This is a genomic window from Arthrobacter sp. zg-Y750 (assembly GCF_020907365.1).
Lineage (GTDB): Bacteria > Actinomycetota > Actinomycetes > Actinomycetales > Micrococcaceae > Arthrobacter_B.
Genome location: NZ_JAJJOC010000002.1, coordinates 1 through 57,671 on the forward strand (window position 1 = coordinate 1; position 57,671 = coordinate 57,671).

The window sequence follows — 57,671 nt, forward strand, 5'->3', positions numbered from 1 at the left end:
GGGCCATTTACGTTGCGAGCCATTCGCCGGCCCCCCCCCAGGGTTGGTTTGGGGGGCGGGGGCGCCGGGGTGGAACAAACAGGGGCGGACGGATCAGGCCAGGCCCTTTTCCTCCAGCCAGTCCTTCGCGGCTTCGCTCGGATCCAGCTTCTGGTCGCCGCTGACGGCCTGGTTCAGGGCGATCAGGTCCTCAGTGGTCAGCTGGGCCGACACCTTGTCCAACACCTCGCGGGCCTGGTCATTGACCTGGTCATCGGCAACGAGCGGAATGACCTGCTGGGCCGGCCAGTTCTGCTTCGGGTCCTCCAGCACCACCAGGCTGTTTTCCTCGATGGCCGGGGTGGTGGTGAAGATGTCCGCCACCTGGATGTCGCCCTTGAGCAGTGCATCGACGGTCAGCGGCCCGCCGGCGTCACCGATGGCGGTGAACTCCTTGAACTCGCAGCCGTACTTGTCCTTCAGGCCGGGCAGGCCCTGCGTGCGCTCGGCGAACTCAGCGGGGGCCCCGAGGGTGAGTTCCCCGCAGACCTTGGCCAGGTCCTCGATGCTCTCCAGCTGGTATTTTTCCGCGGTGGCGGCAGTGACCACCATGGCGTCCTTGTCTTCGGCGTCGGAGGGCTCAAGGACCACCAGGTTCTCCGGCAGCTTCTCCCCCAGCGCGTCCACGATCTCGCCGGGATCCACCAGATCCGTTTCCGGGTCCACGTTCACCAGCAGTGCCCCGGTGTACTCGGGGATGAGGTCAATCGAGCCGTCTTTCAGGGCCGGAATGTAGACCTCGCGCGAGCCGATGTTCAACTTGGTTTCGGCAGGGATGCCTGCGGCGTTCAGGGCACCGGCGTAAATTTCGGCGATGGTGCTGCTCTCGGGGAAGTCGGCGGAACCGACTATCAGCGTTTCGGCGGAAGCGCTGCCGGAGGCGGCTGCCGTGCTTTCCTCCTGCAACGGGTCCCCTCCCCCGCTGCAGCCGGCCAGGGCCAGGGCCAGTCCGCCGGCCAGGACAGTCAGGGCCTTACGCCGGGATGCCCGGGTCGCGTGCTGCTTCATGGTTTTCCTCCTTGTGCGCCGGCAGCGGGTCCTCCGCTGCCGGTCGATGTGCCGGCCGCCTGGCGGCGGCCGAGTCCAGTGGGGATCAGAAAGCGTGATCCCAAGGCAATCACGGCATCAACGGCGAGCGCCAGCAGGGCGATGACCACAGCACCGCCGAACACCCTTCCGTAATCAGCCAGGGCCAGTCCGTCGATCAGGTAGCGGCCCAGCCCGCCCAGGTTGATGGTGGCGACGACGGCGGCGGTGGCGACCACCTGCAGGGCCGCGCCGCGCAGTCCGCCGAGGATCACCCGCATGCCGTTGGGAACCTCCACCCGGAACAGGACCTGCGCTTCGGTCATGCCCAGGCTGCGGGCGGCGTCGACGACGCTGCGGTCCACGGAGGCGACGCCGGCGTAGGCCCCGGCCAGCAGCGGCGGGACAGCCAGCAGCACCAGGGCCCAGATGGGCGGCATCAGCCCCAGCCCGGCCAGCAGCACGAACAGGGTGAGCATGCCCAGGGTGGGCAGGGCACGCAGCAGCCCGGAAACGGCCACCACCCCTACCTGTCCCCTGCCGGTGTGCCCGATGACCAGGCCAACAGGCACGGCAATGACGGCGGCGATCAGCAGCGCCAGGCCGGTGTACTGAAGGTGCTCCAGGACCCGTACCGGGATGCCGGCTGCCCCGCTCCAGTTGGCCGGGTCGGTCAGCCACTCCCAGCCCTGTCCCAGCGCATTGGTGCTGGTGTAATCGGTGTGCGGAACAGCCACGGTCATGCTCCCTTCAAAGCGGCTTCAGGAGCCGCCGCCAGGGGTGCCGGGCGCGGTGCCTGCCCCGGTCCGCTGCGGCCGTGCGGGCCGCCGGAAGAGCGGGAACCCTTTCCCTTGCCGGCACGCAGCCACGGGGTCAGCGAACGCTGCAGCAGGACAAACACCATGTCCATCACGAGGGCCAGGACCAAGGTGGCGAGGATGCCCACCACGATCTCCGTCACGAAGTAGCGGCGCAGCCCGTCGCTGAAGAAGAAACCGAGGTTTTCGACGCCGATCAGCGCGCCCACGCTGACGATGGAAATGTTGCTCACCGAGACCACCCGCAGCCCGGCGATCAGCACCGGAACGGACAGCGGCAGGTCAACGGTCAGGAATCGGCGCAGCGGCCGGTACCCCATGGCCACGGCGGCCTGCCGGACGCCGTCATCCACCGAATCGAAAGCATCAATACCTACCCGCAGCATCAGTGCCACGGCATAAATGGTCAGGGCGATGATGATGTTGGCCATGTCGAGGATCCGGGTCCCCAGGATGGCCGGCAGCGTGACGAACAGTGCAAGCGAGGGAATCGTGTAGAGCAGGGAACCTGCCGAGAGGACAAAGCCGCGGATTTTCGGCCGCCCCCGGACCAGCTGGGCCACCGGCAGGGCGATCAGCACCCCGATCAGCAGGGGCAGCACGGCCTGGTACAGGTGCAGGGCACTGAGCCGCAGCACGTCGTCGAGATGGGCCTGGAACCACTCCATGTCAGCTGCCGCTCCGCGCGAGCCTGGCCGCTTCGATCAGGGCCAGGACTTCGGCCGCCTTCACCACGCCAACGGCCCGGCCGGCACCGTCAACTGCCACGCCCAGGCCCGAGGGCGAGGACAGGGCAGCGTCCAGCGCGCGGCGCAGGCTTTCACCTTCGGGATAGAGCGAACCCCCGGGCACCAGATCCCCGGCACCGGTGACGGCGGTGCGCCCGGCTGCCGGCACCCAGCCCAACGGTGCGCCGCCGGCATCTACGCACAGTGCCCAGCCGTCCTGGACCTGGAAGGCGGGGTCCTGCAGCTGAGCTACGTCGACCAGCTGCACCGGGTGCACGGGCACCGCGTCCCCGTTCTGGAAGGACAGGTGCCGGAAGCCGCGGTCGCGGCCCACAAAACCGGCCACGAAATCGTCCACCGGCGCCCGGAGGATCTCCTCGGGAGCGGCGTACTGGGCCAGCCTGCCGCCGATGCCGAAAACGGCCACCTTGTCCCCCAGGATGGTGGCCTCGTCAATGTCGTGCGTGACGAACACGATGGTCTTGGACAGGTCCTGCTGCAGGCGCAGCAGTTCCTCCTGCAGTTCGGCGCGCACCACCGGATCCACCGCGCTGAAGGGCTCGTCCATCAGCAGCACGGGCGGATCCGCGGCAAGGGCACGGGCCACGCCCACGCGCTGCTGCTGGCCGCCGGACAGCTGCCCCGGATACCGGTCCCCCAGGGTACGGGCCAGTCCGACGACGTCGAGGAGTTCCGCGGCCCGGCGGCGGGCCGCTGTGCGTGAGGTCCCGTTCAACCGCGGCACGGTGGCCACGTTGTCCAGCACGGTGCGGTGCGGCAGCAGCCCCGAGGACTGCATCACGTAGCCCATGGAGCGGCGCAGCTGCGCGGCCGGCACATCCGATACGTCCCGGCCGTCCACCTCAACGGTGCCCGAAGTGGGTTCCACCATCCGATTGATCATGCGCAGCGACGTGGTTTTGCCGCAGCCCGATGGGCCGACAAAAACGGTGATCGAGCCCCGCTCGATGTCCAGGTCCAGGTTGTTGACGGCGGGCGCGGCGTCCCCGTAGGTCTTGGTCACCGCGCGGAAGCGGATCATGGGGGTTCCGGCAGGGCTGCCCGATGCATGCTGGCCGGTAACAGCGGGGTCTGGCGGCGGGGTCATGGTGCGTGCCTTCCGTGGGGTGCCATGGCATGGGAATGCCGGATTCAGGAATGCCGGGTTCAGGGATGCCGGGCCAAGGTATACCAGGCCCAGGGATGCCGGTGCGTTGGCAGCTCGCGGCGTGCCGTGAAGCATCACGGTATTTCACAGGTGCGGCGTGCGTCCAGCAGGGCGGGCATCCGGTGTGATGGGCGGAGTGAGGGGCGGTGCGGCGGAGAGCAGGCGCAATCCGGCATCCACCAGCCCGGTTCGCTCCAGCGTACTGATGCCCTCCAGCGGAAACCATGCGGCTTGGTCAGTGCTTCCGCCCGTTTCATTGCGCAGTTCTCCGCCTTCGGGGCTGGCCCGGTAAATGATCCGCAGTGCGTGCAGCAGCCTGCCGCTTTCGCGGTGCAGGCGTTTCTCCGGGGGGATGAAGATGCTGTCCACTCCCAGGAGGCCCTCGAGCCGGGCGTCATAGCCGGTTTCCTCGCGGACCTCCCGCACTGCGGCTGTGGGGGCGTCCTCCCCCAGTTCCAGCCCGCCGCCGGGCAGTGTCCAGCGCGAGTTGCCGTGCTCGTTCCAATGCGCCAGCAGCAGCTGGCCGCCGCGGATGATCACGGCGTACGCGCCCACCCGGACGTCGAATTCGGCGGCGGCCATTTCAGCTCTCCGCGCCGGTACTGCGGGCCTGGTTCGCCAGCAGATACGCCACACCGAACACAGGGTCCCCGGAAAGGAAGCGGATATCGGTCAACCCGGCTGCGGACAACCGGTCCCGCAGCAGGTCCTGCAGCAGCGGCTGGTGCGTCCCGAGCCCGCCGCCGATCACCACAGGCCCGGCGGTCTTCAGGAGGCGGGCGACGTCAAGGATGGTTCCGGCGAGGTATTCGGCGGCAGCGTGCACAATGTCGGCTGCGGCCGGATCTCCCGCCCGCGCCGCCTCGAAGACCAGCCCCGCTTTGCCCGCCCAGTAGCGGCGGTCAGTGGAGCCGTGGAACTTTCCGATGAGTTCGGCCGGCTCGGCCACTCCGCAGGCCGGCAGCAGCGCGTTGGTCAGCGCATCCGGTGTCCGTTCGAGGTCGCTGTGCCGCAGCACGTGGCGGACAGCTTCGCGCCCCACCCAGTAGCCGCTTCCTTCATCCCCCAGGAGGTAACCCCAGCCGCCGGAACGGGCCTGACGGCCCGATGCGTTTATCCCCCAGGCTACGGAGCCGGTGCCGGCGATGACGGCAATCCCTTCAGCGGCTTCCCCCGCAGCGAGGATCAGGCGGGTGTCGTGGATAACCCGGACGACGGCGTCGGGCACGTGTTCGGCGATCAGCGCCCGCAGCGCGGCCTCGTCTCCGGGAGTGTCCACTCCGCCGGAACCGGCCACTACCGTTTCCACGCCGTCGGTGCCGAGCTGCGCGAAGATTTCCGCGAGGGCCGCCCGGGCCGCGTCCACGGAAACGTTCTGCACGTTGGCGCTTCCCGTCCGGGCCTCGGCCGTGACGGTGCCGTCCTGCAGCCGGATGCCGTGTGTTTTGGTGCCGCCGATGTCGAGGCCGATGGCAATGCCGTCGGCGGGGTTGGTGCTGGGGAGAACATGCATTCGTCCAGCCTACTTTCCCGCCGGGATCCGGCGAACCGGCGCAGGTGTCAGCGGGCGTGCGTGCGCCGTGCCCGCCGCAGGCTCAGGACGGCCAGCGTGAGGCAGGCGGCGGTGATGATGCCGGAGAACCAGGCCACGGACGGCTCCAGTCCCCAGATGCCGCCGGCCGCTCCGAGGCCGAGCACCGGCAAAGCGCTGCCCAGGTAGGTGATGACGTAGACGGTGCTGATGATGCGGGCATGTTCGGCAGCTTCCACGGCGGCGGCGACTTCATTGAAGACCACGCGGAAGGCCATGCCCTGGCCGAATCCGGCGGCCAGGCAGGCAACGGTCAGGAGGACCAGGCTGCCGGTGGCCCCGGCCACCGGAATCAGCGCAATGCCCAGCCCCATCATGGTGAGGCCCACCGGTGCGGTAAACCTTCCGCGGATGCCGGTGAGCTGGCTGACGGCCGACGCGCCCAGGGCCAGCGCAGCCAGCAGGCCGATGGCCGGGCGCCAGGTGGTGCCGGCAATCGAGGAGAAATAGGTGGGGGCCAGCGAAAGGCAGAACCCGAAGGCGGCGAAGCTGAGGAACCCCGTGATGGAGGCAATCCAGAACTGTGTCCGCGCCCGGTGCGACACGGCGGGCTTGCGCGGCCGCAGCATGGCCAGCGGCCGGCCCTCGCTCAGCGAAATGGCGGGGCGGGCCTTGAGCAGGCACAGCGGAACCAGCAGGGCGGCGAGGACGGCGGAGTGGATCAGGAACGGCGTCATGGTGGGTGCCGGCAGCAGCGACAGCACGCCGCCGATCACCGGGCCCGCCGCCACCCCGCCAGCCGACACCAGCAGCGTAAAGCGGGTGGCCCATTCGGGCTTATGCGGCAGCAGTTCCCGCAGCGCGGCGGAGCTGGCTCCGGTGGCCAAGGCCACGGAAGCACCCTGCAGGGCGCGGCCCGCCATCAGGGCGCCGACGCCGGTGGCAGTGCCGAAGACCAGTCCCCCGGCGAGGGAAACGACGCCGGCCACCACCAGCGCGGCGCGGCGGCCAATGTAATCGGACCAGTGGCCCACCAGCAGCAGACCGGCCACCAGGACCAGCACGTAGGAGGCAAAGGCGAGCGTAACGCCGAAGTAGGACAGCCCAAGGGAGTCCCCCAGCAGCGGATACAGCGGGGTGGCCAGGTTGGCGCCGATCAGCAGGGTGCTCATCACCGCCAGCGTCAGGATAAGCCGGGGACGTATGGCGGCGTCCCACTCCTTCCGGGTGGTCCGGGCGGCGGGCTGCATGCGCAGCTCACTGAGCACTGTCACTGGGTACTTCCGTCCTATTTGTAGCTAATGCTCCCACAGGATGAAGTGTCAGCGACCAGTCAGTAGAGACTAGAGTGAACATTTGATTGATCTGCTCAATATGACCGCCCCACACTGACCGGAGATGCGCTAAATGGCCAATCTGGACGCACTGGACCGCCGCCTGCTGCTGGAACTGGTAAGGGACCCCCGGGTCCAGATCAGCGACCTGAGCGAAAAACTCGGCGTAGCCCGCAACACTGCGCAGAGCCATGTGCGGCACCTGATGCGGGCCGGCGTCATCCGCCCGGCCGGGCGCGACGTGGACCTGTCCCAGCTCGGCTACGACGTCCAGGCCTTCGTGACCATTGAGGTCACCCACCGCGAACTGGACGGCGTCATTGCCGGGCTGCGGACCCTGCCGCAGGTGTTGGAGGTACACGAAATATCCGGCCGCGGAGACGTGTGGTGCCGGCTCACCGCCACCGACACCCAGCAGCTGCAGCAGGCCCTGCGGTCGGTGCTGCGGATCAAGGGGGTCATCCGGACCGAAACCGTGCTGGCCCTGCATGAGCACATTCCCTACCGCACCGAGCCGCTGCTGGAAAAGCTGGTTCCGCCCCGCGAATGATCCCTTCCCGGCCCGGCGGCGCGCGTTGCCTCCGGTCAGCCTTGCGCCGTCCGCAGCAGCTGCCGGGCGGTCTCCAGCCTGAGCCGGGCCTGCTGGACGCGGCTCGTTCCGCGCACCGGGCGGGAGCCGGCCACCAGGGTCAGCACCACTCCGGCGGTCCGGGCTGCCAGGGATGCCGGATCAACCGCTTCTTCGAAGACCAGCCGGTAGCGCAGCAATGTTTCGCCCAGGTGCGGCAGGTGCGGATGGGCAGCCGCAAGGACGGACAGGTGCCCCATGATGCAGGCCAGGTCATCGGCGCGTTTGCCCGGCCCCAGCCCGTCCACGTCCAGCAAACCCGTCACCTCGGAACCGGTGACCAGCAGGTTTCCTTCGTGGAAATCCCCGTGGACGGGCACGGTTGGACCGGCCGGGGCGGACACCAGGACCTCCTGGATGCCAGCTGCCAGTTCCCGGATCCGGCCTTCCTCGGCGGGCAGCACCGCGGCCGCGGTGCAGGCATAGTCACCCGCCCGCTCCGCCCAGGCATGCCGGTGCGGAAGCTCCAGCGCGGCAGCGGGAAGCTCATCCAACAACTGCAGAAGGGTCTCCGGTGCCGGGATAGCGGTCCCCGCCGGAAGCGCAGCACCTGAGGCCAGAAGGCGGAAGAGCGAGATGCCGGCCAGTCCGCCCAGGGCCACCGCATCACCGGTGTGCACAGGGGGCACCGCAAGGAGCGGCGGCACGGGAAGGCCCGCCGCAGCGAGCAGCTGGTGCCGCTGCCTCAGTCCCGGCAGCAGCGGCTTCGGCAGGAGCTTCAGGTAGGCCGTACTGCCGGCATGCTCAGCCCGCACCACGGCCCGGCGCAACGGCCGGTAAGCCACCAGGGACAACCGGGCCGGGCTGCCGGTTCCGAAGACGTCCTGACCCACGGCCCCGGCGTCCACAGCCCAAGGCAGTGACGCCAGCACCGGGTCATGCGGATGCAGCCACATGCGCAGGTCCAGTCCGGCGATCCGTGCCCGGGTAAGGCCAGGGGCGGTATCCATGGCTGTGACAGCGGCAGTGGTAACCCCAATATGGAGGGTCAAGTCATCCGGCCCGGTTTTGCTGCCGGGGTTCCCGGTGCCGCACCGGACGCGGTAGAGGGCCGAAACTGCTCCTCCGGGACGGTGGTGGCTGCGCAGGTGGGCCCATTCCCGCAGCCGCAGTCCGCGGTCTGCCAGCATCTGCTGAAGAGGCCCGCGCATGGCCGCACCGGCAAAAACTGCCACGGCGTCGGACGCCCGGCCGGGACCGGAACTCCCGGATGCCATCGCTGGGCCGCGTGCGGCGCTAGGCCCGCCGGCGCTGCAGAACGTCGTCGAGGTTGATTTTGCCGGTTTCCGGCCGTTCCTGGGCGGCCGGAGCCGGGACAGCGCCCGGGCGCAGCGGAGTCTTCGTGAGGGGACGAGGGGGCTCGGGCAGGGCAATGGGTTCGGGCGCGCGGCGTTCAGCCTTGGGCGCGTCCACGTAGATCGGCTTGGGAACCTCCACCGGCTGCCACGGGGTGGTGCCGGGCTTGACCGGCTGAGCCGCAGCGGCCACCTTCAGGGCCTCCGCGCGCAGTTCCTCCGCAGTGAACGGGGCAGGAGCTGTCGGTGCTGCGGCGGCGGGAGCTGCTTCGGCGCCCGGGGCGGTGTCCATTTCGGTCGAAACGCCCGTTTCCGTGGAAGCACCGGTGTGAGGGGAAGCGGCGGATTCACGGTCGAAGAGGACGGTTTCTTTCTGTGGTTCGGCTGGTACTGCCCGGGCGGCGGTACCAGCTGCTGCACCGTCGGCGCTGCTGTCCTGAACGGCTGCACGGTTCTGCGGCAACGGACCCATGGCGGCACGGAAGGCGTTCTCCATCCGGCGGCGGCGGTCCCGCAGCGCGAGCGAACGCAGGGCGGACACCACCACTGCCGTTACGGCAAGGCCGGCCACCGGCAGCAGCCAGGAAACCGAGGTGACGGCTGCGAGGACCGCACCCAACGGAATGGCCAGCAGCGCAATGAACCCGACAACCGCCAGGACGGTCCTGCCGGTCCGGATCCGCAGGGGCGCCGCCGACGTCGGACGCGCCGTCGTTCCCGGCTCCCGGCCGTGTGGGAACCCGCCCCCGCTGGGTGTGTGGCTGCTGGTATTCATGATGTTCCCCTGGAACCCTGTGCCCGGCGAGGCGGGCGGTCGGACGGTGGTGACGGCGGCGGCGGAGAATCCAGCCGCCAGCGATTCGCCGGCTGGTCGCCGGAAGAAATAGGGACCCACCCAGAACAGCCACAGCGCCACGGCAAGTGCCAGCGCCAAAGAGCTGTTCAGGGAGCTGTTAAGAGGGAAGTCCACATCTACGACGGTAGAAGCTCCCGGGCACCGGCCCCCGCATTCAGTGCGGTGTGTCGGCGTGTCCGGTGTGAAAAAAGTTGCCTAACCGTGCCGGCGGGCATTCCACCGGTTCAAGAGCCCCTCCGGCACTTCCTCCGCGGTCAGGGCAAAACTGCGGTGGTCGGTCCATTCTCCGTCGATGTGCAGGTAGCGCAGGCGCATTCCCTCATCACGGAAACCGAGTTTTTCCACCACCCGCAGGCTGGGCCGGTTCTCCGGCCGGATATTGATTTCCATCCGGTGCAGGCCCAGTGCGGAGAAGCAGTAATCAGTGGCCAGGGCGACGGCGGTGGGGACAATGCCGCGGCCGGCACGCGCCTGGTCCACCCAGTAGCCCAGCGTAGCCATCCGCGCGGATCCCCACACAATGCTGGAGACCGTCAACTGCCCCACGATAGCCGGAGCGCGGGCAGGATCCTGCCGCTCGGTAATCACGAACGGCAGCGCGGAGTCCTGCCGCGCCTGCCTATTGAGGCTGCGCACCATCTCCCCATAGGTGGGCGGTTCGCCGCCCGGTACGGGATTGGTCGCTTCCCAGGGACCGACCCACGCTGAATTGCGTGCACGGACGTCAGTCCATTCACGCCGGTCGCGGTGCCGGATCGGCCGGAGCACAACGTCGTCGCTCTCCAGCCTCACCGGCCACGCAGGACCCTGCATCGCGGGTTCTAGGCTTCGAACGTACCGGTGAAGTCCTTGAGCCACTCGCGGAGTCCGGGCCCCAGGTCCTCACGCTCGGAGGCCAGGGTCACCACGGCCTTGAGGTAGCTCATCTTGTCGCCGGTGTCGTAGCGGCGTCCACGGAAGACCACACCGTATACACCCGCGCCTTCTCCCTCGGCGGAGGCAAGGGTCTGCAGTGCGTCGGTCAACTGGATCTCCCCGCCGCGGCCCGGGCCGGTCTGCTCCAGGACCTCGAAGACGGAGGGGTGCAGCACATACCGGCCGATCACGGCCAGGTTGGACGGGGCGTCAGCGGCGTCTGGCTTTTCGACAAGCTCGTTGACGCGGACGTAGTCCTCGCCTTCCACTACGGTGATGTCGGCGCAGCCGTAGGCACTGATCTGCTCGGGGTCGACCTCGATCAGGGCAATCACCGACCCGCCGGTCTTGGCCTGGACGGCCACCATCTGTTCGAGCAGCTCGTCCCGGGCGTCAATGAGGTCATCGCCCAGCAGGACCGCGAAGGGCTCGTCGCCCACGTGCAGCTTTGCGCGCAGCACGGCGTGGCCCAGTCCCTTCGGGTCGCCCTGGCGGAGGTAGTGGATCTCGCCGAGCTCCGACGCTGCACGCACCATTGCGAGCCTGTCGAAGTCGCCCTTGTCTTCCAGGGTCTTCTCGATGAACGGCACGCGGTCGAAATGGTCCTCGAGCGAACGCTTGTTCCGTCCGGTGATCATCAGGATGTCCGACATGCCCGCGTTAACGGCTTCTTCAACCACGTACTGGATGGCGGGCTTGTCCACCACCGGGAGCATTTCCTTCGGCATTGCCTTGGTGGCGGGCAGGAAGCGGGTACCGAGACCAGCGGCGGGGATTACGGCTTTGGTTATGGTGGGGCGCGACGTCGTCATAGTCGTAAGACTACCTAAGTGTGCTCAGGTTGCACCAAATAAGCGTGCTATTGGGACAATAGGCCTTATGCGCCAACTGACAAAGGACCAGGCACGGCAGGAATTCCTGCAGAACCGCCGTGGGCTGACGGATGCCGAGCGGACCGCAGCGGCCCGTGGCCTCGCCGTCCGGGGCTTGGACGGCGTCTGCGAGCTGCTGCCCGCCGGCGCTACGGTCGCCTGCTACCTCTCCGTTGGCACCGAACCGGGAACCGGCCTGCTGCTGCCGTCCCTGCACGGGGCCGGCTTCCACGTGGTGGCGCCGGTCTGCGAACCCGGCCACCAGTTGTCGTGGTGCTCTTGGACACCCGGTATCGACATGGTGCCCGGGATCTATCCGAACCTGATGGAACCGGCCGGACCGCGCTACGCGGCCGCCGATCTGCCCGGCCTCGACCTGGTGTTTGTTCCCGCACTTGCCGCCGATGACGCCGGGGGCCGGATGGGAAAGGGCGGCGGCTATTACGACCGGTTCCTGGCGCAGCTGCGGGCCGACGGCAACGCAGCACCCGCGGTGGCCGTGGTCTTCGAGCAGGAATTCGTCCCTGCCGGCACCTTTGAAACAACCCCCCTCGATGCGGCCGTGGACGCTGTGCTGACCCCTGCTGCTTGGCGGAAAGTACCGGTTTAACGCATGTATACTTAGCACTCAAGGCCATAGAGTGCCAAGGAGGATTACAGAGTGCCCACGTACGCCTACGCCTGCAAGGACTGCTCCCATTCGTTCGATATCCAGCAGTCCTTCAGCGAAGATTCCCTGACGGTCTGCCCCGAATGCGGCGGCCGTCTTCGCAAGAAATTCAACAGCGTTGGAGTTGTTTTTAAGGGATCCGGTTTCTACCGCACCGATTCCCGCGACGCAGCTTCCTCCGTCCCGGCTGCACCTGCCAAGGCCGACGCCGGCCCGGCGCCGGCCGCCAAGGCCGAAAGCGGCACTTCTTCCGCCGCGGCAACCTCCTCCCCCGCCTAGGCCGACCCCGCCTCCACAGCAGGCCTTCCCTCCGCGGGCGGGCATCGCCGCCAGCCCGCCGCTCCCCCGGCGCTTTGGAGGGCCGCACCGCGCCTAGCGTGGCGGCATGCCTTTTCGACGCCGGATTGTTCCCGGCCCCCCAGGTTCCGCCCCGTCTCCTTTCACCGGCGACCGCGCCTTGGGCGTGCATCCACACAGCCGACGACGACGCCTGCGCCGCTTTGTCGCGCGCCGCCGCAGGCTGTTGGCTGCCCTGGCCTGCTGCGTTGCTGCCGGCGTCGCGGTCCAGGCACTGATTCCGCCGGACGCGGAGCGGACCGTGGTGGTCCGTGCCGCCCGGGACCTGCCGGCCGGCACCGTGCTGGAGGCCGGATCACTGGCAACTGCCAGCATCCCCTCCGAAGCTGTTCCGCCCGGCGCCCATGACACTCTCGAACCGCTGGTGGGGCGGCGCCTGGCCACGCCGCTGTTACGGGGCAGTCCCGTTACTGAAATCTCGCTCGCCGGTTCGGGACTGCTGGCAGGGGCACCACCCGGCACGGTTGCCGTCCCCCTTCGCCCGGCTGATCCTTCGGTGCTCGGCCTGCTGGGGCCGGGTCAACTGGTCACCGTGGTGGCGGCGTCCGGCGAGGCGGACTACAGCGCGGGCGCGGCAGCGCAGGACAGTACTGCGCAGGACGGCGCTGTGGTTCTTGCTACGGCGGTTCCGGTGCTGTGGGTCTCCGGCGCCTCCCCCGGGGCAGGTTTCCCCGGTGCCGGCTCCGCGTCCGGCGACTGGACGGCAAGCGCCGGCGAAGGCCTGGTGGTGGTAGCCGCCGACCGTGAGGACGCGGCCCGGCTTACTGCGGCGTCCGGAACCGGCGGGATATACCTGGTCCTCACGGGAGGGTAGCCCCCCGCGGGCGGAAGGGAGTCAGCCCCAGTGCGGCGGCCGCTGCTCCAGCAGCCAGGAGTCACGGTCCTCCGGACCATCGCCCCACACCCTGGGATCGTCCTCCTTGGCCTTGACGGGAACCAGCCCTGATGGCCCGATCGATCCTGCACGGCGGTTGCCCCGCCGGCGCGGTGCCGCATGCTCCGGCGACGGCTGCTCGTTGCCGTCACCGGAACCCTGCGGCTCCTGCTGCTTCATCACTGCTTCATTCTCCTTGCGTGCTCTCCGGAATGGATCCGGCCCTCCGATCGCGCATCCGGCTGCTGCCGTGCGGGGTCACCGTGACGGTGGCGCTGCCGCCCGGCTGCGTGCCGGTGCTGCCGGCCGCCGCTCCGCGGTTCACCGGCTGCGGTGCCGCATTGTCCGTTTCGGGCAGGCCCAGGTAGCGGCCGACCAAGTCGGCGCAGGCCGACGGATCGCTGAAGACCTCAATGGTCCACAACGGCATGTACCGCCAACCGCGGCGCTCCAGCAGCTGCGGACGCAGGCGGCTGCGTTCCCGGACGGACATGGCCCGGTACCGGTCCGTGCCGTCGGACTCAATAGCCAGCGGAACCGACATGCTGGCCGAGTCTCCGGTCAGGGGCGCGGCCGCGACAATGTCGATGGCGCCGTCGTAGTGGTCCCACACCTTGGCGCCCCGTCCGCGCAGGCGCTCGACCAGGTCCGCGACCAGCGGGTCCTCTTCCATGATGCCACCGGTTGCCGGTCCTTCCACGGCCTTGGCCGTTTCCGGCTCCAGTTCGCGTTTGATCAGTTCGTAGAAGTCCAGCGCTCCGTATCCCAGCCGGGTCCGGTCCAGGTCCGCCGGCTGGAAGCAGGTGAGTACATGCTGCTTGTAGCGGGCGCGGGTCATGGCCGTGACGAATTTCTTGCGTCCGTCCGGTGCCGAGAGGGGGCCGAAGTTGTGCAGCGCGCGGCCGTGCGGGGTGCGGCCGAAGCCCAGGGAGAAGATCACGCAGTCGCGCACCATTCCCACGGCCCGGTCCACCGGAACCACCCGGAAGGACTCGGTTTTGGCGGTGAAGAAGTCAGCTGCCCAGGGGAAGTTGGCCATTTGTACACGGATGGCCTCGGCAACCCGGACGGCATGGCGCGGGCTGGCCGTGATAACACCCAGGGAGTGGTGCGGGCGGCGGCGGATGTGTTCAAAGACCAGGTCGACCACGCGGTTGACCTCGGCCGCCACGCTCTCCACACCCTCATGGTCGGCACTGGGCATGCCGGTGCCGTCGGCCAGGTATTCCACGGACAGGGAACGGTGGCCGCTGGTGACCTCTTCAGCGCTCGGCACCATGGAGAGCCGGCCGTCATAGAAGGAGTCGCTGAGCTGGCGCAGCAGCGCCTTGTCAGTCCCCCGGTACACAGTGGACAGGGTTCGGGTGGGCAGCACACGCTCCAGTGCGTCAAACGCACTGAGCAGTTCAACGTGCTGCAGCGGCGCCCCGGCCGGTTCCACACCAATGGTGAACGGCCGCGGTCCGCCCAGCCAGCTGTCGCCGAAGGCAATGACCTGGGAGGCGCGGGCCAGGGCGGGCACCGCGGACTGCAGGCTGGTGGACTCGGCATCCAGCAGGACCACCGTGTCGAAGCGCCGGTCCTCGGGCAGGACCATCGGCAGCACCAGGGGGCTGGCAGCCCACACGGGCAGCAGGGCCGAGACGAGTTCCTCGGACTGCTCGCAGAGGCTGTCCAGGGACAGCTCGCCGTCCTTGATCAGCTCGCGCAGCTGGTTGGCAGCTCCCGCGGAGCGGTCGACGCCGGAACGCCAGCGTGAGGCCAGGCTCCAGCGCAGGCGGGCACTGCCGGAGGCGATGTGGGCGTTGTCCGCGAGCCGGTATTCCGCTTCCAGGCGGCGCAGGCTGTTGCCGTCGGACATGGCCAGGTAATCATCACCGCTGATCATGGCTTCCAGCGCGGACTGCCACCAGGCCAGTTCCAGTTCATAACCCACGTGCTTGGGCTGGACCTGCCGTTCGGCCAGGTCATCCAGCAGTTCGCCCAGGCCCTGGGCCCGCATTTCATCCAGAAGCAGGGTGCGCTCGGGCAGCGTTTCCAGTGTTTGGCGGTCCCCTGCCAGCTCGCTGAGCTGTTTCTCCAGCTCATCCAGCTGCAGGGAAGCCAGGTCAGGGTGCAGCGGCGTCTCGGCCAGGATCCCGGTCAGGGTGTCCAGCTGGTTCTTGACCAACACGTAGGACCGGTTGATCTCCGCCAGGCCGGTGGGTACCGAGGGGTGGCGCTGGGTGGTGGCGTACCGGGTCCAGGTGGCCCGCTGCTGCTGCACTTCGGTCAGGGACGCGTGCAGGTCCGAGATGTGGACGCCGGGACGCACATATTCCTTGGCCACCCGGCGCAGGCGGGAACGGGTCATCGAGCTCATGTCGATTCCGCGCTCGCGCCGCCAGGAAGAAGAGGCGGTGGCGGAAATCAGGTCGGTGACCGGGCGGTCGAAAATATCCGGCGTGAACTTGTCCAGGCTTTCGCGCACGGCGACCAGCAGTTCCAGCTGTTCGCCCCACTGTGCGAAGGTTTCGCCCAAACGGATTTCGGAGTGCTCGGCTACGTCTTGGACCTTCGCGCGCAGGGCGGGCAGATCCGTGGCAAGGGTTTGGGTCAGCGCGTAGGCTTCTTCGGTTTCCTTGCGGTTGAGCAGCTTGGCACCGTACCAGGGGCTGGTGGTGGCCGCGCGGCTGAAACTGCCCAGTTCGGCGGCCCGGCGCAGGCGTCCGGTCAGCTCAGTGCGGTCCGTGATGCTGTCCAGCACGCTCCGCTTGAGCCGGACGGTGGTGGCCGGCGCGGGGCTCATGCTGGTCAGCTCCGCCAGGGACTGCATGGCCTGGTACGGCGAGCAGCCCCAGCGGCGGCGCACGTTGTGCAGGGACTTGACGTGGTCCCGCAGTTGGTGCCGGTTTTCGAGCAGGACCTTGTGCAGGCCCGCTACTTCCGGGGCCTGGGCTTTCTCGTTGCGCACGATGGCCCGGATCAGCTGGTCCTTGAGCTGCTGCTGGGTGAGGCCTGCGTTGACCTGCAGGACCAGGGAGCCCAGCTGCAGGGCATCGAGTTCGGACACGAACTGGTTCAGGGTGCCGCGGCGTTCGGCGACCACGAGCACTGACTTGCCCGCGTTGGCCAGGGCCGCGACGGCGTTCAGGGCCGTTTGGGTCTGCCCGGTGCCGGCCGGAGCCGAGACCACCAGGGACTGCCCGGCATTGACCAGGTCCAGGACTTCCTGCTGCTGCCGGTCCGCGTCGAGGATCAGCAGTTCGTCTGCGGGGTCGCGGTCGTCCAGCGGCGGCAGGTCCAGCGGCCGGGCGGAGGCCGGCGCGGCAGAACCGTCGCGGGCGGCGTCGATCAGCGCGCGGAGGATCGGGTGCGCGGGGTCCAGCGCCGGGTCCTCGGCGAGGTCCGCGAGGTCGGCGAAGGTGGATACCAGCAGCCGGTGCTCGATGTTGATGCCGCGGACGCTGCCGGTGACGGCCCGGAGCCGTTCCAGCACCGGGTGCGGATCGAAGCGGGCGGTGCCGTAGGCCAGGCGGGTCAGGGCGTCGACGTCGATGTCCAGGCCCTGTTCCTGCTGCAGGTGGCGTACCAGCGCGGGGTTCAGTGCTGCCTTTTCGGTCAGCTGGAGTTCGTAGTCATCCTGGGAGGCATGGATGGTCAGGGCCACGGGGGTCAGCAGCACCGGCGCGGTGAGCGACTCGGGGCGCAGTGCCTCGTCCGAGGCGTACCGCCAGGAGGCGGTACCGGCGGCCATGTACCCAACGTCGATGCCGCGGTCGGTGCCCAGCTCGTAAATCTTGGCGCGAAGCAGGCGCCCGGCCTTCATGGCGGCACCATACTGATCCGGGTCCCGCAGCAGCGTGGACAGGCGGGTGCGGCGGCCGGCCAGCAGCTGGGCCAGGCCGGAGGGATGCGCGTGCGTCAGGTCGATGCTGTTCGCGGCTGAGGGGGTGAAATGCAGCAAAGTGTCCGTTCCGGCGTGCTGTCCCAATTGTCCCAGCCACGGCAGCAGGAAGTCCGAGGGATTCTCCCCGGTATTCTGCTCAGACACTAGTGCCCTCTTTTCTGCACTTCCGCGCGTTTTCGACCAAATTGGCATACGTTCAAAACTATCGCGTCGGGCACGGTTTCCCGAACATAGCAACGCGGGGGACAAACAGAGGGGCCAACACCGGGGACGGTACCGGGCAGCACCGGATACGAAGCTGGGGACGGCCAAAATGGCCGTCCCCAGCTTTTTACGCTATTCCCACTCGATTGTTCCCGGTGGCTTGGACGTGACATCCAGCACTACGCGGTTGATTCCGTCCACCTCGTTGGTGATGCGGTTGGAAATACGTGCCAGCAGGTCGTACGGCAGGCGTGACCAGTCGGCTGTCATTGCGTCTTCGCTCGAGACCGGGCGCAGGACGATGGGGTGGCCGTAGGTCCGGCCGTCGCCCTGCACGCCCACGCTGCGCACGTCGGCGAGCAGGACCACCGGCATCTGCCACACCTCGTTGTCCAGGCCGGCAGCGGTCAGCTCGGCGCGGGCAATGGCGTCGGCACGGCGGAGCAGGTCCAGGCGTTCCTTGGTGACCTCGCCGACAATGCGGATACCCAGGCCGGGGCCGGGGAACGGCTGGCGTCCCACGATTTCGGCGGGCAGGCCGAGCTCGGCACCCACGGCGCGGACTTCGTCCTTGAACAGCGCCCGCAGGGGCTCTACGAGTTCGAACTTCATGTCCTCGGGCAGCCCGCCCACGTTGTGGTGGCTCTTGATGTTGGCTGCGCCTTCACCGCCGCCGGACTCGACGACGTCGGGGTACAGGGTGCCCTGGACCAGGAAGCGGATGGGCTCGCCCTCGGCTTCGGCCTTGGCCATGATGGCCCGCTCGGCTTCTTCGAAGGCCCGGATGAACTCGCGGCCGATGATCTTGCGCTTCGTCTCCGGATCCGACACCCCGGCAAGTGCGCTCAGGAAGCGCTCCTGCTCGTTGGCCACATACAGGTTGACGCCGGTGGCGGCCACGAAATCGCGTTCCACCTGCTCGGCTTCGCCTTCACGCAGCAGCCCGTGGTCCACGAAGACACAGGTCAGCTGGTCGCCGACGGCGCGCTGGACCAGGGCGGCGGCTACAGCGGAGTCGACGCCGCCGGAGAGTCCGCAGATAACCCGGGAAGTGCCGACCTGGGCGCGGATGCGGGCAACCTGCTCTTCCACGATGTTGCCCGTGGTCCAGCTGCGGTCCAGCTTGGCACCCTTGAAGAGGAAGTTCTCCAGCACGGTCTGGCCGTGGGCGGAGTGCTTGACCTCGGGGTGCCACTGCACGCCGTAGAGGCCCTTTTCCTCATTCGCGAAGGCCGCCACCGGTGCTCCGGCAGTGCTGGCGAGCACGTCGAAGCCTTCCGGGGCTTCCTGGACGCTGTCGCCGTGGCTCATCCACGTGTTCTGCTCCTCGGGGGTGCCCTCGAGGATGGACCGGGCACCGCCGACGGCGCGGGCATCGGTGGAGCCGTACTCGCGCAGGCCCGTCTTGGCCACCTTGCCGCCCAGGGCGGCAGCCATGGCCTGGAAGCCGTAGCAGATGCCGAATACGGGCACGCCGGCTTCGAACAGGTCGGTGTGCACGGTCGGGGCGCCTTCGGCGTAAACGCTGGAGGGGCCGCCGGAAAGGATGATGGCAGCCGGGTTCTTCGCCAGCAGCTGCTCGGTGGTGTAGGTGTGGGGAACCACCTCGGAGTAGACGTCGGCTTCGCGCACCCGGCGGGCAATCAACTGGGCGTACTGTGCTCCGTAGTCCACAACAAGGACGGGCCGCTCTTCAATGGGGTCAGTCGCGGGATTAGTCACGTTTCAAGGATAGTCGGCCCGCCGCCGGGCATGCACACCGGCCGGCGGACGCTTTGCTGCATCCGCCGGCCGGCAGGTCCGCTTAGTACCGCTTGGCCGCTTCAGGATGGGCGTCGAGCTCGGCCAGGACCTGCTTGTGGACGCGTCCCTCGACAATAAAGGAGAGGAACGGCACAACGCCGCCGAGGGCGATGAGGATGAACTTGGAGAACGGCCAGCGCATCAGCTGCCACAGCCGGAAGTCCGAAAGCAGGTAAACCACGTACATCCAGCCGTGCAGGATCAGCACGCCGATGGACAGGTTGACCCCGCCCACAATGATTTCGGTATTGAAGCCGTACTTGGCGACCATCTCCACCACCAGGGCCAGCAGCAGCACGCCGGTGACGTAGGCAAAGACCTTGTAGAACCCCAGGGCGGAGCGGATCTGGGCGTGCGTACCCCCGAACCGGCGCTTCTTTTTCTTCGGGGTTGCTTTGGCGGTGCCTGCGGATTCGCTCACTTGGTTACCTCACTGCTGGGGTGGTCGGCTTCGGGTTCTGCATCGTCGTCGTCATACTCGTCTTCGTATTCGTCGTCCTCAAGGCTGCGCCGGTAGTCGTCGGCCACCAGCCGCCACCACAGGAACACGGAGAAACCGGCGAAAACAATCCATTCCAGGGCGTAGAAAATGTTCAGCCAGTTGACCGGGGTTTCCTCCGGCTGGGCTTGAACCTGCACGGGCTGCATGCTGCCCGTCTCCGGTGCCACGCCGTCGACCGTGAGCTCATGCGCGGTCACGAACGCCGAATACGACGGGGTGTCCCACAGGTTGATCAGCTCGGCGGTGGACAGCGATGGAACACGGCTCTCTGCGGGGGTCTTGGCCACCGGGGCCTCAGTGGGCAGCAGGCGGCCGACGACGGCGGCGTCACCGGCCGGGGCCGGCTCGGCGTCGTCGGGGTCCTGGACCCAGCCGCGGACCACGGGGATCACTTCGCCGGCCGGAGCACCGTCGACCTTGAAGGCGGTGACCACCCAGTAGCCCTCCTGTCCGTCCTGGAGCCGCTGCTCCACGAGGACGGATTTTTCCGGTTCAAAATGCCCGGTGAAGGAGACCATCTGGTCGGCTTCGGATTCGAAGATCGGTTTGCCGGGGGTGAAGGCTTCGGTCAGCGGGCGGACGTCTTCGGTGGCCCGGGGGCCGGTGGACTCCTCCGGTTCGGCGCTGGAGAACTGCCATTGGCTCAACAGCACAAAGACCGTCGAGATTGCTAGGGCAAAGAGCAGGCCGGCTATCCAGCGCGGCTGCAGGGCAGTTTTGAGCACGCGTTAACGGTACTTCGTCCGGCTGTAGAAAACCCAATGGCGTTTGGTTGGTGCCTAGTGGTCGAAGAACACCAGGGAGGAATTGATCAGTTCCGCAATAACCTCGGCATCGTTGGCCCGGCGCAGGGAATCCCTGAAGGCGGGCCGGAACAGGGACCGCGCAATGGTGGCCAGCACTTCCAGGTGCTGGGAGAAGGACGCAGAAGGTGTGGCGATGAGCAAGATCACAGTTGCCGGGCCGTCGGCGGCACCGAAATCCACGCTGTGCCCGTACCGGGCTATGCCCACGGCGATGGATGTCTCGCGGACGTACTCGCTGCGGGCGTGGGGCAGCCCGATCCCGCCGGGCAGCCCGGTGGCCATCTGGTGTTCCCGGGCACGCACCTGCTCCAGGAAGCCCTCCAAGTTACTGATCCGCCCGGTGGCATAGAGCCGCGCCGCCAGCTGCGCCGCGGCGTCGTACCGGTCCGCTGCCTCCATTTCCAGGATCACCAGCGCAGGTTCGGTGAGCACCGCCCCCGCTTCGTTCAGTGAAAGTTCTTCAGCCAAGGTTTCCGATTCCGCCTAGATCCTGGGGGCAATGTCTTCAGCGGCCAGGCGGGCGGCGTCGGCACTCTTGTCGTCGGGCTGTTCCTGGCTGAGCCGTTCAGCCTCCACCCGGGCCGCGTAATGCGCCACTTCGCTTTCGGTCCGGGCCACGTCCCAGCCCAGCAGCGGAGCCATCAACTCGGCGGCCACCGGCGCAGCGGACACCCCGCGGTCCCAGGTCTCAATGGAGATGCGTGTCCGGCGGGCCAGGACGTCCTCCACATGCCGGGCGCCCTCATGCGTGGTGGCGTAGACGACCTCGGCGCGCAGGTAGTCGTCGGCGCCGGGCAGCGGTTCGGCCAGGGCCGGATCCTCGCGGATCAGGTCCAGCACGTCGTAGGCCATGGAGCCGTACCGGTTGAGCAGGTGTTCAACCCGGGCTACGTGCACCCCGTACTCGTCGGCGGTGCGGTGCCGCCGGTTCCAGGCCGCCGCGTAGCCCACCGCTCCCAGCAGCGGGATGGTCTGGGTGCAGCTTTCGGGCACCTTTTCGTCCAGCGCCCGGGCGGCCTCGTCAACGGCGTCCTTGGCCATCACTCGGTAGGTGGTCCATTTTCCGCCGGCCACCACCACCAGGCCGGGCACGGGGTGGGCCACCACGTGCTCGCGGGACAGCTTGGCCGTGGAGTCATTCTCGCCGGCCAGCAGCGGCCGGAGCCCGGCGTAGACCCCCTCCACATCCGCGCGCCCCAGCGGCGTCTTCAGCACCAGGTTCACATGCTCAAGGATGTAGTCGATGTCCGCCGAGGTAGCCGCGGGATGGGCCTTGTCCAGGTTCCAGTCAGTGTCGGTGGTGCCGATGATCCAGTGCCGTCCCCACGGGATGACGAACAGCACCGACTTCTCGGTCCGCAGGATCATGCCCACGGTGGACTGGATGCGGTCCTTGGGGACCACCAGGTGCACCCCCTTGGAGGCCCGGACCTTCAGCTGGCCGCGGTCGGTGACCAGGGCCTGGGTTTCGTCCGTCCATACACCGGTGGCGTTGACCACCTGGCTGGCGGCAATATCGAACTCGGCACCAGTCTCCTGGTCGCGGACGCGGGCGCCAACCACCCGCTCCCCCTCGCGCAGGAACTCGACCACGGCCAGGCGGTTGACCACGGCTGCCCCGTAATGCGCCGCGGTCCGGACCATGTTGGCCACGTACCGGGCATCGTCCACCTGCCCGTCGTAGTAGCGGATGGCACCCACCATCGCGTCATCCTTCAGGCTCGGGGCCATGCGCAGGGTCTGCTTGCGGGTCAGGTGCTTCTGCATGGGCACGCCCCGGGAATTGCCAGAGGTCATGCCCATGGTGTCGTAGAGGAAGATGCCTGCACCCACGTAGGGCCGCTCGATGACCCGCTTGGTGAGCGGATACAGGAACGCCACGGGCTTCACCAGGTGCGGGGCGATCCGCTGGAGCAGCAGGCCGCGCTCCTTCAGTGCCTCCTGCACGAGGGCGAAGTCCAGCATTTCCAGGTAGCGCAGGCCGCCGTGGATGAGTTTGGAGGACCGTGACGATGTTCCCGACGCCCAGTCACGGGCCTCCACCATGCCCACCTTCAAGCCCCGCGTTACGGCGTCCAGGGCTGCTCCGGCGCCCACGACGCCGCCACCCACAATCAGGATGTCCAGTTCATTTCCGGGTTGCGCGGTGGACCGCAGCCGGTCCATCGCATCAATCCGGTACTCGGGGCTCAGGGCGTCTGCAGACATGGTCAAGGTTCCTCTCTAGGGTCCTGCCGTAGCTGCGTCCACTCTAGGCAATGAGCGGCGGTTATTACAGGTTGTACTGGTACGGCGAAACCAACACCTCAATACGCTGGAACGCCTTGAGGTCCGAATACCCGGTGGTCGCCATGGCCCGGCGCAGCGCGCCCATCAGGTTCGAGGTGCCGTTGGTGTGGTGGGAGGGGCCCCACAGGACTTCCCGAAGCGGTCCCACGGTGTCCAGCCGGACCCTGTCGCCGCGCGGCAGCTCGCTGTGGTGGGCTTCCTGGCCCCAGTGCCAGCCCTGCCCCGGCGCCTCTTCGGCGCGGGCCAGCGCGGAACCGAGCATTACCGCGTCGGCGCCCATGGCGAAGGCCTTGATGATGTCGCCGCTGGTGCCCATGCCGCCGTCGGCAATGACGTGCACGTACCGGCCGCCGGACTCATCCATGTAGTCCCGGCGCGCTTCGGCAATGTCGGAGATGGCCGTAGCCATGGGGGCGTGGATGCCCAGGGCGCGGCGGGTGGTGGTGGTGGCTCCGCCGCCGAAGCCGACCAGCACGCCGGCGGCGCCGGTGCGCATCAGGTGCAGGGCCGGGGTGTAGCCGGCAGCGCCGCCGACAATTACGGGGACATCGAGTTCGTAGATGAACTGCTTCAGGTTCAGCGGTTCCACGTTCTTGGACACGTGCTCGGCCGAAACGGTGGTGCCGCGGATGACGAAAACGTCGACGCCGGCAGCCAGGACCGTCTTGTAGAACTCCTGGGTGCGCTGCGGGGTGAGCGAACCGGCAACCGTCACGCCGGCGTCGCGCATCTCGGCCAGCCGGGAACTGATCAGCTCGGCGCGGATGGGAGCGTCGTAGATTTCCTGCAGGCGGGCGGTGGCGGCGGGATTGAAGTTGTCGCGGCTGAGCTCGGCAATTTCGTCCAGCAGCGGCTGCGGATCTTCGTACCGGGTCCACAGGCCTTCGAGGTTCAGCACACCCAGGCCGCCCAGCTTGCCCAGCGCAATGGCGGAGGCCGGGGACATGACCGAGTCCATGGGCGCGCCGATGACCGGCATCTCGAACTGGTAGGCGTCTATCTGCCAGTTGATCGAGACGTCCTGCGGATCACGGGTACGCCGCGAGGGCACAATTGCCACGTCATCCAGGGAGTAGGCTCTGCGCCCTTGCTTGCCACGGCCAATTTCAATCTCGTTACTCACACTCCCTAGGTTATCCCAGTGTGTGACGGGAGGCTTAAACACCAAGGGCAGCCGCCGCGCAGTGCGCAGGAGCTGCCCTTGGCCGGAAACCGGTTAGCGGCGTGAACCGTAGTTCGGTGCCTCGACAGTCATCATGATGTCGTGCGGGTGGGATTCCTTCAGGCCGGCCGGGGTGATCCGGACGAACTTGCCCTTGGCCTTCAGTTCGGGGATGGTGCGTGCGCCGGTGTAGAACATGGTCTGGCGCAGGCCGCCCACCAACTGGTGGGCCACGGCCGAGAGCGGCCCGCGGTAGGGCACCTGGCCCTCGATGCCTTCCGGGATCAGCTTTTCGTCGCTGGGGACGTCGGCCTGGAAGTAGCGGTCCTTGGAGTAGGAGGTGTTCTTGCCCCGGGACTGCATGGCACCCAGGGAGCCCATGCCGCGGTAGGACTTGAACTGCTTGCCGTTGACGAACACCAGGTCACCCGGGCTTTCGGCAGAACCGGCGAGCAGGCCGCCGAGCATAACGGTGTCGGCGCCGGCCACAATGGCCTTGCCGATGTCGCCGGAGTACTGCAGGCCGCCGTCGGCGATCAGCGGCACGCCGGCGGGAATGGCCGCCTTGGACGCTTCGTAGATGGCGGTGATCTGGGGTACCCCGACGCCGGCCACCACGCGGGTGGTGCAGATGGAGCCGGGGCCCACACCCACCTTGATGGCGTCGGCACCGGCGTCAATCAGTGCCTGGGCGCCTTCGCGGGTGGCCGCCTGGCCGCCGATGATGTCCACGTGTGCCGCGGCCGGATCCTTCTTCAGGCGGGCGATCATTTCCAGCACACCGGCGCTGTGGCCGTTGGCGGTGTCCACCACGAGGATGTCGACGCCGGCCTCCACCATGGACATGGCACGCTCGTACCCGTCGCCGAAGAACCCGATGGCGGCGCCCACGCGCAGCCGTCCTTCATCGTCCTTGGTGGCCAGCGGGTACTGCTCCGCCTTGTCGAAGTCCTTGACGGTGATCAGGCCCTGCAGCTTGCCGTCGTCGTCCACCAGCGGCAGCTTCTCGATGCGGTTCTTGCCGAGCAGCTCCACGGTTTCCTCGGCGCTGATCCCCACCCGGCCGGTGATGAGCGGCATCCGCGTCATTACTTCTTCGACCTTGCGGTTGGGGTACTCGGAGACCGGAATGAACCGGGTGTCGCGGTTGGTCACAATGCCCAGCAGCGTGTTTTCCTCGTCGACAACCGGCAGGCCGGAAACGCGGAAGTGTGCGCACAGGTCATCGAGGTCGCGCAGGGTGGCGCCGGGGGAAATGGTGACCGGGTTGGTGATCATGCCCGATTCGCTGCGCTTGACGCGGTCCACGTGCTCGGCCTGGTCAGCGATGGAAAGGTTGCGGTGGATGACGCCGAGGCCGCCCTGGCGGGCCATTGCGATGGCCATGCGGGACTCGGTCACCGTGTCCATGGCGGCCGAAAGCAGCGGGGTCTGCACGGTGATGCGCTTGGACAGCCGCGAGCTGGTGTCTGCTTCGGAGGGGATAACATCCGTCGGGCCGGGCAGCAGGAGGACGTCGTCGTATGTCAGGCCGACGAAGCCGAACGGATCATGTTCTGGGTACTGCTGACTCAAAGCTGCGCCTCTTTCGGGGAATGAGAGGAAGGAAAAGGCCCGATGTAGCCTGTACCTATCCTAAAACGAAAGCGCCCGTGCCCCTATTCCACGGGTTGGTAACCTTCGGCCGGAACGGGTTCACCGTCCCAGCCGGTGGTCGCCAGTATCCGCTGGGAAAGGACCCGCGCGGTGGTCTCCAGGTAGGTCTTGCCCAGATGGTCGTGGTCCATGTACACGAGCATGTTGCCCACGATGCCCGGGCACTCCCCCTCCGTGCACAGCCGGTCGCTCATATCCACCACGGCTGTCCCCGGAATCCGCTCGGATAAGCCCTCAAGCGGGGAAACCGGGGCCAGGACCCGGCTGCGCGGCATGCTGCAGCCCCCCGGATCCAGCTCGTTGCTTTCCAGGCACTTGACCATGTCGTAGTCGAAACGGGGGTTGTCGCGCAGGGCTATAACGCCGATCCCCGCCTCGGCGAAAGGCCGCACGCCGTCGTCGTAACCCGGGACCAGGATCTCCTCCGGCGAGCTTTCGCGTGTGAGCGATGCCACCGTAAACACGGCGTCGGGAGTTCTTTCCAGCACGTACCGTGCGGCGGCGGCATTAAAGGAATTGCATTCGGCACTGCGCTCCGGCACGTCGCCGCCGTAGCGGCAGCCGGGCTTGAGCACGGCGATCAGGTGCCACGAGTTCGTCCGGGCCACAGGACCCATCGCGGCCATCCACTGCTGGGCATGCGAGTCCCCGAGGACCACGATGGTGCGCTCGGCGCCCTCCGGCGACCCGATTTCCAGGCACTTGCCCAACAGCGGATCGGCAGGCGCGTACTCCGGCGCGCAGGCGCCGTCGAAGTCCGCCCATTCACTGCCGATGCTGCTCACGGCCGGTTTGAGCACGGCTTCAGCCGGCACGGACTCCACGAAGGCCGGATCCAGGGCCAGGGCACCCGGGTTTTCCGCCACGCCCTGGCTCATGACCTTGATCTGAGTCCCGTGCACCTGCCGCTGCCAGCCGGCCAGGGGTGCAGCCACCACGGCCAGCAGGGCGGCAATTACGACGGCGGAACGCCATCGTCCGGCTCCGCTCCAGGACAAGGACCGCACGGGCGCTTCCACGAACCGGGTACTGAGCACGGCCAGGACCAGGGACGCTGCGATGACCAGTGCACCGTCTACCGGCCCGGCGGAATCCTGCCCGGAATACACCAGCCAGAACACCAGGACCGGCCAATGCCACAGGTACAGGCCGTAGGAGCTGTTGCCCAGCTTCACCAGGGGCGGTGCGGCAAGGAAACGGTCCACCCCCGCCCTGCTGCCGGTCTGCCCCGCCACAATGATCATGGCGGCGGCCAGCAGGGGCCAGAGGGCAATATATCCGGGGAACTGCTGCTGGACCTGGAGCAGCACGCCGCAGCTGAGCATGGCAGCCAGGCCGACCCAGCCCATAATAATCCGGAGCAGGCGCGGCAGGTTGAGGTACGGCAGTGCCAGGGCCAGCAGCGAACCCAGTGCGAACTCCCACAGGCGGGTGCGGGTGTCGAAGTAGGCGTAGGCCTGGTTCACGGCAGTTTCGCGGACGGAAAAGGCCAGGGAGAGGGTAAAGACCGTGCCGAACACTGCCAGCAGTACCGGGCGGAAGCGCCATCCGAAGGCCGCCGCGGCCCCGGCAGCCAGGGCAAAGAGCAGGGGCCAGAGGATGAACACCTGGCCTTGGACCGACAGTGACCAGAAGTGCTGGAGCGGGCTGGCGCTGCTGTGGTCGCGGGCGTAGTAATCCACCGAGCCGTTGGCCAGGGTCCAGTTCTGCACATAAAACAGTGAGGACCAGGCCTGCCGGAACACGCCCGTCCAGTCGCTGGCCGGCAGCAGGACGCGGGCCGCAGCCAGCACGGCCAGCAGCACTGCCGCCGCGGAGGGCAGCAGCCGGGGAAACAGGTGCAGCCAATACCGGCCCAGCGCCAGCGGCCGGCCGGCTTCCATCTTCCGTACAAAGGACCCGGTGAGCAGGAACGCGGACAGGAGCAGGAAAATATCCACGCCGCCGGAAACCCGGTCCAGCCACACGTGGTAAACCATCACCAGCACCACGGCGAGGGCGCGCAGGCCCTGCACTTCGGGCCGGTAGCGCCGCTCCTGCTGGTGTGTGTCCGGCACCCGCTGCCCTTCTGTTCTGGAACATATAACCGGAAGAGTTTACCCGCTGCGTAAGCCCGGCACCGCCGCCCGGACAGCGCAAGGCCCCGCCGCGGAAGGGTTTCCGGGGCGGGGCCAGGTGCCTGGTGAGCGCGGCTGTTCAGCTAGTGCTGGTGGCCGTGGTCCTCGTCTTCCTCGGCAGGCTTCTCCACCACGAGGGCTTCGGTGGTGAGCACCAGCGAAGCGATCGAAGCGGCGTTGCGCAGGGCCGAGCGGGTGACCTTGACGGGGTCGATGATGCCGGCGGCAATCAGGTCCTCATATTCGCCGGTGGCGGCGTTGAAGCCGTTGTTGACCTTCAGCTCACCGACCTTGGCGACTACGACCATGCCTTCGGCGCCGGCGTTTTCAGCGATCCAGCGCAGCGGCTGGGCCAGTGCGCGGCGCACCAGCGAAACCGCGGTGGCGGCGTCGCCTTCGAGCTTCAGGACCTCCGGGTCGGTGTCCAGGACCTGCGAGGCGTGGACCAGCGCGGAACCGCCGCCGGCCACAATGCCTTCTTCCAGGGCTGCACGGGTGGAGGAAACAGCATCTTCGATGCGGTGCTTCTTTTCCTTCAGCTCCACCTCGGTGGCTGCGCCGACGCGGATGACGCCGATGCCGCCGGAGAGCTTGGCCAGGCGTTCCTGCAGCTTCTCGCGGTCCCAGTCAGAATCCGTGCGCTCAATCTCCGCACGGATCTGTGCAACGCGGTCGGCAACGTCGGCTTCGGAACCGGCGCCGTCAACAATGGTGGTGTTGTCCTTGGTGACGGTGATCCGGCGGGCCGAACCCAGGACCTCCAGGCCAACCTGGTCCAGCTTCAGGCCCAGATCGGGGCTGACCACCTGTGCGCCGGTGAGGGTCGCGATGTCCTGCATCATGGCCTTGCGGCGGTCGCCGAAGCCCGGAGCCTTGACGGCAACCACGTTCAGGGTGCCGCGGATCTTGTTGACCACCAGGGTGGACAGGGCTTCGCCGTCGACGTCTTCGGCAATGATGAACAGCGGCTTGGAGGTCTGCAGCGCCTTTTCCAGCAGCGGCAGGAACTCGGCAACCGAGGAGATCTTGCCGGAGTTGATCAGGATCAGCGCGTCTTCGAGGACGGCTTCCTGGCGCTCCGGGTCGGTGACGAAGTACGGCGAGAGGTAGCCCTTGTCGAACTGCATGCCTTCGGTGATGGCCAGTTCGGTCTGCGTGGAGGAGGACTCCTCGATGGTGATCACGCCGTCCTTGCCGACGGTGTCGAAGGCCTGCGCCAGCAGTTCGCCGATCTCGGTGCTCTGCGCGGAGATGGCGGCCACGTGGGCCACCTGGTTGCCTTCAACTTCCTTGGCATTCTCCAGAAGGCGCTTGGCAACGGCGTCCACGGACACCTCGATGCCGCGCTTGAGCTGCCCGGGAGCAGCACCGGCGGCAACGTTGCGCAGGCCTTCCTTGACCAGGGCCTGCGCCAGGACGGTGGCCGTGGTGGTGCCGTCGCCGGCAACATCGTTGGTCTTGGTGGCTACTTCCTTGGCCAGCTGTGCGCCAAGGTTCTCGTACGGGTCATCGAGCTCGACTTCGCGGGCAATCGTGACGCCGTCGTTGGTGATGGTGGGAGCGCCCCAGGACTTAGCCAGGACGACGTTGCGGCCGCGCGGGCCGAGGGTCACCTTGACTGCGTTGGCGAGCTTATCAACGCCGGCTTCCAGCGAGCGACGGGCGGAGTCATTGAACTCCAACTGCTTTGCCATGTGTGTGTCCTTTCCGACAACTACATCTGCACCTGCATCAGAAAACCCCGGCCAGGATGTGGCCGGGGTTTTCCGGGGGGAACTACTTTACGACGACGGCCAGCACGTCGCGGGCGGACAGCACCAGGTACTCCTGGCCACCGTGCTTGACTTCGGTTCCGCCGTACTTGGAGTAGATGACTACGTCGCCTTCGGCAACGTCAACCGGGATGCGGTTGCCGTTGTCGTCAACGCGGCCGGGTCCAACTGCAACTACTTCGCCCTCCTGGGGCTTTTCCTTGGCAGTGTCCGGGATAACGAGACCGGAAGCAGTGGTCTGCTCGGCCTCGAGGGGGCGGACAACAATACGATCTTCAAGGGGCTTAATAGAGACCGACACTCGGGCTCTCCTTTGCGTAGTTTCTAACAGAATGGGGCCGTTGGTTGGCGCTGGCCGTCGTCGCGGTGCCGGTTCGCGCTGTCCCTTCGGGAGTTAGCACCCTCACGTTCGGAGTGCTAAGTGAGACTTTATGCAACGGTTAGCACTCGGTCAAGGTGAGTGCCAGCGCGGGCCGATTCCCGCCGTCTCCGGCGGTCCATTGCGCGGCTAATGCCGGAAAGCTAATTTGCTTAGGCTTACCTAAGCGGATAGTTTTCATCTGCGCGCATCATTAGAAAACATTTCTGTGCCCTATTTCCGAAACAGGCACCACGACTCTTACCGGAGCCCCCATGATCACCACGTCCCGCCTGCTGGCCGGAACCGCCCTTGTGTCCCTCCTGGCCCTCAGCGCCTGCTCCACCGAAGCCGCAGAAGCCGACGCCGAGTCCACGCAGGCCTCCACCGTGACGGTCGAGCACGCGCAGGGCAGCACCGAAGTACCGGTGAACCCCGAGACCGTCTACACCTTCGACCTCGGTGCACTGGACACGATGGATGCCCTCGACATTGACGTCGACGGCGTCCCGGCGGCCAACTTCCCTGAGAGCCTGTCCAAGTACGCGGCGGATGACATCACCAAGATCGGCAGCATGAAGGAACCGGACTTCGAAGCCATTAGCGCCGAGGCACCGGATTTGATCATCATTTCCGGCCGCGTTGCGGATTCCTACGAGGAACTGAACAAGATCGCCCCGACCATCGACCTGAGTGTCGACAACACCGATGCGTGGAACTCCTTCGAGGAAAACACCCGGACCATCGGGAAGATCTTCGGCAAGGACGACATGGTCGAGGACAAGCTCTCGGCGCTGGAGTCCAAGGTCGGGGACACCAAGAAGCTGGCAGCCGACGCCGGCAACGGCCTGATCGTGATGACCAGCGGCGGCGAAATGACCGCCTACGGCGCCGGCTCGCGTTTCGGCATCATCCATGACGTCCTCGGCGTCGAGCCCGCTGCCGAAGTGAAGACCGAAGGCGCCCACGGCGAGTCCGTGTCCTTCAACTACATTGCCGACACCAACCCCGCCCACTTGTTCGTGATTGACCGGGACGTTGCCGTCGGCGAATCCGGCGAAGCCGCGTCCGCCGTGCTGGACAACGAACTGGTCAAGAGCACCAAGGCTGCTCAGAACAACAACATCACCATGCTGGACTCCGCCAGCTGGTACCTGGTCGGATACGGCCTGAACAACGTCGACTCGATGGTTTCCACCATCCACGACGCCCTCTAGCCGCGCCTCCCCCGCTCCGCGGCCCGGCACCTGTGCCGGGCCGCGGAGGAACTGGACATCACTATGACCGCTACCGCCGCGCAGCCGGCACCAGCCCCCGCCGCCGTTGAACGGCGGCGCTTTGTGCGTTCGGCCTTCGGACTCGCCGCGGGTGTATGCATTGTTATCCTCCTGGCAGCCCTCAGCCTCTTTGTGGGCGTGGGCGACCTGTCCCTGTCCTCGCTGCTTGCCGGGGATCCCACCACGCAGATGCTCTTCTGGGCCAGCCAATTCCCCCGCACCCTGAGCATCGTCCTGGCTGGCATGGCCCTGAGCGTGGCCGGCCTGATCATGCAGCTGATGGCCCGCAACAAGTTCGTGGAGCCCTCCACTGTGGGAACGGTGGAATCGGCGCAGCTGGGCATCCTCGCCGTCACGGTGCTGCTGCCGGGTGCGTCCATGTTCCTGAAGATGTCCGCGGCCTCGGTCTTCGCCGCTGCCGGGACCGCACTGTTCCTGCTGGTCCTGCGCCGGATTCCGTTGCGCAACACCCTGATTGTCCCCCTGGTGGGAATCATGCTCGGCGGCGTCATTTCCGCCGTCACCACGTTCTTCGCCTACCGCACCGACCTGCTGCAGACCCTCAACAGCTGGATGATCGGCGACTTCTCAGGTGTCCTGCGCGGACGCTACGAGCTGCTGTGGATTGTGGGCGCCCTGACCCTGATCGGCTACCTTGCCGCAGACCGCTTCACCGTGGCCGGCATGGGGGCGGATTTCACCACCAACCTCGGCCTGAACTACAACCGGGTCATGGCACTGGGCCTGGTCATCGTGTCCCTGATCAGTGCCGTGGTTGTGGTCAGCGTCGGCTCCATACCCTTCCTGGGGCTGATCGTGCCGAACCTGGTCTCGCTGCTGATCGGTGACAACGTGCGCCGGGCTGTTCCCTGGGTTGCCGTGTTCGGTGCCGGTTTCGTGCTGCTGTGCGACATCATCGGCCGCACCATCCGCTACCCGTATGAAATTCCCGTAGGCGTTATTGTGTCCGCCGTCGGCAGTGTCATCTTCCTGTACCTTCTGCTGCGCAAACGGGGTTCCCGTGCCTGAGTCCTCCCCCAGCGTGCTGCCCGCAGCCCTCACGGAGCACCGGCGCCGGCCGGTCCGGACGGTGCCGGCGAAATTCTGGATCATCACCCTGGGCGTGGTGGCTGCGGCCCTCGTCGCCGTGTTCATGACCATCGAGCTCCGCGGCAACCTGGGCTACATCCTGCCCCGGCGTGCCGTGAAGGTGGGTTCCATGATCCTGGTGGCCTACGCCGTCGGCGTCTCCACGGTGCTGTTCCAGACAGTGACCGCCAACCGCATCCTCACCCCCTCCATCATGGGCTTCGACGCCCTGTATATCCTGATCCAGACCGTGCTCGTTTTCGCCCTGGGCGGCGGGGCGCTGCTGTCCCTGGGCGCCCCCGCGCGGTTCGGCATCGAAGTGCTGCTGATGGTGGGCTTCTCCTTCCTGCTGTACCGCTGGCTGTTCACCGGCGGGGGCAAGTCGCTGCACCTGATGCTGCTGGTAGGCATTGTCTTCGGCACCATGTTCCGCGGCTTATCCTCGCTGCTGCAGCGGTTGATCGACCCGAGCGAATTCATCATCCTGCAGGACCTGTTCTTCGCCAGTTTCAACAACGTGGACGCCGGGCTGCTCGGCTATTCGGCCGTTGCCGTCGCCGTCGTCAGTGCCATGGCCTGGCGCATGCGGCACTCCTTCGACGTGCTGGCGCTGGGCCGGGAAACCGCAGTGAACCTTGGTGTGGACCACAAGCGCGCGGTGACCGCCACGCTGGTCATCTGCTCGGTGCTGGTGGCGGTGTCCACCGCCTTGGTGGGCCCGGTGACCTTCTTCGGCCTGCTCGTCGCGTCCCTGGCCTACCAGCTGTGCGCCCAGTTCCGCCACGCAGCTGTCCTGCCCATTGCCGTGCTCCTGGGCATCATTGCCCTGGTGGGCGGGCAGCTGGTGCTGGAGCGGATCTTCGACTTCGATACCGCCCTGAGCATCGTCATTGAATTCGTGGGCGGCATTGTCTTCCTCATCCTGCTCCTGCGGGGATCGGTGAAATGATCCCGTCCCCGCTGCACCGCCAGAAAGGCCCCGCATCATGATTTCCGTTTCCGGCGTGACCAAACGCTACTCCTCCGCCGTCGTGGTGGACGGTGTCAGCTGCGAAATCAAGGAAGGCGGCATCACCTCGATCATTGGACCAAACGGCGCCGGCAAATCCACGCTGCTTTCCATGATCAGCCGGCTGCTGGGGATGGACTCGGGGACGGTCACCGTGGACGGGCTCGACGTCGTCACCACGCCGGGGCGCGACCTTGCGAAGAAGATGGCCATCCTGCGCCAGGACAACCAGCTCACTGTCCGCCTGACTGTGCGGGACCTGGTCGGGTTTGGCCGCTACCCGCACAACGGCGGACGTCCCGGGCCTGCGGACAAGGCCCACATCAATACCGCCATGGAGTACCTGGACCTGACTGCCCTGGCGGACAAGTTCGTGGACGAGCTGTCCGGAGGCCAGCGCCAGCGCGCGTTCATTGCCATGGTGCTGGCCCAGGACACGGACTACCTGCTGCTGGATGAGCCGCTGAACAACCTGGACATGAAGCACTCCGTGGAAATGATGCGGCTGCTGCGCCGGCTTACCGACGACTTCGGCAAGACCGTGGTGCTGGTCATCCACGACATTAACTTCGCGTCCTGCTATTCGGACGACATCATCGCCATGTGTGACGGCCGGCTGATTCATCAGGGGCCGCCGTCGGACATCATGCGCCCGGAAGTCCTGAAGGACATTTACGACATCGATATCCGGATCGAGGAAATTGAAGGCAACCGGATAGGCGTGTACTTCGCCTGACCGGCCCCGATCAGCGGCCCTGCCCGCGTTGCTGCTGCTTCCGCCCGCCACGGCCGCGGCTCGCCGGCAGCGCAGAGCCGAGCTGCTCGGGGAGAGCATAAACGAGGCACATGAGGATGTCCTGGAGCGTGGAAGATGCAATCGCCTCAAGCGCCGTGCCGGCGCCGGGCAGTGACTGTGCAGCCCATATGCCGGCCCCGGCAGCGCTGATCCAGGTGAATCCCTGCCCCGAGGACTGGTCGGCCAGGGTCCATTCCGTCCAGTCCGTTTCCAGCATGTCCCGGATCTCTGCGCCGGCTCCCTCCGGGGACGGCAACCGGAAACCGTTCAGCCGGTCCTCATACTCCCGCGCGTCAAGAACCAGGACCTGATGCCCTCCCGGTGCGGCGGCGGATCCGGGCCCTGCGTGCGGTGACGCGGCCCGGCGGGCCAGTACAGGTGTCAGGCTGCCCAACGGCAGCAGGGACAGCTGCTCGTTTCCGCTGGACGCGCGGGGACCGGAGAGCAAATCCGGTCCCGTGAGCACGTCGGTTCCCGTAAGCAGCAGTGCCTCGCGTTCTCCGGTCCAGATGTCCAGCCTGGTGCTGCTGCCATAATTGCTGCTGCACAGTGCCAGCCTTCTATCGGCCCGTCGCCAGGGCCCGGCCAGGCGGTGTCCCCGGGCGGTGAGGAAAGCATCTGCAGTCAGCAGGTCCGCGTCCTGCAGTTCGGCCACCGCAGCCGGCTGTAGCCTCCGACGACGCCGTTCCAAGGCCGCGCGCGAAACCATGGCCGCCAGTAACTCCAGCGCCGATGCTGAAAGCATGAAACTGTCCAGCGCTTCCGGGAGTGTCCCCTGAGCGGGAGCGGGTGCGGGAAAGGGCCCAGCCGGCTGTGTGCGGACGATACTGTGCCGGGCGGTACTGTGCAGGGCGGTACTGTGCAGGGCGGTACTGTGCAGGGCACTAATTTCCCCGGTGGTGCGGCCGTATACCGGCATTGTTGCTGCCCCCTGATTGACGTGTGGTTCCAACGTACGGGCGGAGGCAAAAACCGTCGATGGGTAGAACTACCCATCGACTACCTGCCCCGCACCGTGCACCATGAAGCCCATCGGCAAATACGCAGGCCCGGCGGCCAGTTAACCGCCCCTTGTATTGCGCCGTCCCAGACCGTTCTCCTAGGTTGGGACCCCAAGCTTCCGCCGCCCGCAAGGAAAGGACCTGCCGTGGACCCCAAGCTCCGTGTGGCCATCCGGCTCGACCTCGATCTCCAGCAGGCACGGCTGGTGGTGCACGGGCGGGTCACTGACCAGAACTGCAGGGTGCTGTACGTGCTGGCGCGCCGAGCCAACGCCACCCTTCCGGGCCTCAACGTAGTCCTGGACCTGCGCCGGGCCGTTGTCACCGAGAGCGCCATGGCCGGCCTGACCCGCAGCTCCGAAACGGGCGAACTGCCGGTGCTGACGGGGCGGCCGGAGACGGAGGCACTTGCACCTCGGCAGCTGAGCATCCTGGCTCCGGCGGCTTAGCCCTCCGGACGCCTCCAGCCTTCCGCCACTGCTCAGCGGGTGGGCGCCCCGTTCCCCGGGCGGTGGACAATGTCCTCGTGGGATCGGGCGTGCAGCCATGCGGAAGGGACATCCGCACCGAGATCCAGCGGTGCTCCCGTTGCTGCAGTATGAACCGTTCTGGCGATGGCATCCCAGACCAGGGAGGACGGCTGCGCATCCAGCCGGATACCGCCGTCGGCCGGGATCACCGAGTAGTGGCCTGCCTCGCCGGCATGAAGCCATCGGAAGCCGGCATTGGCCTCGATATGGGTAATGTCCCAGCTCGTCCACTGGGCGGCCCACAATCGGTGCTCCGCTTCCCCGGCGTTGGGGGCAGGGACAGACGAAGAAGCTACCCTCGCGTGGAACACTCCTTCGCTCACGACAAGCGGATCATGCCGCATGGCCCATGCCGGAGCCACGCCGGCCCATGATGCCAGGACCAACGGCAGAAGGGCGGGGGGAAGTATACGGACTTCGCGTTCCCCGGGCCCATAAGCCGGCTCGGAGGACGGACCGAAGAACGACGGACCGGCGACCAACAAAGCCAGCCCTTCACCAATCCATACGTCCGCCGCTGTTTCCTCGTTACCGCGCCGGGCTGTAAGGGACAGCCTGGCGACGGGATCAGTGAGCGGATAGAGGCAAGCGGCACCCTTCTCAGTGACATGCCCCTCGGCGGTCAGCAGCCCGGCCTCCACCAGTTCCGCCGCTGCAGACCGGTTGCCGGCAAGATCAAACCGGCCTAGTTTTTTCCGGCCGCAAAGAGACAGCAGGAGATCCGCGGCAGCTTCCGTCAGCAGCCGCCCCTCCGGCCGGTAAGGCTGTTCCGCCGCGACCCGGCTGAGGTCCTCAAGATAGGTTTCCCGCTGCTGCGAGGCGAAAACGTCGGGACGGGGATCCCTGTCCCGGTCCAGCTCCGCCCGGTCCAGCTCCGCCCAGTCCGGAATCCGGTTACTGCCGTGGCCGGTGATTGTCAGTTGGTCAACCAGGTATTCGATGAGGGTCTTTTGTCCGGTGTGGTCCTCCAAGGCATAGCTGCCGGTCGCTTCGACCAGGCCCGCGCCGAGCACCCAGATCCACCGGTCCACGCATACGGTTTGGCCTTCTCCCTGATATACGAAACGCTGCCTTCGTCCGGGGACTGCCCGTCCCAGGGACGGGTCAAAGACTTTGGGCCATTCGTCCACGGACAGAACGTGGAGTGCGGCGAACTGAGCCATGGTGGCGGCAAGCCCCGTGGTGGCCACCCATTCCAGCGGATGGCCATCGTTCCGCCCGATGCGAATCACAAGGTTGGGGCGGAAATGGCCCTCCGGTACCGGTGGGTGCGCCAGTACCCAGGTGTCATCGGGGCCTTCCTCCTGCACCCAGCCCGGAGGAAGGGCAGCGTTCACCCCGCGAAAGCTGACCGGAGAAAAACCTGAAAACAGTTCCAATGGGTGTGCCCCTATAGTTGTCGACGAATAAAGCCGGCGCGCCGGTAAGCGGATCAGGCTTTCACTCAGCGCTTACGGATCCGGCTTGGATTTTCTTCCGCCGCTCCCGTTCGGCCTGCCGCGCCCGCTTTCGCTCGGCATTTTCTTCCCTGATAAACCGGGGCTTGAGGAAATTCGGCATCCAGAAACCGCCCAGCACCCCTATAAAACCGCTCAGCAGAGTAACGCAGGCAATCACCATTATGGCGAATTCATTGATATCGGCGGCTAAGGCCATCTGCGAGAGGGGAATGAGGATGAAAAAAAGTCCAATGTAGGTGGACGCCAGGGCAGGTTCACCACTCGAAAAGCTGTTCAGCACCGCTCGGAACGCCAGGAAACGACCGTTATAGACCAAGAGCCCAACCACCATCAGAAACCCGCCGAAGGGCAGGGAAAAAATCGCAAGGAAAAGGTCCTCTTTCAAGGGGATCACCTGTCTCTGTCTGTAGGCACCTGCGGGTCACGCTGGAATGCGGCGCAGAATTGGAAGATACCCCAGGTCCGGGTCATCGTCCGAATACGCTCTTGAACATAGCTGCGCCGGCCTTGCCAATGGCACCTTCTACAGCTTCCTTGGCATCGCTGACAAGTTCTTTGGCCTTGGCGGCGGCTTTCTCTACCTTTTCGTTCTCGGTAACAGCATTCCAAAGATTTTGCACTCCGTCACCTGCCGCCTGTGTCAAGCTACGGCCACCAAAGATATCCAACTCGGTGTCCACCGCCCATGAAATGGCCATGCCGACGCCAAAGCCCACTACGGTCCCCACCGGGCCGCCGATCATCGTACCGACTGCGGCACCCGCATAGCCTGCACCCAGACCCGCGGCCACACTCGTCCCGGCACGGAAAATGGCTTTCTCATTCGCCTGGCCTTCAATGTCCGCCTCCGACATCCCGGGATTTGCTTCCCGCAGCCGGTTAATCTCGTCCTGGCGTTCATTACCGAAAGTTAGCAGGCCCCCGCCAACCACCATCACGGGACCGGCAGCACGTGCCGCCTTGCCGATCTTTGTGGCATCACGGAATTCATCTGGGACAACGGCCCACTTGTCCGGGTTCGCATCCACGTATCTTGCGTAGCGCTGAGAGGCGTTATACAGCTTTTCGTTGACCTCAGGCCGGAGATCGTAGTAGTTGCGGGGGCCTGCAGCCGAGTGTGCACCCCGGGATTTCGCGCCGCCGCGCAACGTATCAACCGTATTAAGGATGAATCCACCGGTTTCAGTCGATGCGAAGGAGAAGAGCGGATTGGTTTCCCCCGTGGCCTCGGAAAGGGCCTGAACGCATTCCTGTTCCAGTTGGAGGATTTCGGCGGCAAGGGTGTTAACCCGGCCCTGGAGCAAATCACCCGCGGCACGCATCTGCGGTGCGTCTTCCTCGGTGCAGGCTGCGCTGTTGACGAAAGCATTATGGCCGGCGATATCGGCCAACAGGACAGCCCGCGCTCCTTCCAACACGGCAATGCCGTCGGCAAACGTCTCCAAGGCCCTTGCGGCCTGCACCGAAACAGCACTGACAAAGTTTCCATGCGGCGTGATGTCGGAGAACACGCCGTACACCTGGTCGGCCTCAGGGGCCATATAGGCAGTCTGCAAACCGTTCCATGTCGCCGAGACATCCAGGATGGCGTTTTCAAGCTGCGGGCCGGCATCCGAGAGTTCCCTGGCCCCGGCTTGCAGGTGCGCCGGCGAGGGCCAGCCGGACAAGCCTGTTGTGTCGATGGCCATTTCAGGACACCGCCGAAACGCTGCGGGCACCCGACGCTGCCGGGTCGTGATCCAGTTGCGGTACCTGGTTCACGCTCCGCCGGCCCGATTCGGCCATGTCCATGTCGCCCTTGATGTATGCGCTGACCGCTTGCCCCACACCGTCCACGGCATTTTCCACACGGGCAGCCGCGAATTGTCCCTGCTGGGAAAGCATTTCGCCCACTTCGATAAGCGCTGCTGCCACGGCAGCGCTCCCACAACTGTTAGCGGCGTCATCGTAGGCGACGTCGACCGCTCCGATTGCATTCCAAATGCCTTCGTCATCACGCGCCCTCGCCAATATCCCCGAGCACGTAGCAACATCTATGCTGTAACCGTTCAGACCCATGATTTACTGATCCCCCGATAGTTCATTTACAGGCCGCAAAACAATGTGAATTGCCCGGAACGGAACATTACCGGCGATCACCGCCTTTTACCATGGGCAGAACTACCCATGGAAATGCTGCATATACCGGCCCGGCTACCGCAGGGCGGCCGAGGCGGCCAGCCGTGACACGGCCTCGGTAAGCACCTCGGATGAACAGGCGAAATTCAGGCGGGCGAATCCGGCACCCTGCCGGCCGAACCGCAGTCCCGGTTCCAACGCCACCCGCGCATGGTCCAAGGCGAACGCAGCCGGATCATCTCCCCAGCCCGCCGCACCGAAGTCCAGCCAGGCAAGGTAGCCAGCCGACGGCGCACGGTAGCCGACCCCGGGCAAATGCTCCGCCAGCAGCTCCCCCAGCAGTATCCGGTTTTCCGCCAGTGATTCCATCACCCCGGCCAGCCAAGGGCCGCCGTCGTTGTACGCCGCTGTTGTGGCATGCAGGCCCAGGATGCTGGTGCGGGCGGACACTTCTGCCGGCATGGAGTCCAGCTGCAGCCGGGTCCGTTCACTTGCCGCCGCCATCACGGCGCACTTGGTGCCGGCGATGTTCCAGGCCTTGCTGGCGGCGGTGACGCAGATGCCGAACTCCCGCGCGTTGTCGGACACCGTGAGGTACGGGGTGAAGGAGTCTGGCGAATACGTCAGCGGAGCATGGATTTCGTCGCTGATCACGGCCACGCCGTACTTCGCGGACAGGTCGGCGAGCGCACGCAGGGTGCCGGCGGAGTGGACCAGTCCCAGCGGGTTGTGCGGATTGCACAGCAACAGGGCATCAGCGCCGCGGGCAAAGGCGCGCTCGATGTTGGCCAGGTCCAGCGTCCAGCCTTCTGCGCTGGGCAGCAGCGGCACTTCCACCACGGAGGCATCAGCTTCCACTGGCAGTTCGAAGAACGGCGGATACACCGGCGGGGTGATCACCACACTGCCGTCCACCGGCACCGTCTGCCGCAGGCATTCCACAATCGCCACGCTCACGTCCGTAGTGCACCGGACATCCCCCGGCTCCACCGTCCAGCCCCAGGTCCGGGCAGCGAACCCGGCAAAGGCCTGCGCCACCATACCGGGCCCGGCGATGTAACCCGTGTCCGATGCCAGCACCCGGTCGATGACGGCCTGCTGCACGGGTTTGGCCAGCGGATAATCCATTTCGGCCACGAACAGGGGCAGCACGTCCTGCGGATACGTCTGCCATTTCCAGCTGGTCCGCTCCCGCAGTGCGGCCAGCGGCTCGGCGGAGATCTTCGTCATGCCGCCCAACCTACAGCTAACGCGGCTGCACGCAGAAGAACTAGGCTGGTGGGCATGCCTGATACTTCCCTTGCACACGTTCTGACCCCCGAGGGATGGCAGCTGCTGAACTCCCTGCCCCCGTATCTCGAATCCGAGTCCCTGAAGCTGAACACGGAGCTGCGCAAGGCCGGGCATTCCCCCGAGCTGGTGGCCGCCGTGCTGACCCAGGCGAAGCTGCGGATGAAGGCCCGGGCAAAGTTCGGCCCGTTCGCGGAGCACATGGTCTTCACCGCCCCGGGATTGGAGCAGGCCACCAGGCTCAATGTTGCGGCCCTGCATGCCCAGCGCTACCAGGCGGCCGGCCTGGCCAAGGTGGCCGACCTCGGCTGCGGAATCGGCGCCGATTCCCTGGCCCTGGCCACGCTGGACCGGCAGGTAACCTCCGTGGAGCTCGACGAGGTTACGGCCGCCGCGGCCACCATCAACCTGATGCCCTGGCCCGAGGCCACCGTGGTGCAGGGACGGGCGGAGGAGTTCGACCTGACCGGATTCGACGGCGTGTGGCTGGATCCCGCGCGCCGCACCACCTCGACGTCGGGAACCACCCGCATCTTTGACCCGGAGGCCTTTTCCCCTCCCCTGTCCTTTGTGGAGTCCCTGGCCGATTCCGGGCTGCCGGTAGGCGTGAAGATGGGCCCGGGCATTCCGCACGAGGCGCTGCCGGCGAACTGCGAAGCGCAGTGGGTCTCCGTAGACGGCGACGTCACGGAAGCCACGCTGTGGTTCAACGCGCTCCGCCGCGACGGCGTCCGCCGGGCGGCGCTGGTTATGGGCGCCGCCGGTGCCGCTGAACTGACCTCGCCGGTGGATTACGACGCCGGCGCCCAGGACGTGCAGGTGGGTCCGGCCGAGGGCTACCTCTACGAACCCGACGGCGCCGTGATCCGAGCCGGGCTGGTGGCCGATGTCGCCCGCACCTTGGAGGGGCATCTGCTGGATGAGCACATTGCCTACATCTGCGCACCTGAGCTGCGCGAGACGCCGTTTGCCCGGGCCTACCGCATCCTCGAGGTGCGCCCCTACAATGTCAAGGCGCTGAAGGCCTGGGTGAAGGACAACCGCATCGGCGTGCTGGACATCAAAAAGCGCGGCATGTCCGTAACGCCCGAGGAAGTACGCAAGGCCCTGCTCGCCGGTTCCGGAAAGGGACCGGGCAAAGCGGACAACAAGGCCACACTGGTCCTCACCCGGATCGGGGAAGACCGTGTGGCCCTGGTGGTGGAGCCGGTCCCCGCCGCCTGAGCCGCATACCGGGAGCCGCCGGCGGCCGGCAGGGACGCTCCCTCAGGCGCGGGAGAACTCGCTGGCCGCCCGGACCTGCTCAGGCGTGGGCCGCACACCCGTGTAAAGCACAAACTGCTCCTCGGCCTGGATGGCAATGACCTCCGCGCCGGTGATGACCGGTTTGCCGGCAGCCCGCGCGGCCGTGATCAGCGGGGTCTCGGCAGGCAGCGCGACGACGTCGAACACCACCTTCGCGGCAGCCACGGCGTCGTCAGTGAAGGACTGCACGTCCTCGTCCCGGCCCGCCATGCCCAGCGGTGTCACGTTGATGAGCAGGTCCGCCGTCGAGGTTCCCGGGTCCGGCTGCCACGCGAAGTCATACAGGTCCGCCAGCGTCCGCCCGGCGGCCTCGTTGCGGGCCGCCACGGTGACGTCGGAGAAGCCCGCATCCCGCAGGGCCGCGGCGACAGCCTTGGCCATGCCGCCGGACCCGCGCAGCAGCACTGAGTGCGAGGCCGGGACGCTGTGGTCCCGCAGCAGCCGGGCGATGGCGAGGTAGTCCGTGTTGTAAGCGGTGAGCACGCCGTCGTCGTTGACGATGGTGTTCACGGAGTCGATGGCCTTGGCAGAAGGGTCCATCCGGTCCACCAGTGCAATCACCTCCTCCTTGTACGGCATGGACACTGCCGCGCCCCGGATCGGCAGCCCGCGCACCCCGGCAATGGCCTGCGCCAAGTCGGCGGGGGCAAAGGCCTTGTAGACGTAGTTCAGGCCCAGCTCGTCATACAGGTAGTTGTGGAAACGGGTTCCGATGTTGCTCGGCCTGGCGGCCAGGGAGATGCACAGGGTCATGTCTTTGTTCAGGATCGGCATCTGTCCATTATGGCTGCCGGCACGGCTGCAGCTCGCGCCGGTCCCGCGGCGCAGGACCGGTTCGGCGTAACAGGTCTGCCGGTGCTGTCCGCGGCGATAGGATTGGGAAGGTTCTCAAGCGCAAAGATGCGGGTCCGGGCGCTGTTAGTTGGTAATGCATGAAGCAGGAGACAGTTTGGAAATCGAGTTCGCCAAGTCCGCGCAGTCAACCCTTGGAGTCGAGTGGGAACTCGCCCTCGTGGACGGCCGTACGGGCGACCTGGTCTCAGTAGCGGACCAGGTGCTGTCCGGTGTCAACGCCAATGATCCTGCACTGCGGGCCGATGAAGAGCATCCGCACATCAAGCAGGAACTGCTGGAAAACACCGTGGAGCTGGTGACCGGCGTATGCACCACCGTGGCCGAAGCCAAGGCCGACCTCACCCGTTCACTGGAGGCGGTCCGCCGGGTCACCGACCCGATGGGCGTGGAACTGTTCTGCTCCGGTTCGCATCCGTTCAGCACGCCGCGCTCCCAGCCGGTCACGGACAAGGAACGCTACGCCAAACTCATTGACCGCACGCAGTGGTGGGGCCAGCAGATGCTGATCTACGGCGTGCACGTGCATGTGGGCCTGGACAGCCGGGACAAGGTGCTGCCCGTCCTCGACGGCCTGGTCAACTACTTCCCGCATTTCCAGGCCCTGTCCGCTTCCTCGCCGTTCTGGTCCGGGGATGACACGGGCTACGCCTCCCAGCGGGCCCTGATGTTCCAGCAGCTGCCCACCGCCGGACTGCCGTTCCAGTTCGGTTCCTGGACCGAATACGAGGCTTACGTCGCGGACATGTTCACCACCGGGGTCATTGACTCCATCAGTGAAATCCGCTGGGATATCCGGCCCGTCCCCGGCCTGGGCACCATTGAAATGCGGGTATGCGACGGACTGGCGAACCTGCAGGACGTGGGTGCCATAGCCGCCCTGACCCAGTGCCTGGTCCACGAATTCTCCTCAATCATCGACGCCGGCGGCACCATTGCCACCATGCCCCCGTGGCATGTGCAGGAAAACAAATGGCGGGCGGCCCGCTACGGGCTGGAAGCCATCGTGATCCTGGACGCGGAGGGCAACGAAAAGCTGGTCACCGAGCACCTGCTCGAAGACGTGCTGCCCCGGCTGGAACCGGTTGCGGAGCAGCTGGGATGCAGCGCGGAACTGGCCGACGTGCGGACCATCATCGAGCGCGGTGCCGGCTACCAGCGGCAGCGGCGGGTGGCTGCGGAGAACGACGGCGACCTGCGCGCCGTCGTCCTCGACGGGATCGCCCAGCTCCGCGGCGCCTAGGCGCCGGCCGGCAGGTGGACTGTGGTCACCGGCAGGGACGGGTCCGTGCCGAAGCCGATGCCGGAGGGTTCGCCGCCGGCCATGACCACCTGGGCTCCCAGCGCCGCCACCATGGCCCCGTTGTCGGTGCACAGCGAAATGGGCGGTACCCGCAGGGTGATTCCGGCAGCGGCGCACCGTTCACCGGTCAGTGCCCGGAGCCGCGAATTGGCGGCCACTCCCCCTCCCAGCAGCAGGTTCGTGATGCCGTGCTCGGTGCAGGCCAGCACTGCCTTGGCGGTGATGACGTCCACCACGGCTTCCTGGAAGGACGCTGCAATATCAGCCACCGGCGGTTCCTGCCCCGCGGCCTCGTACTGCTCCACGCAGCGGGCCACGGCCGTCTTCAGCCCGGAGAAGGACCAGTCGTAACGGTGCGGCCCGGGCGCATCCGGCGTCCCCATGTACTTGGGCTGGGTGAGTCCGCGCGGGAAGCGGATGGCCAACGGATCACCCTCGCGGGCCAGCCGGTCGATGGCCGGTCCGCCGGGGTACCCCAGGCCGAGGATGCGGGCCACCTTGTCGTAGGCCTCGCCCGCGGCGTCGTCGATGGTGGAGCCGAGCAGTTCCACGTTGTCGGTCAGGGAAGCCACCTTCAGGATTTCGGTGTGCCCGCCGGAAACCAGCAGCGCCCCGAGGTTCTCCGGCAGCGCCCCGCCGTCGAGCACACCCACACCCACGTGCGCCACCAGGTGGTTGATGGCGTACAGCGGTTTGCCGGTGGCCAGGGCCAGGGCCTTGGCGGCGCTGACGCCCACCATCAACGCACCGGACAGGCCGGGGCCGGAGGTCACCGCAATGGCGTCGAGCTCGGCAAGGCTGACGCCTGCTTCGGCCAGGGCGGCCTGCAGGGCCGGCACCACGGCGTCCAGGTGCGCCCGGGACGCGATCTCCGGAATGACCCCGCCGAAGCGGACGTGTTCGTCCATGGAGGAGGACACCGTGTTGGTCAGCAGCGCCGTGCCGCGGACAATCCCGATGCCGGTCTCGTCGCAGGAGGATTCGATGCCAAGCACCAGGGGTTCGGTGCGGTTCATTTGCTGTCCTTCTTATCTGGTGCACCGGACCACGCGGCCAGCGGCAGGCGCATGATCAGGGCGCTGGCGCCGTCGCGGTAGTAGCGGGGGCGGATGTGGATCTGTTCGAAGCCGAACCAGCGGTAGAGGCGCTGGGCGCGGGGGTTGTCATCGCGTACTTCCAGCAGCACGTCTTCGGCGCCGCGCTGCTGGGCCTCGTCCACGAGCATGGCCAGCAACCGTGAGCCAATGCCGGCGCCTTCCTTCTCGGGTACCACGGCAATGGTCTGGACGTCCGCGATCGGCAGCACGCACATCAGCCCGGCGTAGCCGATCACCGTGCCGTCCGCGTCTTCGGCCACGTAGTAGGAGCGCGTCTCGGTCTGCGCCAGTTCGTCGTGGAACATCTGCAGCGGCCACGCGTCGACCGGGAACAGCCGGCGTTCCAGGGCGTCCACGGCGGGAATGTCCTCGGCGGTCATGGGCCGCAGCCGTACGCCGGGGGCGCTCACAGGGCGCGCTTCCGCGGGCCGGGAACCTTGGCATCGGATTCGCGCAGGTACAGCGGGGTGCTCGCCAGCAGGGGCAGGCCCCGGGCCAGTCGGACGACGGCGGTTCGGCCCAACGCTTCGGCGGTGGGCTGGGCGGCGGCAAAGTCCTCCACGGCATGCAGGATTTCGGGATAGAGCCCGGCACCGGCACCGTAGACGGGCAGCGCCGGTACTACGGCCGGGTCCCCGACGTGCGGCCCCTCGAGCAGTTCGGGTGTCCCGCCGGTGCTTCGGTAGCTGGCCCAGTAGACCTCTTTGCGGCGCGCGTCGGTGGCGACGGCGAACTCGTCGATGCCCAGGCGCCACGCGTCCAGGGCGGCGTCCACGGCGATCGCGTCCAGGCTCATCACCCCGTGCAGCGGTTTATCCCAGGCGAAGGCGAGGGTGCGGGCCGTTGCGATCCCGGCGCGCAGCCCGGTGAACGGTCCCGGGCCGACGCCCACCACCACGGCGTCGAGGTCCGCGCCGGCAACACCGGCCTCAGCCAGCAGGGCGGCGATGCCGGGAGCCAGGACTTCGGCGTGGGAGCGGGTGTCGGCGGTGGCAAAGGATCCCAGGACCTCCCCTTCCCCGTTGAGCAGAGCCGCACTGGCTATGGCGGAGGTATCGATGGACAGAATCAGCACGGGTACCATTCTACCGGCGCGTGCCGGGCGCTTCCTTCAGCCCAGGTCCGGGGCCGCGGCCCAGCGCGGACCGTAGCCGGCCAGACGGATCAGCCGCTCTTCGTCCGTGTCCTCTGCGGAGAAGTCGGTGCCCGGCCCGTCCGGCCCGGAGGAGGCCCTGCCGACGGCGCGGACCAGGGTGATTTCCAGCCGGCTGTCGGATAGGTGCTCCACCAGTCCGGCACCCCACTCGACCACGGTGACCGAGCGGTCCATGGAGGCCTCCAGGTCGATGTCGTCGACCTCCCCTTCGGAGCCCAGCCGGTAGGCGTCCACGTGGACGAGGTCCGGACCGCCGGCCATGTTGGGGTGCTCGCGCACCAGCACGAAGGTGGGCGAAATGATGCCCGGGCGTACGCCCATGCCTTCGCCCAGGCCCTGCGTGAACGTGGTTTTGCCGGCGCCGAGTTCCCCTGTCAGCAGCAGCAGGTCACCGCGCTGCAGCAGGGCGCCAAGGCGTGCGGCGAGTGCCTTCGTTTCACCGGCACCGGTGGTGGTGTACTCCGCCTCCCAGGCGGCTGCCTGCGTCACTGGGCCTGTACCTTCTGCGCAGCCGGACCGCCCGCATTCTGCTCAGCCGCTTCCAAGGCAATGGGAGGTGCGTCGGCCGGGGCCGGCTTGCCCGCAGCACTGTCCACATACCGGCGGGGCACCCGGCCGCTGATCCTAGTGATGATCTCGTAGTTGATGCTGCCGGCGGCCGACGCCCATTCGTCCACGCCGGGCGCGCCTTCCCCGCCGAAGAGGACCGCTTCGTGGCCCACAAGCGACTCGGGGGTCCCGGCGATTCCCGTCCGGTGCAGGTCAATGACCATCTGGTCCATGGCGATGCGGCCCACCACCGGGTAAACCTGCCCGTCCACCTGTACCGGACCGCCGGTGGCCACCCGCGGAACGCCGTCGGCGTAGCCCAGGGGCACCAGCGCCAGGGTGGTGGGTTCCTTCGTCCGGTAGTGCAGCCCGTAGGACACACCCTGCCCGGCGGGGACCTCCTTGCAGGCCGCAATGGTGGTTTTCAGCGTCATTGCCGGGCGCAGGCCAAGCTCGGCCGGTGTCTGCCCCGCGAACGGGGACAGCCCGTACATGCCCAGGCCAATGCGGACCAGGTCGAAGTGGGCGTCGGGCCGGGACAGCGCTCCGGGAGTGTTGGCGATGTGCCGCACTTCGCGGTCCACACCGGCGTCTTCTGCCACGGCGACGGCAATGCGGAACTTCTGCAGCTGCTCGTCGGTTTCCGGGCGGTGCGGCTCATCGGCCACGGCAAAGTGCGAGAAGATGCCCACTACGCGCAGCAGGCCCTCCTCCTGGTAGGCCAGGGCGCGCCCTACGAAGGCCTCCCAAAGGTCCTCCGGGCAGCCGTTGCGGCCCAGCCCGGTGTCGATTTTCAGGTGCACGCGGGCGGGTATCTGGAGTTCCCGCGCGGCTGCGACGACGGCGTCCAGGTCCCAGCCGGACACCCCGACATCCACATTGGCGCGGATCGCTTCGCCGAAGTCCGTGTCCCGGGTATGCAGCCAGGCCAGGACCGGTTCGGTAATACCCGCGGCCCGCAGCTCCAGCGCTTCACTGATGTGCGCAACCCCCAGCCATGCCGCGCCTGCCTCGACCGCTGCCCGGGCGGTCTGCACTGCACCGTGCCCGTAGCCGTCCGCCTTCACTACCGCCATCACCCGTGCGGGGCTGACAACGTGGGACAGGTGGCGGACATTGTGGCGGATCGCAGCGAGGTCGATGACGGCCGACCGTTCTGCGTGGGACTGGGATTCTGCATAGTTCACGTACCTATTCTTCCACCCCTGTACCGGTCCGTCCGCCGGGGCGCTGCAGGGAGCGGTACATGATGTGCAGTCCGGTAAGCCCTGCGACGGGATGGTCGAAGGCTTCGGGCACGGTGGCCAGGATGCGGAACCCCAGCGACTCCCAGAGGCGTACGGCCCGGGTATTGGTTTGCACCACGGCGTTGAACTGCATGGACCGGTAGCCACGCCGGGAGGCCTCCGCGAGGACATGTTCCGCGAGGGCGCGGGCAATGCCGCGGCCGCTGAACTGTGCCCCGGTCATAAAGGACGCGTTCGCCACGTGGCTGCCGTTTCCGGACCGGTTCGGATGCAGCTGGGCGGTGCCGGCCACCGTCCCGTCCAGCTCCGCCACGAACACCTCCGTGGGCGCCGGCTCCAGCCACAGCTCCCGGGCCTGCTGTTCGTCGGTGCCGGTGTCCCAGCAGTACGTCTCGCCGGCACGCACAATGGGCTCCATCAGGTTCCAGATGCCCGGCCAGTCGCCCGGCCGGGCCGTCCGGATGGTAACTTCCGCCATTTACGCTTCGAGGGCCGCTGCCCAGAGGTTGATCTTGGAGTCGACGGCGTATTCGTCAATGCGGTGCAGTTCGTCTGCACTGAACTCCAGGTTGTTGACCGCAGCCAGCGAGTCCTCCAACTGCTTGACGCTTGAGGCGCCGATGAGCGCGGAGGTGATGGACGCGCCGTCGGCCCGGGTGCGCAGGACCCAGGCAATGGCCATCTGCGCCAGGCTCTGGCCGCGGGATTCGGCAATGCTGTTCAGCCCGCGGACCCGTTCCAGGTTTTCTTCCGAGAGCTGGGACTTGTCCAGGGACTTCCCCGCGGCGGCACGGGAATCTTCCGGAACGCCGCCCAGGTACTTGTTGGTGAGCAGCCCCTGGGCCAGCGGCGAGAAGGCGATGGAGCCGGCGCCGACTTCATCCAGTGCGGCGAACAGGTCGGGCTCGCCGTCCTCCACCCAGCGGTTGAGCATCGAGTAGGAGGGCTGGTGGATGAGCAGCGGGGTGCCCATTTCCCGCAGGATGCGTGCCGCCTCAATGGTCCGTTCCGGCGAATAGGAGGAGATGCCCGCGTAAAGCGCCCGGCCGGAGCGCACTGCCGTGTCCAGGGCACCCATGGTTTCCTCCAGCGGGGTTTCCGGGTCGGGGCGGTGGCTGTAGAAAATATCCACGTAATCCAGGCCCATGCGCTCCAGGGACTGGTCCAGGGAGGAGAGCAGGTACTTGCGGGATCCCCAGTTTCCGTAGGGGCCGGGCCACATGTCGTAACCGGCCTTGCTGGAAATCACCAGCTCGTCGCGGTACGGACGGAAATCGTCGCGCATGTGCCGGCCGAAGTTGGTCTCTGCGGAACCGTAGGGCGGGCCATAGTTGTTGGCCAGGTCAAAGTGGGTGACTCCCAGGTCGAACGCACGGCGCAGGATGGCCCGCTGCGTTTCGAAGGGCTTGTCATCACCGAAGTTGTGCCACAGCCCGAGCGAGACGGCCGGGAGCTGGAGTCCGCTCTGTCCGACGCGGCGGTAGGGCATGGATTCATATCGGTTCTCTGCAGCAACATAAGTCATGGGCACCATACTGCCACTGTTGCCTCGCTCACGGTGCCCCCCGGCCCGGCCCGTCTCCGGGACGGCTTAATCCGCTGCAGCCGGCGCCCGGCAGGAGAATAACCTGCGGGACACCGGCTGCAGTGGACGCTGCGGTGCTGCTATCAGGCCAGGATGGCTGCGCCGTACGCGGGCAGCTGCACGCCGTCGCCGGAAACCTCTGACGGGCCGGTTTCCAGCAGGATATCGACCTGCTTCCCGAACGGAACCGGCACCTCGCGGGGGGTGTCCGCGAAGTTCAGGACCACCGCGGTGGACCCGCGCTGCATTACCAGCCAGCGTCCCGCTTCGTCATAGTCCACCCTGACGTTGCGCAGGTCCGGGTCCATCAGGTCGGGGGTTTCCCGGCGCAGCGTCAGGAGCCGGCGGTACAGGTCCAGGAGCCGTCCGTGGTTCCCTTGCTCCACCTCGGACCAGTCCAGCTTCGAGTTGGTGAAGGTTGCCGGATCCTGGGGATTGGGAACCGTGTCCGGATCCCATCCCATCCGCTCGAATTCCTTCAGACGGCCCTCCGCCGTGGCTTTCCCCAGCTCCGGTTCCGGATGGGAGGTGAAGAACTGCCACGGGGTAGACGCACCGAACTCCTCCCCCATGAACAGCATGGGGGTGAACGGGGAGGCCAGGCTCAGCACCGCGCCAAGGGCGAGCTGCTCGTACCCCAGGGTCGCGCTGAGCCTGTCGCCTGCCGCCCGGTTGCCGATTTGGTCATGGTTCTGGATGGCGGTGACCAGCTGGCGCGCGGTCACCACGTCCTTGTCCAGCGGACGGCCGTGCCCGCGTTCCCTGAAGGAAGAGAATGTGCCGTTGTGGAAGAACCCCTCCTGCAGGACCTTCGCCAGCGCCCCGACCGAGTCGAAGTCCGCGTAGTAGCCGCCGTTTTCACCGGTGAGGTTGGTGTGGGCTGCATGATGGAAGTCATCGGACCACTGGCCGGTGAGGCCGTAGCCGTTGACGCTGCGCGGGGTGATGAGACGGGGGTTGTTCAGGTCCGACTCCGCGATAAGGAACAGCGGCTTGCCCAGGGTCTCTGCGCAGTTCTCCGTCGCTGCTGCCATCTCCTCGAGGATGTGCACGGCGCGTTCGTCGTGCAGGGCGTGCACCGCATCCAGGCGCAGCCCGTCCACGTGATAGTCGCGGAACCACATCAGCACGTTGTCCACGATGTACTGGCGGACGGCGTCGGACAGCGGCCCGTCCAGGTTCACCGAGTCGCCCCAGGTGTTCGACTTCCCCTCCGTGAGGTAGGGGCCGAACATCGGCAGGTAGTTGCCGCTGGGTCCGAGGTGGTTGTACACCACGTCCTGGATGACGCCCAGGCCCTTGCGGTGGGCTGCGTCGACAAAGCGCTGGTAAGCCTCGGGCCCGCCGTAGGTTTCCTGCACGGCGTACCAGAGCACGCCGTCGTAACCCCAGTTGTGCGTACCGTTGAAGGCGTTGACCGGCAGCAGTTCCACAAAGCGGACGCCCAGGTCCACCAGGTAGTCCAGTTTGCCGATTGCTGCGTCCAGCGTGCCTTCGGGGGTGAAGGTGCCCACGTGCATTTCATAGATTGCGCCGCCGTCGAGCCCCGGGGACACCCAGCCGGAGTCCTGCCACTGGAACAGATCGGGGTCGAAGGTGCGCGAGAGGGCGTGGACTCCTTCGGGCTGCCGGCGGGAGCGGGGATCGGGAACCGGAGTTTCCGCATCGTCGATGAGGTAGCCGTAGTCGACGTCTTCGGTGAGCTCGGCGTGCTGGGCGTGCCACCAGCCGTTCTCGCCGCGGCTCATCGACAGGCGCCGGCCGTCGGCCAGCAGCGTCATGGTGTTGGCCTTGGGCGCCCACACCTCGAAAGTGGTCCTCATTCCCCGTCCTCCCGAACAAGCAGTGCCACCGGATAGGTGCCAAACAGTTCCGCTGCGGCCAGCCGGCCGCTGCTGTGGTGCGTACTGCCCGTGATGACATCCCGGTACGTGCCCGGAGCCAGCACGACGGCGGTATCCTGCCAGCCGCCGGCCTGTTCAAGTCCCAGCGGCAGCCTGGTCAGCAGGGCAACCGCGCCGCCGCGGTCAAATCCGAACAGGTGTTCCGCAGCCGGTCCGTGCACGGCCACCGGCACATAGCCGGTGAACAGTTCGGGGCGGCCGCGCTTGAGCTGCAGGGCACGGGAGGTGACCAGCAGCTTGGCCGCGGCTTCCTCGTCCACGGCCGGAACGCCGGCGTCGGCAAATGATGCCGCCGTCCGGCGCCGCCGGGCGTAGTCCACCGCACGGCGGTTGTCCGGGTCCACCAGGGAGCGGTCCCAGAATTCGGTGCCCTGGTACACATCGGGCACTCCCGGCATGGCCAGCTGCAGGAGCTTGGCCGAAAGCGAATTGCTGTAACCGGCTTCCCTGACCCGCTCCACGAAACCGGTGATCAGCGCGTTTACCTCCGCGTTGTCGAACGCGGCGTCCACGGCCGCATGCATCCGGTCCTCGAATTCAGCGTTGGGCGCGGTCCAGGTGGTGCTGGCTGATGCTTCCCGCGATGCCTTCTCGGCATATGCATGGGCCCGTTCCCGGCTCAGCGGCCAGGCGCCGGCGATGGCCTGCCAGAGCAGGTTGGCCATCGGCCCGTCGCCCATGGGCGCCAGGGCGTCAAGACGGGTGAAGGTTTCGCTCCACTGGTCCGGGACCTCGGCCAGGACCGAGATCCGGGCCCGGGTGTCCTCGCTGCGCTTGGTGTCGTGGGTGGTCAGTGCCGTCATGGCTGCCGGCTGTTCCAGCTGCCGGCGGAGCAGCCGGGCATGCAGCTGCGAAGGGGCCACGGCAAAGTGCGCCGGGTCCGCGCCCACCTCGTTGAGCGAGGTCAGCCGGGAATAGCGGTAGAACGCGGTGTCCTCCACGCCCTTGGCCATGACCATGCCGGAGGTCTGCTGGAAACGCACTGCCAGCTCGCCCAGGTCCTGCAGGGACACCGGAGCGGAGGCGCCGGGCAGCGGGTCCAGGAGGCCGTGCAGGGTCTGCAGGGCCGCGGCAAGATCCGGCCTGTGGACCGTGGCGGCAATAACGGCGTCGGTCAGGTAACCGGCGCCTTCAGGCAGGTAGCTCCGGTAGACCGGGAAGCACGCCAGCAGTTCCGCCAGCGCATCGGCGGCCGTTGCGAAATCCAGTCCGGAACCGGCCGGCAGCAGCCGCACCAGCCGCTGCACCTCGGAGTGGAGCAGCCCGTCGGCGATGGCCCGCTTGGTGCCGTGGATCATGTCGGCGTACGGCTCCAGGGGAACCATGGCGGTGAGGGTGTCCTCGCCGGCCGGATCCACGAACAGCCGGTCGACGTCGGCGAGCGCGTCATAACCGGTGGTGCCTTCGGTCTCCCAGTCCGCGGGAAGCTCCTCCCCCGGCTCCAGGATCTTTTCGACCAGGATGTAGGCACCTCCGGTCAGGTCCCGCAGCCGGGCGAGGTACCCCTTGGGATCGGCGAGGCCGTCCGGGTGGTCGATCCGCAGGCCGTCCACCAGGCCCTCGTCGAACCAGCGCTTCACTTCGGCGTGGGCCTCGTCGAAGACCCACTGCTCCTCCACGCGGATGCCGGCCAGGGTGTTGACCCCGAAGAACCGGCGGTAGTTCAGTTCGTTGTCGGCGCGGCGCCAGTTCACCAGTTCGTAGTGCTGGCGGGCATGGACATCCACGGCCGAGTCGCCAACGGACGCCGTGCCGTGTGCCACCGGGTAGCGGTTGTCGTAGTAGTGCAGCTCGCCGTCCACCAGCTTCAGCTGCTCCAGTTCGTTTTCGCCGTCGCCCAGGACGGGGAGGCGCAGCTTTCCGCCTGCCGCATCCCAGTCAATGTCGAACGCTTCGGCGTAGCGGGAGGCGCGGCCTTCGGCCAGCACGGACCACCACCACTTGTTCGCCGCCGGGGTGGCAACACCCATGTGGTTGGGCACAATGTCCACCAGCACGCCCATGCCCGCTGCGTGGGCGGCGTCGGACAGGGCCCGGAGTCCGTCCGCACCGCCGCGGGCGGGATCCACTGCGGAGGGGTCAACCACGTCGTAGCCGTGGTCGGACCCCTCTTCAGCGGTCAGGATGGGCGAGAGGTACACCCAGTCCGCGCCGAGGTCCGCGAGGTACGGCACCAGTTCAGCGGCGTCGTACAGGGTGAAGGAAGGGCGGATCTGCAGCCGGTAGGTGGACAGCGGGGTCCTCATACCGCACCCTCGGACATGTGCGCCTTGGATCCGGCCAGCGCTGCCAGGGAGGCGGCGACCGAATGGTCGTGCTCCTCTTCCTCCGCGTGGGCCCGCAGGACCACCATGGATTTGGCAGCCACGGTCAGCTGGCCGTCAGCGGCCACCGGTTCCGAGTCGGCGTATTCTCCGGCAGTGTCGATCACCAGGTCCCACATGGGGGCGTATTCCTTGGACGGAAGGGTGATCTTCACGGCCTCGTCGTGGGCGTTGAAGTACAGCAGGAAGTTCAGGTCGGTGATGCGCTGTCCGCGTGTATCCTTCCCGGAAATGCCCTGTCCGTTGAGGAAGACACCCAGGGACCGGGCCACCGGAGTGTCCCAGTCATCCGGGGACATGGTGGAACCGTCCTCGTTCAGCCAGACGATGTCCGGCAGCGCCTCGCCCTCGCCGCGCCGCACGGGACGGCCGTCGAAGAACCGGCGCCGGCGGAACGTGGGGTGCTCCGCGCGCAGCGTGTTCACCGCTGCCGTGAATTCCATCAGCGGAGCATCCATGGTCTCCCAGTTGATCCAGCTGAGCTCGGAGTCCTGCGCGTAGGTGTTGTTGTTGCCCTGCTGGGTGCGGCCCAGCTCGTCGCCGTGGGCGATCATGGGCACGCCCTGGGACAGGAGCAGGGTGGCAAGGAAGTTGCGCTGCTGGCGGGCCCGCAGGGACAGGACCGCGGGATCATCCGTGGGCCCCTCCACGCCGCAGTTCCAGGAGCGGTTGTGGGACTCGCCGTCGTTGTTGTCCTCACCGTTGGCCTCGTTGTGCTTCTCGTTGTAGGACACGAGGTCCTGCAGCGTGAAGCCGTCGTGGGCGGTGACGAAGTTGATGGACGCCACCGGGCGGCGGGCGGAGGACTCGTACAGGTCCGCCGAGCCGGTGATGCGGGAGGCGAACTCGCCCAGGGTTGAGGGCTCTCCGCGCCAGAAATCGCGGACCGTGTCGCGGTACTTGCCGTTCCATTCGGTCCACTGCGGAGGGAAGTTGCCTACCTGGTAGCCGCCGGGGCCAACGTCCCACGGCTCGGCGATCAGCTTGACCTGTGACACTACCGGGTCCTGCTGCACCAATTCGAAGAAGGCGGACAGGCGGTCCACGTCGTAGAACTCTCGGGCCAGCGTCGAGGCCAGGTCAAAGCGGAAACCGTCCACATGCATTTCCGTGACCCAGTAACGCAGCGAGTCCATCAGCAGCTGCAGCGAGTGCGGGTTGCCCACGTTCAGCGAATTGCCCGTGCCGGTGTAGTCCATGTAGTACTGCTTGTCGTCCTCCACCAGCCGGTAGTAGGAGGCGTTGTCGATGCCGCGGAAGGACAGCGTGGGGCCCATGTGGTTGCCCTCGGCCGTGTGGTTGTAGACCACGTCCAGAATCACTTCGATGCCAGCCAGGTGCAGTGCACGCACCATGGCCTTGAATTCCTGTACCTGCTGGCCCTGATCGCCGGTGGCGCTGTAGGTGTTGTGCGGGGCGAAGAAACCGATGGTGTTGTAGCCCCAGTAGTTCGACAGTCCCTTTTCCTGCAGGGTCGAGTCGTTGACGAACTGGTGAACCGGCATCAGTTCGATGGCGGTGATGCCCAGCTTCTGCAGGTGGGCGATCACCGAAGGATGCGCAACGCCGGCGTACGTGCCGCGCTGTTCTTCGGGCACATCGGGGTGCAGCTCGGTCAGGCCCTTGACGTGCGCTTCGTAGATGACCGACTGGTGGTAGGGAACCTTCGGCCTGCGGTCGCCGTCCCAGTCGAAGAACGGGTTGATCACGACGCCCATCATCATGTGCGCGGCGGAGTCCTCGTCGTTGCGGGAATGCTCGTCACCGAAGTTATAGCCGAAGAGCGACTGGTCCCAGTCGATTTCACCGGCCACGGCCTTGGCGTAAGGATCCAGCAACAGCTTGTTGGGGTTGCACCGGTTGCCGTTCTCCGGGTCATTCGGCCCGTCTACGCGGTAACCGTACTTCTGGCCGGGCAGCACCTGCGGCAGGTAGCAGTGCCAGACATACCCGTCGACCTCCGTCAGCCGGACCTGGTGCTCGGTGCCGTCCTCATCAAACAGACACAACGTGACAGAGTCCGCGACTTCGCTGTACAGCGCAAAGTTAGTGCCGTTTCCGTCGTAGGTCGCGCCCAGCGGGTAGGCATCTCCCGGCCAAACTTCCATGTAGTGCTCCTGAACTAGTTCCTGACAACACCAAAATTAATATGTCTGCTTACTTTTGTACCCCAGACGCGGTGTTTACTTGAATTTTGGGTTTCGCCGTGGGGTGAATTCCGCGACCAGCGACCGGATCAGCGGGCCAAGCTGCGAGGGTTCCACGGGTCCGGCGGCGGACGCCAGGACACCTGCCCGGCCATGCAGGCTTGCGGCCGCTGCGGCCAGCCGTGCGTAGTGGCCCGGCTCTCGTTCGGCGCCAGGCGTGCGGTCGGTGGCCAGCAGGGCGCCGAGGATTCCCGAAAGCGTGTCGCCGCTTCCCGCCGTCGCCAGCCACGGGGTGGCTTCCGCCTGGCTGTACAACTCGCCGGTGGGCGCCGCGACCAGCGTGGCCCAGCCTTTGAGCAGCACCGTGGCACCGGTGAGTTCCGCGGCCCGGCGGACCCAGCGGACGGGATCTGCTTCGATGCCCGTCCGGTCCGCCTCTTCGCCGAGGGAGCGCAGCAGCGCGGTGAGCTCGCCGGCGTGCGGAGTCAGGACGACGCCGGCATGCAGTCCGGGACGCACGCCGCCGATCGCATCGGCATCGATCACTGCCGGAAGCCCCGAAGACATGGCGTCGGCCGCGCGCCGGTGCTGGGCTTCGTCCTCCCCGGCTCCGGGGCCGGCCAGCCAGGCCTGGACGTGCGTGAGCGAGACCGTGCCGGTACTGCAGACCGCTTCAGGATGCGTGAGGTTGACCAGCCGGGCCACGGAGTCGGGGCCGAGGTAGCGGACCATCCCCGCCCCGGTAGCCAGGGCTGCTCCCGTGGCCATCAGCGCGGCGCCCGGGTAGGTGGCTGAGCCTGCGGCGATGCCCAGCACACCCCTGCTGTATTTGTGGTCCCGGGGACCCGGTACGGGCAGCAGCCCGGGGAGGTCTTCGTCCTGCAGCCGGAAAGCCTCGGGGGCGCCCAGGTACGGGCCCAGCCCAATATCGATGCAGCGGATCCGGCCGGCCGCCGCCGCACCTGGTCCGGCCAGCAACCCCGTTTTGACCGCACCGAAGGTAACGGTCAGGTCGGCGTGCAGGCAGGTACCGGGTGCTTGCCCGGAATCAGCGTCCACGCCGCTGGGCAGGTCGCAGGCCACCACTAAGGGGCCGGAGCCCGGCGGGCGATAGTTCAACGCCTCCGCCAGTACCTGTACCGGACCCCGGAGACCGCCTCTGCCGCCGGTACCCAGGACCCCGTCAATGACGGCGTCCGCTGCCAGCACGGCCCGAACCAGGGCGGGAGCGTTGTGGTCGTCCAGGGTTGCCACCCGGCCGCCCTCGGCCCGGACGGCCGCCAAGGCCTCGGAGTGGGCTGCCTGAGATGTCAGCAATGCCGTCACGGCCGCACCGCGGGCGGCCAGGCGGGACGCGGCATACAGCGCGTCTGCGCCATTGTTGCCGCTCCCGGCCAGCACGACGACGCGCGAACCGTAGATCCGGCGTCGGGCAGCCAGCTCGGCGGCCGTGGCAGCGTACAGCCCGTAGGCTGCACGCTGCATCAGTTCGGCACCCTGCCCGGCGGCCAGCAAGGGCTGCTCGGCACGGCGGACGGACGTCCCGGTGTACGCACTGATCATGCGCTAAAGCCTAGCCCTCGGCAATGACCATTGCTGTAGCCACGTCACCGTCATGGCTGAGCGAGAGGTGCCAGGTGCGCACGCCCTTGCCCGCTGCCACGGCGGCCACGGTTCCGTCGATCTGCAGCTGCGGAGCACCGGCCGGATCCAGCCGGACCTGGCAGTCCTGCCAGTTCATGCCGGCCGGAGCCCCCAGCGCCTTGGCCACGGCTTCCTTGGCGGCGAAACGGGCCGCCAGGGAGCGGAGGTTCAGTTCCCGCTCCGCCGGCGCAAACAGCCGTGCCCGGAGCCCGGGCGTGCGTTCAAGCTGCCGCCCGAAGCGCGGCACGTCCACAACGTCGACGCCGATTCCAATAATCACGCAGCAGCTCCCTATTCCACGGTGACGGACTTGGCAAGG

At 67.0% G+C, this 57,671-nt stretch carries 54 protein-coding genes (1 of these 54 running past the window's edge); 11 read left to right on the forward strand and 43 right to left on the reverse strand.

The features are described from left to right. Positions 1–93: 93 nt before the first annotated feature. From LOC57_RS00990 to LOC57_RS01020, 7 genes are all read right to left on the reverse strand, one after another. Positions 94–1,047, reverse strand: a complete 954-nt coding sequence (locus LOC57_RS00990; RefSeq protein ID WP_227912902.1) for an ABC transporter substrate-binding protein — start codon at positions 1,045–1,047, stop codon at positions 94–96. Further along, complete coding sequence (locus tag LOC57_RS00995) at positions 1,044–1,808, reverse strand: ABC transporter permease (protein ID WP_227912900.1); 765 nt, start codon at positions 1,806–1,808, stop codon at positions 1,044–1,046. The genes LOC57_RS00990 and LOC57_RS00995 overlap by 4 nt, the downstream gene beginning before the upstream one ends. Beyond that, positions 1,805–2,551: an ABC transporter permease gene (locus tag LOC57_RS01000; RefSeq protein ID WP_227912898.1), complete on the reverse strand. Its 747-nt coding sequence runs from the start codon at positions 2,549–2,551 to the stop codon at positions 1,805–1,807. Before LOC57_RS01000 ends, LOC57_RS00995 begins: the two co-directional genes overlap by 4 nt. 1 nt (position 2,552) lies before the next feature. After that, on the reverse strand, positions 2,553–3,653 hold the full coding sequence (locus tag LOC57_RS01005) for an ABC transporter ATP-binding protein (RefSeq protein ID WP_227912962.1): 1,101 nt from the start codon (positions 3,651–3,653) through the stop codon (positions 2,553–2,555). Between the two features lie 210 nt (positions 3,654–3,863). Next, positions 3,864–4,361, reverse strand: coding sequence for an NUDIX hydrolase (locus tag LOC57_RS01010; RefSeq protein ID WP_229957604.1), 498 nt, complete (start codon positions 4,359–4,361; stop codon positions 3,864–3,866). Between the two features lies 1 nt (position 4,362). Beyond that, positions 4,363–5,292, reverse strand: coding sequence for an N-acetylglucosamine kinase (locus LOC57_RS01015; RefSeq protein WP_227912895.1), 930 nt, complete (start codon positions 5,290–5,292; stop codon positions 4,363–4,365). A gap of 47 nt (positions 5,293–5,339) precedes the next feature. Beyond that, on the reverse strand, positions 5,340–6,584 hold the full coding sequence (locus LOC57_RS01020; protein ID WP_227912894.1) for an MFS transporter: 1,245 nt from the start codon (positions 6,582–6,584) through the stop codon (positions 5,340–5,342). A gap of 133 nt (positions 6,585–6,717) precedes the next feature. Here LOC57_RS01020 and LOC57_RS01025 point away from each other — a divergent pair, with 133 nt between their 5' ends. Next, the gene (locus tag LOC57_RS01025; protein ID WP_227912892.1) at positions 6,718–7,194 is read left to right on the forward strand and encodes an Lrp/AsnC family transcriptional regulator; all 477 of its coding nucleotides are present in this window, start codon (positions 6,718–6,720) and stop codon (positions 7,192–7,194) included. A 35-nt stretch (positions 7,195–7,229) separates the two neighbouring features. Here the strand turns inward: LOC57_RS01025 and LOC57_RS01030 are convergent, their stop codons facing one another. From LOC57_RS01030 to galU, 4 genes are all read right to left on the reverse strand, one after another. After that, entirely contained in the window at positions 7,230–8,489 is a 1,260-nt protein-coding gene (locus LOC57_RS01030; RefSeq protein ID WP_229957606.1) for a phosphotransferase, read from the reverse strand. Between the two features lie 19 nt (positions 8,490–8,508). Next, positions 8,509–9,537, reverse strand: a complete 1,029-nt coding sequence (locus LOC57_RS01035; protein WP_229957608.1) for a hypothetical protein — start codon at positions 9,535–9,537, stop codon at positions 8,509–8,511. 81 nt (positions 9,538–9,618) lie between these two features. Next, positions 9,619–10,236, reverse strand: a complete 618-nt coding sequence (locus LOC57_RS01040) for a GNAT family N-acetyltransferase (protein WP_227912888.1) — start codon at positions 10,234–10,236, stop codon at positions 9,619–9,621. 8 nt (positions 10,237–10,244) lie between these two features. Further along, complete coding sequence (galU, locus tag LOC57_RS01045; RefSeq protein ID WP_229957610.1) at positions 10,245–11,150, reverse strand: UTP--glucose-1-phosphate uridylyltransferase GalU; 906 nt, start codon at positions 11,148–11,150, stop codon at positions 10,245–10,247. A gap of 67 nt (positions 11,151–11,217) precedes the next feature. On the opposite strand from galU, the gene LOC57_RS01050 reads away from it, so the two are divergent. The 3 genes from LOC57_RS01050 to LOC57_RS01060 all read left to right on the forward strand — a co-directional run bounded on the left by LOC57_RS01050 (position 11,218) and on the right by LOC57_RS01060 (position 13,051). Continuing rightward, a complete protein-coding gene (locus tag LOC57_RS01050) occupies positions 11,218–11,820 on the forward strand; it encodes a 5-formyltetrahydrofolate cyclo-ligase (RefSeq protein WP_229957612.1) in 603 nt (200 codons plus the stop codon). A 51-nt stretch (positions 11,821–11,871) separates the two neighbouring features. Then, a complete protein-coding gene (locus LOC57_RS01055) occupies positions 11,872–12,159 on the forward strand; it encodes an FmdB family zinc ribbon protein (protein ID WP_227912884.1) in 288 nt (95 codons plus the stop codon). 106 nt (positions 12,160–12,265) lie between these two features. Continuing rightward, entirely contained in the window at positions 12,266–13,051 is a 786-nt protein-coding gene (locus tag LOC57_RS01060) for an RcpC/CpaB family pilus assembly protein (RefSeq protein ID WP_229957614.1), read from the forward strand. A gap of 21 nt (positions 13,052–13,072) precedes the next feature. Here the strand turns inward: LOC57_RS01060 and LOC57_RS01065 are convergent, their stop codons facing one another. From LOC57_RS01065 to groES, 12 genes are all read right to left on the reverse strand, one after another. Then, positions 13,073–13,294 (reverse strand): hypothetical protein, encoded by a 222-nt coding sequence (locus LOC57_RS01065; RefSeq protein WP_229957616.1) that lies wholly within the window; start codon positions 13,292–13,294, stop codon positions 13,073–13,075. Between the two features lie 4 nt (positions 13,295–13,298). Next, positions 13,299–17,144 (reverse strand): DUF4011 domain-containing protein, encoded by a 3,846-nt coding sequence (locus LOC57_RS01070; protein ID WP_331460622.1) that lies wholly within the window; start codon positions 17,142–17,144, stop codon positions 13,299–13,301. A 192-nt stretch (positions 17,145–17,336) separates the two neighbouring features. Further along, on the reverse strand, positions 17,337–18,926 hold the full coding sequence (gene guaA / locus LOC57_RS01075; RefSeq protein WP_227912878.1) for a glutamine-hydrolyzing GMP synthase: 1,590 nt from the start codon (positions 18,924–18,926) through the stop codon (positions 17,337–17,339). A gap of 82 nt (positions 18,927–19,008) precedes the next feature. Beyond that, positions 19,009–19,428, reverse strand: coding sequence for a DUF3817 domain-containing protein (locus LOC57_RS01080; protein ID WP_227912877.1), 420 nt, complete (start codon positions 19,426–19,428; stop codon positions 19,009–19,011). Further along, complete coding sequence (locus LOC57_RS01085; RefSeq protein WP_229957620.1) at positions 19,425–20,234, reverse strand: SURF1 family protein; 810 nt, start codon at positions 20,232–20,234, stop codon at positions 19,425–19,427. The genes LOC57_RS01080 and LOC57_RS01085 overlap by 4 nt, the downstream gene beginning before the upstream one ends. A 54-nt stretch (positions 20,235–20,288) precedes the next feature. Beyond that, complete coding sequence (locus tag LOC57_RS01090) at positions 20,289–20,783, reverse strand: PTS sugar transporter subunit IIA (protein WP_227925066.1); 495 nt, start codon at positions 20,781–20,783, stop codon at positions 20,289–20,291. 15 nt (positions 20,784–20,798) lie between these two features. Beyond that, positions 20,799–22,523, reverse strand: coding sequence for a glycerol-3-phosphate dehydrogenase/oxidase (locus LOC57_RS01095; protein WP_227912961.1), 1,725 nt, complete (start codon positions 22,521–22,523; stop codon positions 20,799–20,801). 64 nt (positions 22,524–22,587) lie between these two features. Beyond that, positions 22,588–23,727 carry a GuaB3 family IMP dehydrogenase-related protein gene (locus tag LOC57_RS01100; RefSeq protein ID WP_227912872.1) on the reverse strand — a complete coding sequence of 380 codons (1,140 nt, stop codon included), beginning with the start codon at positions 23,725–23,727 and terminating at the stop codon, positions 22,588–22,590. Positions 23,728–23,820: 93 nt separating this feature from the next. Further along, positions 23,821–25,341 (reverse strand): IMP dehydrogenase, encoded by a 1,521-nt coding sequence (guaB, locus tag LOC57_RS01105; RefSeq protein WP_227912871.1) that lies wholly within the window; start codon positions 25,339–25,341, stop codon positions 23,821–23,823. 83 nt (positions 25,342–25,424) lie between these two features. After that, positions 25,425–27,479, reverse strand: a complete 2,055-nt coding sequence (locus LOC57_RS01110; RefSeq protein WP_229957622.1) for an acyltransferase family protein — start codon at positions 27,477–27,479, stop codon at positions 25,425–25,427. Positions 27,480–27,622: 143 nt separating this feature from the next. Continuing rightward, positions 27,623–29,233: a chaperonin GroEL gene (gene groL, locus LOC57_RS01115; RefSeq protein ID WP_227925068.1), complete on the reverse strand. Its 1,611-nt coding sequence runs from the start codon at positions 29,231–29,233 to the stop codon at positions 27,623–27,625. Between the two features lie 82 nt (positions 29,234–29,315). Then, positions 29,316–29,612 carry a co-chaperone GroES gene (gene groES, locus LOC57_RS01120; protein ID WP_146361179.1) on the reverse strand — a complete coding sequence of 99 codons (297 nt, stop codon included), beginning with the start codon at positions 29,610–29,612 and terminating at the stop codon, positions 29,316–29,318. 332 nt (positions 29,613–29,944) lie between these two features. On the opposite strand from groES, the gene LOC57_RS01125 reads away from it, so the two are divergent. From LOC57_RS01125 to LOC57_RS01140, 4 genes are all read left to right on the forward strand, one after another. Then, positions 29,945–30,886, forward strand: coding sequence for a siderophore ABC transporter substrate-binding protein (locus LOC57_RS01125; protein WP_229957624.1), 942 nt, complete (start codon positions 29,945–29,947; stop codon positions 30,884–30,886). Positions 30,887–30,949: 63 nt separating this feature from the next. Next, positions 30,950–31,975, forward strand: a complete 1,026-nt coding sequence (locus LOC57_RS01130; RefSeq protein ID WP_229957627.1) for an ABC transporter permease — start codon at positions 30,950–30,952, stop codon at positions 31,973–31,975. Beyond that, positions 31,968–32,984, forward strand: a complete 1,017-nt coding sequence (locus LOC57_RS01135) for an iron chelate uptake ABC transporter family permease subunit (protein WP_229957629.1) — start codon at positions 31,968–31,970, stop codon at positions 32,982–32,984. The genes LOC57_RS01130 and LOC57_RS01135 overlap by 8 nt, the downstream gene beginning before the upstream one ends. Before the next feature lie 37 nt (positions 32,985–33,021). Beyond that, complete coding sequence (locus LOC57_RS01140; protein ID WP_227912860.1) at positions 33,022–33,780, forward strand: iron ABC transporter ATP-binding protein; 759 nt, start codon at positions 33,022–33,024, stop codon at positions 33,778–33,780. 10 nt (positions 33,781–33,790) lie between these two features. Here the strand turns inward: LOC57_RS01140 and LOC57_RS01145 are convergent, their stop codons facing one another. Beyond that, complete coding sequence (locus LOC57_RS01145; protein ID WP_229957631.1) at positions 33,791–34,585, reverse strand: hypothetical protein; 795 nt, start codon at positions 34,583–34,585, stop codon at positions 33,791–33,793. Positions 34,586–34,987: 402 nt separating this feature from the next. On the opposite strand from LOC57_RS01145, the gene LOC57_RS01150 reads away from it, so the two are divergent. After that, positions 34,988–35,290 carry a hypothetical protein gene (locus LOC57_RS01150; RefSeq protein ID WP_227912854.1) on the forward strand — a complete coding sequence of 101 codons (303 nt, stop codon included), beginning with the start codon at positions 34,988–34,990 and terminating at the stop codon, positions 35,288–35,290. A 32-nt stretch (positions 35,291–35,322) separates the two neighbouring features. On the opposite strand, the gene LOC57_RS01155 is transcribed toward LOC57_RS01150, so the two are convergent. From LOC57_RS01155 to LOC57_RS01175, 5 genes are all read right to left on the reverse strand, one after another. Continuing rightward, a complete protein-coding gene (locus tag LOC57_RS01155; protein ID WP_229957633.1) occupies positions 35,323–36,708 on the reverse strand; it encodes a hypothetical protein in 1,386 nt (461 codons plus the stop codon). 103 nt (positions 36,709–36,811) lie between these two features. Continuing rightward, positions 36,812–37,216 carry a hypothetical protein gene (locus LOC57_RS01160; RefSeq protein ID WP_229957635.1) on the reverse strand — a complete coding sequence of 135 codons (405 nt, stop codon included), beginning with the start codon at positions 37,214–37,216 and terminating at the stop codon, positions 36,812–36,814. 82 nt (positions 37,217–37,298) lie between these two features. Continuing rightward, a complete protein-coding gene (locus LOC57_RS01165) occupies positions 37,299–38,519 on the reverse strand; it encodes a hypothetical protein (protein ID WP_229957637.1) in 1,221 nt (406 codons plus the stop codon). A gap of 1 nt (position 38,520) precedes the next feature. Then, positions 38,521–38,889 (reverse strand): DUF6507 family protein, encoded by a 369-nt coding sequence (locus LOC57_RS01170; protein WP_229957640.1) that lies wholly within the window; start codon positions 38,887–38,889, stop codon positions 38,521–38,523. Positions 38,890–39,024: 135 nt separating this feature from the next. Further along, complete coding sequence (locus tag LOC57_RS01175; RefSeq protein WP_227912846.1) at positions 39,025–40,179, reverse strand: MalY/PatB family protein; 1,155 nt, start codon at positions 40,177–40,179, stop codon at positions 39,025–39,027. A 54-nt stretch (positions 40,180–40,233) separates the two neighbouring features. On the opposite strand from LOC57_RS01175, the gene LOC57_RS01180 reads away from it, so the two are divergent. After that, positions 40,234–41,463, forward strand: coding sequence for a class I SAM-dependent methyltransferase (locus LOC57_RS01180; RefSeq protein WP_229957642.1), 1,230 nt, complete (start codon positions 40,234–40,236; stop codon positions 41,461–41,463). A 42-nt stretch (positions 41,464–41,505) separates the two neighbouring features. Here the strand turns inward: LOC57_RS01180 and LOC57_RS01185 are convergent, their stop codons facing one another. Further along, positions 41,506–42,318 carry a shikimate 5-dehydrogenase gene (locus LOC57_RS01185; protein ID WP_229957644.1) on the reverse strand — a complete coding sequence of 271 codons (813 nt, stop codon included), beginning with the start codon at positions 42,316–42,318 and terminating at the stop codon, positions 41,506–41,508. Between the two features lie 175 nt (positions 42,319–42,493). Between LOC57_RS01185 and LOC57_RS01190 the strand changes: the two genes are divergently transcribed. Next, entirely contained in the window at positions 42,494–43,639 is a 1,146-nt protein-coding gene (locus LOC57_RS01190) for a glutamate--cysteine ligase (protein ID WP_227912843.1), read from the forward strand. Here LOC57_RS01190 and tsaD read toward each other — a convergent pair. The 13 genes from tsaD to glmS all read right to left on the reverse strand — a co-directional run. Further along, on the reverse strand, positions 43,636–44,715 hold the full coding sequence (gene tsaD, locus LOC57_RS01195) for a tRNA (adenosine(37)-N6)-threonylcarbamoyltransferase complex transferase subunit TsaD (RefSeq protein ID WP_227912842.1): 1,080 nt from the start codon (positions 44,713–44,715) through the stop codon (positions 43,636–43,638). The genes LOC57_RS01190 and tsaD overlap by 4 nt on opposite strands. Continuing rightward, on the reverse strand, positions 44,712–45,176 hold the full coding sequence (gene rimI / locus LOC57_RS01200; protein WP_227912960.1) for a ribosomal protein S18-alanine N-acetyltransferase: 465 nt from the start codon (positions 45,174–45,176) through the stop codon (positions 44,712–44,714). Before rimI ends, tsaD begins: the two co-directional genes overlap by 4 nt. Before the next feature lie 26 nt (positions 45,177–45,202). Next, positions 45,203–45,871 carry a tRNA (adenosine(37)-N6)-threonylcarbamoyltransferase complex dimerization subunit type 1 TsaB gene (gene tsaB, locus LOC57_RS01205; protein WP_229957646.1) on the reverse strand — a complete coding sequence of 223 codons (669 nt, stop codon included), beginning with the start codon at positions 45,869–45,871 and terminating at the stop codon, positions 45,203–45,205. Positions 45,872–45,907: 36 nt separating this feature from the next. Then, positions 45,908–46,441, reverse strand: a complete 534-nt coding sequence (tsaE, locus tag LOC57_RS01210; protein ID WP_229957649.1) for a tRNA (adenosine(37)-N6)-threonylcarbamoyltransferase complex ATPase subunit type 1 TsaE — start codon at positions 46,439–46,441, stop codon at positions 45,908–45,910. Continuing rightward, positions 46,438–47,688, reverse strand: a complete 1,251-nt coding sequence (alr, locus tag LOC57_RS01215) for an alanine racemase (protein WP_229957651.1) — start codon at positions 47,686–47,688, stop codon at positions 46,438–46,440. The genes tsaE and alr overlap by 4 nt, the downstream gene beginning before the upstream one ends. A gap of 4 nt (positions 47,689–47,692) precedes the next feature. Beyond that, entirely contained in the window at positions 47,693–48,226 is a 534-nt protein-coding gene (locus tag LOC57_RS01220; RefSeq protein WP_229957653.1) for a GNAT family N-acetyltransferase, read from the reverse strand. Next, on the reverse strand, positions 48,227–49,273 hold the full coding sequence (gene mgrA / locus LOC57_RS01225; protein ID WP_227925419.1) for an L-glyceraldehyde 3-phosphate reductase: 1,047 nt from the start codon (positions 49,271–49,273) through the stop codon (positions 48,227–48,229). A gap of 143 nt (positions 49,274–49,416) precedes the next feature. Then, positions 49,417–51,156, reverse strand: coding sequence for a malto-oligosyltrehalose trehalohydrolase (gene treZ / locus LOC57_RS01230; RefSeq protein ID WP_229957655.1), 1,740 nt, complete (start codon positions 51,154–51,156; stop codon positions 49,417–49,419). Beyond that, positions 51,153–53,483 (reverse strand): malto-oligosyltrehalose synthase, encoded by a 2,331-nt coding sequence (gene treY, locus LOC57_RS01235; RefSeq protein WP_229957657.1) that lies wholly within the window; start codon positions 53,481–53,483, stop codon positions 51,153–51,155. The genes treZ and treY overlap by 4 nt, the downstream gene beginning before the upstream one ends. Further along, a complete protein-coding gene (gene glgX, locus LOC57_RS01240; RefSeq protein WP_227912828.1) occupies positions 53,480–55,669 on the reverse strand; it encodes a glycogen debranching protein GlgX in 2,190 nt (729 codons plus the stop codon). The genes treY and glgX overlap by 4 nt, the downstream gene beginning before the upstream one ends. A 75-nt stretch (positions 55,670–55,744) precedes the next feature. Continuing rightward, positions 55,745–57,271, reverse strand: coding sequence for an NAD(P)H-hydrate epimerase (locus LOC57_RS01245; RefSeq protein WP_229957661.1), 1,527 nt, complete (start codon positions 57,269–57,271; stop codon positions 55,745–55,747). A 10-nt stretch (positions 57,272–57,281) separates the two neighbouring features. Then, complete coding sequence (locus tag LOC57_RS01250; protein ID WP_227912822.1) at positions 57,282–57,632, reverse strand: holo-ACP synthase; 351 nt, start codon at positions 57,630–57,632, stop codon at positions 57,282–57,284. 11 nt (positions 57,633–57,643) lie between these two features. After that, positions 57,644–57,671 carry the end of a glutamine--fructose-6-phosphate transaminase (isomerizing) gene (gene glmS, locus LOC57_RS01255; RefSeq protein ID WP_227912821.1) on the reverse strand. It continues 1,859 nt past the right edge of the window, so 28 of the gene's 1,887 nt are visible here — the last part of the coding sequence; its start codon lies off the right edge, out of view — the gene reads right to left on this strand; it ends in the stop codon at positions 57,644–57,646.

Bases quoted from the DNA above. Each gene is read 5' to 3' on its own strand.
- LOC57_RS01125 (WP_229957624.1), top strand. From the start codon at position 29,945: ATGATCACCACGTCCCGCCTGCTGGCCGGAACCGCCCTTGTGTCCCTC.
- LOC57_RS01010 (WP_229957604.1), bottom strand. From the start codon at position 4,361: ATGGCCGCCGCCGAATTCGACGTCCGGGTGGGCGCGTACGCCGTGATC.
- LOC57_RS01095 (WP_227912961.1), bottom strand. From the start codon at position 22,523: ATGTCTGCAGACGCCCTGAGCCCCGAGTACCGGATTGATGCGATGGAC.
- galU (WP_229957610.1), bottom strand. From the start codon at position 11,150: ATGACGACGTCGCGCCCCACCATAACCAAAGCCGTAATCCCCGCCGCT.
- tsaD (WP_227912842.1), bottom strand. From the start codon at position 44,715: ATGAACCGCACCGAACCCCTGGTGCTTGGCATCGAATCCTCCTGCGAC.
- LOC57_RS01220 (WP_229957653.1), bottom strand. From the start codon at position 48,226: ATGGCGGAAGTTACCATCCGGACGGCCCGGCCGGGCGACTGGCCGGGC.
- LOC57_RS01165 (WP_229957637.1), bottom strand. From the start codon at position 38,519: ATGGCCATCGACACAACAGGCTTGTCCGGCTGGCCCTCGCCGGCGCAC.
- LOC57_RS01050 (WP_229957612.1), top strand. From the start codon at position 11,218: ATGCGCCAACTGACAAAGGACCAGGCACGGCAGGAATTCCTGCAGAAC.
- LOC57_RS00995 (WP_227912900.1), bottom strand. From the start codon at position 1,808: ATGACCGTGGCTGTTCCGCACACCGATTACACCAGCACCAATGCGCTG.
- LOC57_RS01170 (WP_229957640.1), bottom strand. From the start codon at position 38,889: ATGGGTCTGAACGGTTACAGCATAGATGTTGCTACGTGCTCGGGGATA.
- LOC57_RS01060 (WP_229957614.1), top strand. From the start codon at position 12,266: ATGCCTTTTCGACGCCGGATTGTTCCCGGCCCCCCAGGTTCCGCCCCG.
- rimI (WP_227912960.1), bottom strand. From the start codon at position 45,176: ATGACCGCCGAGGACATTCCCGCCGTGGACGCCCTGGAACGCCGGCTG.
- mgrA (WP_227925419.1), bottom strand. From the start codon at position 49,273: ATGACTTATGTTGCTGCAGAGAACCGATATGAATCCATGCCCTACCGC.
- LOC57_RS00990 (WP_227912902.1), bottom strand. From the start codon at position 1,047: ATGAAGCAGCACGCGACCCGGGCATCCCGGCGTAAGGCCCTGACTGTC.
- LOC57_RS01180 (WP_229957642.1), top strand. From the start codon at position 40,234: ATGCCTGATACTTCCCTTGCACACGTTCTGACCCCCGAGGGATGGCAG.
- LOC57_RS01130 (WP_229957627.1), top strand. From the start codon at position 30,950: ATGACCGCTACCGCCGCGCAGCCGGCACCAGCCCCCGCCGCCGTTGAA.
- LOC57_RS01040 (WP_227912888.1), bottom strand. From the start codon at position 10,236: ATGCAGGGTCCTGCGTGGCCGGTGAGGCTGGAGAGCGACGACGTTGTG.
- LOC57_RS01015 (WP_227912895.1), bottom strand. From the start codon at position 5,292: ATGCATGTTCTCCCCAGCACCAACCCCGCCGACGGCATTGCCATCGGC.
- LOC57_RS01030 (WP_229957606.1), bottom strand. From the start codon at position 8,489: ATGGCATCCGGGAGTTCCGGTCCCGGCCGGGCGTCCGACGCCGTGGCA.
- LOC57_RS01000 (WP_227912898.1), bottom strand. From the start codon at position 2,551: ATGGAGTGGTTCCAGGCCCATCTCGACGACGTGCTGCGGCTCAGTGCC.
- LOC57_RS01005 (WP_227912962.1), bottom strand. From the start codon at position 3,653: ATGATCCGCTTCCGCGCGGTGACCAAGACCTACGGGGACGCCGCGCCC.
- LOC57_RS01145 (WP_229957631.1), bottom strand. From the start codon at position 34,585: ATGCTTTCAGCATCGGCGCTGGAGTTACTGGCGGCCATGGTTTCGCGC.
- treZ (WP_229957655.1), bottom strand. From the start codon at position 51,156: ATGAGGACCACTTTCGAGGTGTGGGCGCCCAAGGCCAACACCATGACG.
- LOC57_RS01185 (WP_229957644.1), bottom strand. From the start codon at position 42,318: ATGCCGATCCTGAACAAAGACATGACCCTGTGCATCTCCCTGGCCGCC.
- LOC57_RS01025 (WP_227912892.1), top strand. From the start codon at position 6,718: ATGGCCAATCTGGACGCACTGGACCGCCGCCTGCTGCTGGAACTGGTA.
- glgX (WP_227912828.1), bottom strand. From the start codon at position 55,669: ATGGAAGTTTGGCCGGGAGATGCCTACCCGCTGGGCGCGACCTACGAC.
- LOC57_RS01140 (WP_227912860.1), top strand. From the start codon at position 33,022: ATGATTTCCGTTTCCGGCGTGACCAAACGCTACTCCTCCGCCGTCGTG.
- treY (WP_229957657.1), bottom strand. From the start codon at position 53,483: ATGAGGACCCCGCTGTCCACCTACCGGCTGCAGATCCGCCCTTCCTTC.
- LOC57_RS01245 (WP_229957661.1), bottom strand. From the start codon at position 57,271: ATGATCAGTGCGTACACCGGGACGTCCGTCCGCCGTGCCGAGCAGCCC.
- LOC57_RS01175 (WP_227912846.1), bottom strand. From the start codon at position 40,179: ATGACGAAGATCTCCGCCGAGCCGCTGGCCGCACTGCGGGAGCGGACC.
- groL (WP_227925068.1), bottom strand. From the start codon at position 29,233: ATGGCAAAGCAGTTGGAGTTCAATGACTCCGCCCGTCGCTCGCTGGAA.